General features: G+C 39.2%; 63 protein-coding genes and 2 pseudogenes (1 of these 65 only partly in view). 8 read left to right on the forward strand and 57 right to left on the reverse strand.

Translation table 11 applies throughout. The annotated features are described in order from the left end of the window. The coding region (locus tag PCY71_RS12730; RefSeq protein ID WP_301412704.1) for an IS3 family transposase at window positions 1-204 on the forward strand (204 nt) is incomplete at its 5' end. Window positions 205-276: 72 nt separating this feature from the next. On the opposite strand, the gene PCY71_RS12735 is transcribed toward PCY71_RS12730, so the two are convergent. The 50 genes and pseudogenes from PCY71_RS12735 to PCY71_RS12980 all read right to left on the reverse strand — a co-directional run bounded on the left by PCY71_RS12735 (window position 277) and on the right by PCY71_RS12980 (window position 47,228). Continuing rightward, window positions 277-1,821, reverse strand: coding sequence for a DEAD/DEAH box helicase (locus PCY71_RS12735; RefSeq protein ID WP_301412705.1), 1,545 nt, complete (start codon window positions 1,819-1,821; stop codon window positions 277-279). A gap of 357 nt (window positions 1,822-2,178) precedes the next feature. After that, window positions 2,179-3,042: pseudogene (locus PCY71_RS12740) on the reverse strand (IS982 family transposase). A gap of 229 nt (window positions 3,043-3,271) precedes the next feature. Continuing rightward, a complete protein-coding gene (locus tag PCY71_RS12745) occupies window positions 3,272-4,180 on the reverse strand; it encodes a magnesium transporter CorA family protein (protein ID WP_037598630.1) in 909 nt (302 codons plus the stop codon). A gap of 179 nt (window positions 4,181-4,359) precedes the next feature. Beyond that, a complete protein-coding gene (locus PCY71_RS12750) occupies window positions 4,360-5,904 on the reverse strand; it encodes a peptide chain release factor 3 (protein WP_301412706.1) in 1,545 nt (514 codons plus the stop codon). 243 nt (window positions 5,905-6,147) lie between these two features. After that, window positions 6,148-8,409: a DEAD/DEAH box helicase gene (locus PCY71_RS12755; protein WP_301412707.1), complete on the reverse strand. Its 2,262-nt coding sequence runs from the start codon at window positions 8,407-8,409 to the stop codon at window positions 6,148-6,150. Then, the gene (locus PCY71_RS12760; protein WP_301412708.1) at window positions 8,409-9,992 is read right to left on the reverse strand and encodes a site-specific DNA-methyltransferase; all 1,584 of its coding nucleotides are present in this window, start codon (window positions 9,990-9,992) and stop codon (window positions 8,409-8,411) included. Before PCY71_RS12760 ends, PCY71_RS12755 begins: the two co-directional genes overlap by 1 nt. A gap of 594 nt (window positions 9,993-10,586) precedes the next feature. Then, on the reverse strand, window positions 10,587-11,291 hold the full coding sequence (locus tag PCY71_RS12765) for a TIGR02206 family membrane protein (protein WP_301412709.1): 705 nt from the start codon (window positions 11,289-11,291) through the stop codon (window positions 10,587-10,589). Between the two features lie 6 nt (window positions 11,292-11,297). Continuing rightward, a pseudogene (locus tag PCY71_RS12770) lies at window positions 11,298-11,845 on the reverse strand (DUF1697 domain-containing protein). Next, window positions 11,835-13,205 carry a UDP-N-acetylmuramoyl-tripeptide--D-alanyl-D-alanine ligase gene (gene murF, locus PCY71_RS12775; protein ID WP_301412710.1) on the reverse strand — a complete coding sequence of 457 codons (1,371 nt, stop codon included), beginning with the start codon at window positions 13,203-13,205 and terminating at the stop codon, window positions 11,835-11,837. Before murF ends, PCY71_RS12770 begins: the two are co-directional and overlap by 11 nt. A 262-nt stretch (window positions 13,206-13,467) precedes the next feature. Next, the gene (locus PCY71_RS12780) at window positions 13,468-14,514 is read right to left on the reverse strand and encodes a D-alanine--D-alanine ligase (RefSeq protein WP_126441564.1); all 1,047 of its coding nucleotides are present in this window, start codon (window positions 14,512-14,514) and stop codon (window positions 13,468-13,470) included. A gap of 130 nt (window positions 14,515-14,644) precedes the next feature. Next, the gene (gene recR / locus PCY71_RS12785; protein WP_003068251.1) at window positions 14,645-15,241 is read right to left on the reverse strand and encodes a recombination mediator RecR; all 597 of its coding nucleotides are present in this window, start codon (window positions 15,239-15,241) and stop codon (window positions 14,645-14,647) included. 10 nt (window positions 15,242-15,251) lie between these two features. Next, entirely contained in the window at window positions 15,252-17,318 is a 2,067-nt protein-coding gene (gene pbp2b / locus PCY71_RS12790; RefSeq protein ID WP_301412753.1) for a penicillin-binding protein PBP2B, read from the reverse strand. Window positions 17,319-17,474: 156 nt separating this feature from the next. Next, on the reverse strand, window positions 17,475-18,167 hold the full coding sequence (locus tag PCY71_RS12795) for a phosphoglycerate mutase (RefSeq protein WP_003036126.1): 693 nt from the start codon (window positions 18,165-18,167) through the stop codon (window positions 17,475-17,477). 137 nt (window positions 18,168-18,304) lie between these two features. Next, on the reverse strand, window positions 18,305-18,766 hold the full coding sequence (locus tag PCY71_RS12800) for a Fur family transcriptional regulator (protein ID WP_301412711.1): 462 nt from the start codon (window positions 18,764-18,766) through the stop codon (window positions 18,305-18,307). A gap of 440 nt (window positions 18,767-19,206) precedes the next feature. Continuing rightward, entirely contained in the window at window positions 19,207-20,511 is a 1,305-nt protein-coding gene (locus PCY71_RS12805; protein WP_301412712.1) for a LysM peptidoglycan-binding domain-containing protein, read from the reverse strand. Then, on the reverse strand, window positions 20,489-20,773 hold the full coding sequence (locus PCY71_RS12810; protein WP_301412713.1) for a hypothetical protein: 285 nt from the start codon (window positions 20,771-20,773) through the stop codon (window positions 20,489-20,491). The genes PCY71_RS12805 and PCY71_RS12810 overlap by 23 nt, the downstream gene beginning before the upstream one ends. A gap of 1 nt (window position 20,774) precedes the next feature. Beyond that, window positions 20,775-21,005, reverse strand: coding sequence for a hypothetical protein (locus PCY71_RS12815; RefSeq protein ID WP_022524853.1), 231 nt, complete (start codon window positions 21,003-21,005; stop codon window positions 20,775-20,777). A 3-nt stretch (window positions 21,006-21,008) separates the two neighbouring features. Next, window positions 21,009-21,335, reverse strand: a complete 327-nt coding sequence (locus PCY71_RS12820) for a hypothetical protein (RefSeq protein WP_301412714.1) — start codon at window positions 21,333-21,335, stop codon at window positions 21,009-21,011. A 19-nt stretch (window positions 21,336-21,354) separates the two neighbouring features. Continuing rightward, window positions 21,355-25,515 carry a hypothetical protein gene (locus PCY71_RS12825; RefSeq protein ID WP_301412715.1) on the reverse strand — a complete coding sequence of 1,387 codons (4,161 nt, stop codon included), beginning with the start codon at window positions 25,513-25,515 and terminating at the stop codon, window positions 21,355-21,357. Beyond that, entirely contained in the window at window positions 25,512-27,023 is a 1,512-nt protein-coding gene (locus PCY71_RS12830; protein ID WP_301412716.1) for a distal tail protein Dit, read from the reverse strand. Before PCY71_RS12830 ends, PCY71_RS12825 begins: the two co-directional genes overlap by 4 nt. Beyond that, on the reverse strand, window positions 27,023-30,004 hold the full coding sequence (locus tag PCY71_RS12835; RefSeq protein ID WP_301412717.1) for a PblA: 2,982 nt from the start codon (window positions 30,002-30,004) through the stop codon (window positions 27,023-27,025). Before PCY71_RS12835 ends, PCY71_RS12830 begins: the two co-directional genes overlap by 1 nt. Next, complete coding sequence (locus tag PCY71_RS12840) at window positions 30,004-30,378, reverse strand: DUF5361 domain-containing protein (RefSeq protein WP_264350656.1); 375 nt, start codon at window positions 30,376-30,378, stop codon at window positions 30,004-30,006. The genes PCY71_RS12835 and PCY71_RS12840 overlap by 1 nt, the downstream gene beginning before the upstream one ends. Then, window positions 30,375-30,659: a hypothetical protein gene (locus PCY71_RS12845; protein WP_301412718.1), complete on the reverse strand. Its 285-nt coding sequence runs from the start codon at window positions 30,657-30,659 to the stop codon at window positions 30,375-30,377. The genes PCY71_RS12840 and PCY71_RS12845 overlap by 4 nt, the downstream gene beginning before the upstream one ends. Before the next feature lie 3 nt (window positions 30,660-30,662). Then, window positions 30,663-31,214 carry a phage tail protein gene (locus PCY71_RS12850; RefSeq protein WP_301412719.1) on the reverse strand — a complete coding sequence of 184 codons (552 nt, stop codon included), beginning with the start codon at window positions 31,212-31,214 and terminating at the stop codon, window positions 30,663-30,665. Between the two features lie 19 nt (window positions 31,215-31,233). Continuing rightward, window positions 31,234-31,569 carry a hypothetical protein gene (locus PCY71_RS12855; protein WP_144210060.1) on the reverse strand — a complete coding sequence of 112 codons (336 nt, stop codon included), beginning with the start codon at window positions 31,567-31,569 and terminating at the stop codon, window positions 31,234-31,236. After that, window positions 31,570-31,797 (reverse strand): hypothetical protein, encoded by a 228-nt coding sequence (locus tag PCY71_RS12860; protein ID WP_301412720.1) that lies wholly within the window; start codon window positions 31,795-31,797, stop codon window positions 31,570-31,572. After that, a complete protein-coding gene (locus PCY71_RS12865; RefSeq protein ID WP_301412721.1) occupies window positions 31,787-32,128 on the reverse strand; it encodes a hypothetical protein in 342 nt (113 codons plus the stop codon). The genes PCY71_RS12860 and PCY71_RS12865 overlap by 11 nt, the downstream gene beginning before the upstream one ends. After that, on the reverse strand, window positions 32,115-32,510 hold the full coding sequence (locus tag PCY71_RS12870; RefSeq protein ID WP_301412722.1) for a phage Gp19/Gp15/Gp42 family protein: 396 nt from the start codon (window positions 32,508-32,510) through the stop codon (window positions 32,115-32,117). Before PCY71_RS12870 ends, PCY71_RS12865 begins: the two co-directional genes overlap by 14 nt. 5 nt (window positions 32,511-32,515) lie before the next feature. Then, window positions 32,516-32,722 carry a HeH/LEM domain-containing protein gene (locus PCY71_RS12875; protein WP_106382470.1) on the reverse strand — a complete coding sequence of 69 codons (207 nt, stop codon included), beginning with the start codon at window positions 32,720-32,722 and terminating at the stop codon, window positions 32,516-32,518. A 1-nt stretch (window position 32,723) separates the two neighbouring features. After that, window positions 32,724-33,614 (reverse strand): phage major capsid protein, encoded by an 891-nt coding sequence (locus PCY71_RS12880; RefSeq protein WP_301412723.1) that lies wholly within the window; start codon window positions 33,612-33,614, stop codon window positions 32,724-32,726. Between the two features lie 3 nt (window positions 33,615-33,617). Next, window positions 33,618-34,082, reverse strand: coding sequence for a DUF4355 domain-containing protein (locus tag PCY71_RS12885; RefSeq protein WP_106382468.1), 465 nt, complete (start codon window positions 34,080-34,082; stop codon window positions 33,618-33,620). Between the two features lie 75 nt (window positions 34,083-34,157). Continuing rightward, on the reverse strand, window positions 34,158-35,573 hold the full coding sequence (locus tag PCY71_RS12890) for a DEAD/DEAH box helicase family protein (protein ID WP_301412724.1): 1,416 nt from the start codon (window positions 35,571-35,573) through the stop codon (window positions 34,158-34,160). Between the two features lie 202 nt (window positions 35,574-35,775). Further along, the gene (locus PCY71_RS12895; RefSeq protein ID WP_301412725.1) at window positions 35,776-37,023 is read right to left on the reverse strand and encodes a hypothetical protein; all 1,248 of its coding nucleotides are present in this window, start codon (window positions 37,021-37,023) and stop codon (window positions 35,776-35,778) included. Continuing rightward, on the reverse strand, window positions 37,010-38,248 hold the full coding sequence (locus tag PCY71_RS12900) for a hypothetical protein (protein WP_247938733.1): 1,239 nt from the start codon (window positions 38,246-38,248) through the stop codon (window positions 37,010-37,012). Before PCY71_RS12900 ends, PCY71_RS12895 begins: the two co-directional genes overlap by 14 nt. Then, the gene (locus PCY71_RS12905; protein ID WP_301412726.1) at window positions 38,245-38,607 is read right to left on the reverse strand and encodes a hypothetical protein; all 363 of its coding nucleotides are present in this window, start codon (window positions 38,605-38,607) and stop codon (window positions 38,245-38,247) included. Before PCY71_RS12905 ends, PCY71_RS12900 begins: the two co-directional genes overlap by 4 nt. 223 nt (window positions 38,608-38,830) lie before the next feature. Further along, window positions 38,831-39,166, reverse strand: coding sequence for an HNH endonuclease signature motif containing protein (locus PCY71_RS12910; RefSeq protein ID WP_301412727.1), 336 nt, complete (start codon window positions 39,164-39,166; stop codon window positions 38,831-38,833). A gap of 114 nt (window positions 39,167-39,280) precedes the next feature. After that, window positions 39,281-39,700: a DUF1492 domain-containing protein gene (locus tag PCY71_RS12915; protein WP_301412728.1), complete on the reverse strand. Its 420-nt coding sequence runs from the start codon at window positions 39,698-39,700 to the stop codon at window positions 39,281-39,283. Window positions 39,701-40,157: 457 nt separating this feature from the next. Next, the gene (locus tag PCY71_RS12920) at window positions 40,158-41,552 is read right to left on the reverse strand and encodes a virulence-associated E family protein (RefSeq protein ID WP_301412729.1); all 1,395 of its coding nucleotides are present in this window, start codon (window positions 41,550-41,552) and stop codon (window positions 40,158-40,160) included. Continuing rightward, the gene (locus PCY71_RS12925) at window positions 41,549-42,358 is read right to left on the reverse strand and encodes a bifunctional DNA primase/polymerase (RefSeq protein WP_301412730.1); all 810 of its coding nucleotides are present in this window, start codon (window positions 42,356-42,358) and stop codon (window positions 41,549-41,551) included. The genes PCY71_RS12920 and PCY71_RS12925 overlap by 4 nt, the downstream gene beginning before the upstream one ends. 13 nt (window positions 42,359-42,371) lie before the next feature. Then, a complete protein-coding gene (ssb, locus tag PCY71_RS12930) occupies window positions 42,372-42,749 on the reverse strand; it encodes a single-stranded DNA-binding protein (RefSeq protein ID WP_134970835.1) in 378 nt (125 codons plus the stop codon). After that, entirely contained in the window at window positions 42,750-43,433 is a 684-nt protein-coding gene (locus tag PCY71_RS12935; RefSeq protein WP_301412731.1) for an ERF family protein, read from the reverse strand. Between the two features lie 11 nt (window positions 43,434-43,444). After that, window positions 43,445-43,759 (reverse strand): hypothetical protein, encoded by a 315-nt coding sequence (locus PCY71_RS12940; protein WP_106079283.1) that lies wholly within the window; start codon window positions 43,757-43,759, stop codon window positions 43,445-43,447. Window positions 43,760-43,770: 11 nt separating this feature from the next. After that, on the reverse strand, window positions 43,771-43,986 hold the full coding sequence (locus PCY71_RS12945; RefSeq protein WP_106079282.1) for a hypothetical protein: 216 nt from the start codon (window positions 43,984-43,986) through the stop codon (window positions 43,771-43,773). 10 nt (window positions 43,987-43,996) lie between these two features. Beyond that, the gene (locus PCY71_RS12950; RefSeq protein WP_301412732.1) at window positions 43,997-45,175 is read right to left on the reverse strand and encodes a DEAD/DEAH box helicase family protein; all 1,179 of its coding nucleotides are present in this window, start codon (window positions 45,173-45,175) and stop codon (window positions 43,997-43,999) included. Beyond that, window positions 45,141-45,608: a hypothetical protein gene (locus PCY71_RS12955; protein ID WP_301412733.1), complete on the reverse strand. Its 468-nt coding sequence runs from the start codon at window positions 45,606-45,608 to the stop codon at window positions 45,141-45,143. The genes PCY71_RS12950 and PCY71_RS12955 overlap by 35 nt, the downstream gene beginning before the upstream one ends. Next, window positions 45,605-45,964 (reverse strand): hypothetical protein, encoded by a 360-nt coding sequence (locus tag PCY71_RS12960; protein WP_301412734.1) that lies wholly within the window; start codon window positions 45,962-45,964, stop codon window positions 45,605-45,607. The genes PCY71_RS12955 and PCY71_RS12960 overlap by 4 nt, the downstream gene beginning before the upstream one ends. Next, window positions 45,964-46,446 (reverse strand): siphovirus Gp157 family protein, encoded by a 483-nt coding sequence (locus PCY71_RS12965; protein ID WP_301412735.1) that lies wholly within the window; start codon window positions 46,444-46,446, stop codon window positions 45,964-45,966. The genes PCY71_RS12960 and PCY71_RS12965 overlap by 1 nt, the downstream gene beginning before the upstream one ends. Window positions 46,447-46,462: 16 nt before the next feature. Further along, window positions 46,463-46,603, reverse strand: coding sequence for a hypothetical protein (locus tag PCY71_RS12970; protein WP_301412736.1), 141 nt, complete (start codon window positions 46,601-46,603; stop codon window positions 46,463-46,465). Window positions 46,604-46,605: 2 nt separating this feature from the next. Next, window positions 46,606-46,917 carry an excisionase gene (locus PCY71_RS12975; protein ID WP_106382452.1) on the reverse strand — a complete coding sequence of 104 codons (312 nt, stop codon included), beginning with the start codon at window positions 46,915-46,917 and terminating at the stop codon, window positions 46,606-46,608. 119 nt (window positions 46,918-47,036) lie between these two features. Continuing rightward, window positions 47,037-47,228, reverse strand: coding sequence for a helix-turn-helix domain-containing protein (locus PCY71_RS12980; RefSeq protein WP_235499510.1), 192 nt, complete (start codon window positions 47,226-47,228; stop codon window positions 47,037-47,039). A 56-nt stretch (window positions 47,229-47,284) separates the two neighbouring features. Here PCY71_RS12980 and PCY71_RS12985 point away from each other — a divergent pair, with 56 nt between their 5' ends. Next, window positions 47,285-47,659 (forward strand): DUF2513 domain-containing protein, encoded by a 375-nt coding sequence (locus PCY71_RS12985; RefSeq protein WP_301412737.1) that lies wholly within the window; start codon window positions 47,285-47,287, stop codon window positions 47,657-47,659. On the opposite strand, the gene PCY71_RS12990 is transcribed toward PCY71_RS12985, so the two are convergent. After that, window positions 47,639-47,779: a hypothetical protein gene (locus PCY71_RS12990; RefSeq protein ID WP_164503725.1), complete on the reverse strand. Its 141-nt coding sequence runs from the start codon at window positions 47,777-47,779 to the stop codon at window positions 47,639-47,641. The genes PCY71_RS12985 and PCY71_RS12990 overlap by 21 nt on opposite strands. A gap of 56 nt (window positions 47,780-47,835) precedes the next feature. Here PCY71_RS12990 and PCY71_RS12995 point away from each other — a divergent pair, with 56 nt between their 5' ends. After that, the gene (locus tag PCY71_RS12995) at window positions 47,836-48,513 is read left to right on the forward strand and encodes a DUF4145 domain-containing protein (RefSeq protein ID WP_144210101.1); all 678 of its coding nucleotides are present in this window, start codon (window positions 47,836-47,838) and stop codon (window positions 48,511-48,513) included. 92 nt (window positions 48,514-48,605) lie between these two features. Here the strand turns inward: PCY71_RS12995 and PCY71_RS13000 are convergent, their stop codons facing one another. Continuing rightward, on the reverse strand, window positions 48,606-48,791 hold the full coding sequence (locus PCY71_RS13000; protein ID WP_301412738.1) for a helix-turn-helix transcriptional regulator: 186 nt from the start codon (window positions 48,789-48,791) through the stop codon (window positions 48,606-48,608). Between the two features lie 174 nt (window positions 48,792-48,965). Between PCY71_RS13000 and PCY71_RS13005 the strand changes: the two genes are divergently transcribed. From PCY71_RS13005 to PCY71_RS13025, 5 genes are all read left to right on the forward strand, one after another. Continuing rightward, window positions 48,966-49,736: a DUF4393 domain-containing protein gene (locus tag PCY71_RS13005; RefSeq protein ID WP_301412739.1), complete on the forward strand. Its 771-nt coding sequence runs from the start codon at window positions 48,966-48,968 to the stop codon at window positions 49,734-49,736. A gap of 639 nt (window positions 49,737-50,375) precedes the next feature. Continuing rightward, a complete protein-coding gene (locus PCY71_RS13010; protein WP_301412740.1) occupies window positions 50,376-51,146 on the forward strand; it encodes a LexA family transcriptional regulator in 771 nt (256 codons plus the stop codon). An 11-nt stretch (window positions 51,147-51,157) separates the two neighbouring features. Next, window positions 51,158-51,577 (forward strand): hypothetical protein, encoded by a 420-nt coding sequence (locus tag PCY71_RS13015; protein WP_106382448.1) that lies wholly within the window; start codon window positions 51,158-51,160, stop codon window positions 51,575-51,577. Next, window positions 51,578-51,847 (forward strand): DUF4177 domain-containing protein, encoded by a 270-nt coding sequence (locus PCY71_RS13020; RefSeq protein ID WP_070811611.1) that lies wholly within the window; start codon window positions 51,578-51,580, stop codon window positions 51,845-51,847. Between the two features lie 127 nt (window positions 51,848-51,974). After that, on the forward strand, window positions 51,975-53,117 hold the full coding sequence (locus tag PCY71_RS13025) for a tyrosine-type recombinase/integrase (protein WP_301412741.1): 1,143 nt from the start codon (window positions 51,975-51,977) through the stop codon (window positions 53,115-53,117). A 358-nt stretch (window positions 53,118-53,475) separates the two neighbouring features. Here PCY71_RS13025 and PCY71_RS13030 read toward each other — a convergent pair whose 3' ends face one another. The 5 genes in view from PCY71_RS13030 to PCY71_RS13050 are tightly spaced (at most 19 nt apart) and all read right to left on the reverse strand, a layout consistent with a single transcriptional unit that may run on beyond the window. Then, entirely contained in the window at window positions 53,476-54,780 is a 1,305-nt protein-coding gene (locus PCY71_RS13030; RefSeq protein ID WP_301412712.1) for a LysM peptidoglycan-binding domain-containing protein, read from the reverse strand. Further along, the gene (locus PCY71_RS13035) at window positions 54,758-55,042 is read right to left on the reverse strand and encodes a hypothetical protein (protein WP_301412713.1); all 285 of its coding nucleotides are present in this window, start codon (window positions 55,040-55,042) and stop codon (window positions 54,758-54,760) included. The genes PCY71_RS13030 and PCY71_RS13035 overlap by 23 nt, the downstream gene beginning before the upstream one ends. A 1-nt stretch (window position 55,043) precedes the next feature. Beyond that, window positions 55,044-55,274, reverse strand: coding sequence for a hypothetical protein (locus PCY71_RS13040; RefSeq protein WP_022524853.1), 231 nt, complete (start codon window positions 55,272-55,274; stop codon window positions 55,044-55,046). A gap of 3 nt (window positions 55,275-55,277) precedes the next feature. After that, a complete protein-coding gene (locus PCY71_RS13045) occupies window positions 55,278-55,604 on the reverse strand; it encodes a hypothetical protein (protein ID WP_301412714.1) in 327 nt (108 codons plus the stop codon). 19 nt (window positions 55,605-55,623) lie between these two features. Then, a protein-coding gene (locus PCY71_RS13050) for a hypothetical protein (RefSeq protein ID WP_301412715.1) crosses the window boundary here: on the reverse strand, window positions 55,624-57,318 show its 3' portion. It continues 2,466 nt past the right edge of the window; 1,695 of the gene's 4,161 nt are visible here — the last part of the coding sequence; its start codon lies off the right edge, out of view; its stop codon occupies window positions 55,624-55,626.

The following is a 57,318-nucleotide window of genomic DNA, read 5'->3' on the forward strand; positions in this document are numbered from 1 at the left end:
GGAACACCAGCAGATCATGCCTGTATCGAATGGTTTCATTCTGTTCTCAAGTCTGAAACCTTCTATCTCCATAACTGGAGAAACTTAACCAAAGATAGTATAACAGATATTGGCGAAAAATACATCATATTTTATAATGAAAGTAGAATTCAACAGAAATTAAATGACCAGTCTCCTGTAGATTACAGAAAACTGGTCGAATAAGAGGGGGTTTTCTCTTGTCCCATTATTGGGGTGCAGTGCCGAATGTTTATTCGCCTTTTTATTATTATATAGTTATTTATCACCTTTATTCCGAATCACAAAACCTGTTTTCTTCTCACTTGAAGTATTGCGTGGTTTCTTGTGCTCTTTGCGATAGCGTTTTTCTTTGTCAAAATACTCATTGCGACCGCCCTTTTTGTAATTGCCACGTCTGCTACCACGTTCACGACGATTTCCACCTTTATTATTCCGATTCCCCTTATTGGCACCAGAAACATATTTAAACGGTAGTGGTTTCTCACGCGCAATTTCCACTTCTGGAAGAGTATCTGGATCTTGCACCGTTAGGCTCAAGATATATAAGGCTAACTCTTCTGGCGTAAATTCAGCTGCTAGCTTACGAGCATCTTTACCAAATTTCTCAAAATTGCTACGAATGGTCTCATCTGCAAAATCTCGCTCAATCTTTTTGAGGGCAACTTTTTTCTTAGCTTGAAAGGCTTCTTCTGCAGTTGCTGGCTTCATGCCTTTCATGCGTTTCTTAGTTAAGCTTTCGATAATTTGAAGATAACCCATTTCATTTGGAGCTACGAAAGTGATAGACTGACCTGACTTACCAGCACGACCAGTCCGACCAATCCGGTGAACATAGCTTTCTGGATCCTGAGGAATGTCGTAGTTGTAGACATGGGTCACACCAGAAATATCCAATCCACGTGCAGCTACATCTGTTGCAACAAGAACGTCTAGATTGCCATTCTTGAAATCACGAAGTACACGGAGGCGTTTTCCTTGGTCTAAATCGCCATGAATCCCTTCTGCTCGGAAACCACGAATCTTGAGACCACGAGTCAATTCATCTACTCGGCGTTTGGTACGCCCAAAAACAATAGAAAGTTCTGGCTGCTCTACATCCATAAGACGTGTCATGGTATCAAATTTTTCATTTTCCTTGACGCGGATATAGTACTGGTCTACCAGCTCAGTAGTCAGCTCTTTAGCAGCAATTTTCACATGTGTTGGTTCTTTCATAAACTTCACACCAATCTGCTTGATAGCATCCGGCATGGTTGCTGAAAAGAGAAGGGTCTGACGGTCTTCTGGCACACGGGAAATAATGGCTTCAATGTCTTCTAAGAAACCCATATTGAGCATTTCGTCTGCTTCATCTAAAATAAGCGTTTCTACATGATTGAGTTTCAACGCCTTACGCTTAATGAGGTCTAATAAACGCCCTGGGGTTCCTACGACAATGTGAGCACCTGATTTCAAAGCTTTAATTTGCTTTTCAATGCTAGACCCGCCATAAACTGAGCGGACTTTGACACCCTTACTACGACCAAATCTAAAGAGTTCTTCTTGACTCTGTACTGCTAATTCACGAGTCGGTGCAATAATCAGTGCCTGAACAGTTGGATCCTCTGTATCAATCTTCTCCAGAGTAGGAAAACCAAACGCAGCTGTTTTTCCAGTACCAGTCTGGGCTTGTCCAATGACGTCTTTTCCTGCCATAGCCAGCGGAATGGTCTGTTCTTGAATCGGGCTAGCTTCTACAAAACCAGCTTTGTCAATTTCTGCTAACAATTCAGCAGACAAATGTAATTCATTAAATTTCAATTTTTTCTTCTTTCTAAAAGGCAGTACGAAGCTACCTTATAAGACATTTTGGCTCTTCTTTTTATTAAAAATATGGTTTCTCAAATCGGAATACTAAAAAAGCGCCAACTTGGTCGCTAGTTACCATTAAACAGAAAAGCTTTTAGTTTTTGCAACCTACTTAGTATAACATAAAGAATAGTAAAAAGATAGAACTGATAGCGTTTTACTTGAAAATTAATTAGAAGTCTAATAGATACTATGATAAAATTAGCTTCTTCTCTTCTTTATACTTCCTTTAGATATTTAATTATAAAGAAATATTTAAAATGAGAACCATATAAAACAATTTACACTAATCATATAGTACTCACGTTGCTAGTTGACAAAAAATTCTAAATGGTAGGCTAAAAGAACCTGTTCAATCTCCAATTGCCATTCTGCTAAAGACCTAACAATCGGGTGCTCAATGTCAAACATTGCATTTAGAACAAAGATTCAAGTTTCAATAGTTCCTCGAATGGCTAGAATTGCAGGAATGTTACGCTCATCAATGCCCTCCATATTTTTACGAAGCGGCGTCCAAAGATGAATCCCCTTTGCCTCCAAGCGTTCTTTCAACTCTTTACTTAGGTATCCCAAATCTCCTAAAACGCGAGAATAAGGGACACAGTCTCCAGCAATTCTTCTGCTACCTGAATATCATGAACTGAGACAGGGGTAACTAGATAATCCAAAATATAGCCCGACACTGTCACCGCCGAATGCACTTTCAAACCGTAAAACCACATCTTTTTGGAAGCACAGTAGCCAATGTTGATCGCCTCATTCAAGAACTTGACTCGATGACTTCTGACAGGCTGGAAAAGGAGGACTGGAAAGCTGTCAATGATGACCAATTCATCAAAATCCAGTTGATTGAAATAGGGGCGAATCAACCGAAGCAGGGGCGTCAGATAACGAGCATGGCGATAAAAGCGGCTTCTCTCCAGTCCGGTGAATCCGAAGAAATTGCAAATCAATTGGTAAAACCTTCGCTGTGACTTCATTCCAATTTCTGCCTGGAACAGCATTAAGGTCAAAACAGAAACATCTGAAACCTTGCATTGCTCTACATTCTTACGATGAACCAGCTAGCTCATCAGGAGCAATCTTTTGATATAAGTCACATCAGACTTCACGAAGCTGTGGCATACTGAGTTGAAGAGGATGACGACTCGGTGTATAATGGAAAGTGCCCATTTGGTTTACCTCTCTGCTTTTTTCTTCACTTGCAGTGTACACCAAATGGGCTTTTTTGTGAAGCAAAATCAACTAGCAGCAGGGGTATATAGTATTTTAAAACAAGACTTCTGTAAATTTGACAACTATACTTTGTGCCTATGTAAACAATATATCATTTCTTTTAAAATTTATCGGGACAAAACTAGAAACGATTATGACTTTGCTTCACTTCCTCATCTAGACAATTTTATTGTTTATTTACAAATCGCTTTAGAAACTGAACAAGAATAATCCAGAGTATAAAACTAATAAGCACAATATAGAGCCAAGCATTCTTATCACTTGACCAAGGCAGTGGCACATTCATTCCAAAGAATCCTGTAATAACTGCCAATACTGCCAATAAGACTGAAATAATAGTTAATAGAGCTAAATTGTCGTTTAGATTGTTGTTCAAAATATTGTTGTACGAGCCTGACAATTGATTGAGAACTTGAGCAATCAAATCTGTCATAGCGACGAGTTGACGAGCTTCAATCATGACATCATCAAACTGCTCTTTTTCAATCTCATCTAAATGGCGATAAATGGCATGGCCTTTAATATGCTCCAAAAGCATGCGGTTCTGCTTGGTAGCAGCAACCAGATAGACCATAGAGGTTTCTAAATCCGCTAAAGCAAAGAGATTTTTTTTAGTGGTTGTTTGGTGCAAAAGATGATTGATGTTATCTTTTGTTTCGTCCATTTGTTCAATCACAGGATAATAAGAATTACACACCAATTCTAAACTAGCAAATAGAAATTTGTAAACTGTAACTGGTTCATGGTGTTCAACATAATTTTTCATCATATCTACAACATAAGTATTTTCCTTATTGCTAATGGTAATGAGCCGATCCTGCTGTACCACAAAGGTCATAGGGACTGTTTCATAGTAATTTTTAGCTCTTTTTAAATTGAGTACATTGAAAATAAAAACAACTGTTCCTGTCTCACGATTGTAGTCCATGTGGGCGCGTTCATTTTTATCCAGTGCATACTCAATTGTTTCTTCATCAATATTGTATTTTGTATAAGAACCTGGGTGTTGACTCAAAATATCTGCATCCAAATTTATCCAGGCCATTCCACTCTGTAATTTCTTTTCGATAAACACTACTTTCCCCTTTCACTATCAATGGAAAAGGACTGAGAGAAGAAAGCTCAATCCTTAGGAAAATTTAATATATACAATGCAGTAAATCTTTATATCCCGTAGCAACTAACCTAGCGAGCCGATTTTATTATAACTATGATGCTGCTATACACGGTCTGTAATCAGATAGTTTTGGTACGTCACATCTTCTCTTCCAACTTGACATCCGGATACTTGTCTGCGAACCAGCGAAGAGCAAAATCATTTTCAAAGAGAAAGACAGGCTGGTCAAAGCGGTCCTTGGCTAAGATATTGCGACTTGAGGACATACGCTCATCCAAGTCATCTGGTGAAATCCAGCGAACCGTCTTTTTACCCATTGGGCTCATAACCACTTCAGCATTGTATTCATTTTCCATGCGATGCTTGAAGACCTCGAACTGGAGTTGTCCGACAGCTCCTAGCATGTACTCGCCAGTTTGGTAATTGGTATAAAGCTGAATAGCACCCTCTTGCACCAGCTGTTCAATCCCCTTATGGAAGGATTTTTGCTTCATGACATTCTTGGCTGCAACCTTCATAAAAATCTCTGGGGTAAAGGTTGGCAGAGGTTCAAATTCAAACTTGTTCTTGCCTACAGTCAGGGTATCGCCGACCTGATAAGTTCCCGTATCATAAACCCCGATAATATCACCAGCCACGGCATTGGTCACATTTTCCCGACTCTCGGCCATAAACTGGGTGACATTGGACAGCTTGGCGGACTTGCCAGTGCGAGGCAGATTGACACTCATACCTCGCTCGAACTCGCCAGAAACGATACGGACAAAGGCAATGCGATCGCGGTGGCGCGGATCCATATTGGCCTGAATTTTAAATACAAAACCTGAAAAGTCTGGGCTGAGCGGCTCGACTACCTTACCGTCTGTCTTCTTATGGCCATGTGGTTCCGGAGCAAACTTAAGGAAAGTTTCTAAGAAAGTCTGCACGCCAAAGTTGGTCAAGGCTGAACCGAAGAAAACAGGTGTCAGCCTACCGTCTAAAATCGCTTCTTCTGAAAATTCATTTCCAGCTTCTTGTAAGAGTTCGATATCTTCCTTGACCTGATCATAGAAAGGATTGGAAGCAAAAAGTTGGTCGCCATCTTCCAAAGAAGCAAAACGCTCATCGCCTTTGTACAGTTCTAGACGTTCATTATAGAGATCATAGAGACCCTCAAAACTTTTTCCCATACCGATTGGCCAGTTCATTGGGTAGCTAGCAATGCCTAGAATTTCTTCCAGTTCTTCCAGTAGATCTAAAGGTTCGCGGCCATCTCGATCCAGCTTGTTCATAAAGGTGAAGACTGGGATATTGCGATGTTTGACAACCTCAAAGAGCTTCTTGGTCTGTGCCTCAATACCTTTAGCTGAGTCAATGACCATGACCGCTGCATCCACCGCCATCAAGGTTCGATAAGTATCTTCTGAAAAATCCTCATGCCCCGGCGTATCCAGAATATTAACCCGTTTGCCATCGTAGTCAAACTGCATGACAGAAGAGGTCACAGAAATCCCCCGTTGTTTCTCAATATCCATCCAGTCAGACTTGGCAAAATTACCAGTCTTTTTCCCCTTGACCGTCCCAGCCTCACGAATCTCGCCCCCAAAGTAGAGCAGCTGCTCAGTAATGGTCGTCTTCCCTGCGTCCGGGTGGGAAATAATAGCAAAAGTCCGTCGCTTCTTAATTTCTTCTTGTAAAGTCATCTTTTTCTCTTTCTTTCCTTTTAGAATAATCGTGAATGTTAGCATCTACTTTTTATTTTTACATCGGAACCTTTGATCCTTTCAACTTATCCATTATAGCGGATTTAACGCTTTTTTTCAATAATCTAAGGTTTGTAAATAATAGGTTAAGATATGGCTCATATAACAATTATTTAAAAAAATCCACTTTGTAAGGTGAATTTTTTGATAAGCAACTTTCTTCTTCCTATAAATCAGACAGAATTAAAAGTCAAACAAATCATCTTGGAAGAATTCATTCATTGGCTTCCAGTATTCTCTGTCATTGATATCCTCTTTCCATACAGCATTGTTAAAGAGTAAGCCCGTCACATCGCCAGCAGTATTGACGATTGGACGGACAAAAGCAAAACGCGCCCCATTTGGATTGGTGTCCTTATTTTCAGACCACTCTCGGATTGCTTTGAATTTTGCTTCTGAGTATGTGTCAATATTTTGTTTCTTTCCACCTTTAGTTTCAACGACATAGGTCCGACCATCTGTCCCTAAAAAAATATAATCCGGGAAAAAGCCTTCTTTCTTTTGCCCATACGCAACTGAGAAATAGTTATCTCCTCGGTCCTTGCTGCGGTACCACCACTTGACTTGTTGGCTGCTTTCAAGCCATTCTTCAAAGGCTTTTTCTGGCTTTGAAGTTGTCACCCAATTATTTCTGCCGTAACCTTTGTAAACATTTTTTGAGAAAACTTCTCCGGCTTCATTTTTCAAAGTTTGATACATTTCATTCTTAGGAAGAACCAAAGAAACAAGGTCCAATTCATTATGACTGATACCGTATTCCAAAGACAACTGTTTATCAAACAGTCCCTGTGCATCTGCATTTTTAGCAGTTTCACGAAGAAGTCTGTAATTATTGATGACAAAAGCCATAAATTCAGACGGTTTTAAACTTATAAAACGCTTGGTAGGTTCTTCGCTGCGATTTGAAAATAATTCCAGTAAGATATGATTGACATCACTAGGTCTATCTCGATAAAGATATTTTTGGATGGCTTGTTCAGCATTCAGCAGATCCAAACGATTGTCACGAAGATTGACAGGCATTTTAATATCAAATGCTATTAGCTGTTCAGTAACGATATCTCGCTCTAATTTATCAGATTTAACTAAATATTGAAGAATTGTTGTCCCAAAAATATAACCGTAACTCTCTAATTTTTCTTGATTTTGCTTGCCGTTTTGTTCTACTAGACCATAGTCATTTTTGAACTGCTTGCGAAGTGCTTGAATGACCTCACTGTTCGTCAAACCGGCTCGTAAATTTGGTTTTACTGAAGTAAGTTGGAAATCAGGTGCTTCCTCTTTCAGCTCATAAGTCGCAATATAAGCTCCTTCTCCTTTTTTCAAGACATCTGCTATATATTTCTGGTCGTTCGAGTAGATGAAAGCGTTGTCTAACAAGGGATTATCATAATGCTTTTGCCCAGGCATTCTGCGAATACGACCAATAGTCTGCAAAGTAAAATTGGGTTCAGTATTGAGACGTAGCTTGACCAAAATTTTAGCTCGAGGCGCATCCCATCCGGTGGAAACCGCCTGCTTCATCAATAGATAATTAACAGGACTGTTCTCTTTTTCAATCGCAGTTATGTTAATTTTCTCATTAGCCAGCCAAGTCGCTACCTGTCCATCCTCCTGACCAATTTCAGATAGATAGTCCCTGACTTGTTTGATGAGGCTCTTGCGTTCCTCCCTATTTGCTTTTCTCTCATCAGGAAACTGAATCAATACCAATGGATTGATGGAAAGACCTAATTTTTCGTATTCTACTTTTACCTGACGGCGCTTATCATCCGCAAAATCCAAAAAATATTGGATCATATTATCCACAACATCTCCATCCACGCCATCTGGATTGAGCTCTACATTACGGACAATCAGCCCCTGAGCAATGACATCTTCATCATTGACCTGAACATTATCATAATCTGGTGATGATGATTTAGGCGTTGCTGATGCACGGATAATCTTATCTGCTTCAAATTTATCAATAATCCGCTGCGCTTTTTCCGTCTGATCGCGATGCTCTTCATCAATAATCAAGACAAAGTGTAACCCCTTATGCTTAGCAACTTTGATAATATCGTCAAGATTTTTAGTCTCGCCCTCACGCAAGGCAATAGCCTTATCGTTTTTGACACGTTCCCAATTCAGAAAAGTCGCTGTGCCAGCTTGAAAACCTCCAGTCAAGGCTTCATCTAAAGTAATAGATTTGACAAATTTCCCAATATCTCTAGCTTTGTTCCAAGACTGCTCCTCCAGCTCCCCATTTCCCGGCGTCAGCCAGACAAAGACGTAATCATAAGGATTGGGATTATACTCAATAATTCTGTCCATCAGGCTAATGAGCATGATAGTCTTTCCGGCTCCAGTAGGTGCATAAAAGACCGTCGTTTGTTTTCGAGAATAGAAAAATTTATCTTGCAGGGTTTGAACCGCCTGCTCTTGAAAAGGAAATAATTTCATTATAATCCTGCCTCTTTCATTTCTTTTGCAAAATAGTATTCCGGAACATCAACTAGCTCAATGCCTTCATACCGTACCCAATCTTCTTTTTCCATCATAGCATGGGAATGCTGACGGACATAAACTGTCTTAATGCCTGACAAATCCAGCTCTCTGATTTCCGACAAAGTAAAGGCAACCGCCTTATCACTTTCTTCTAGGTCAATGGCATGCTCCAGCTCAATCAAGGTCTTCACATTATTGAGCAGGGCATATTCTAAATCTTCATCCTCTTTTTCGATGAATTGAGTTTTGAAATATTTGAGGTTATGCGGCAGATCCTCTTGGATATTTGCCAAACGTTTATAAGTTACTTCTTCGCAGATATTATTCTCATTGTTGGTGCAAAGAATATACTTGCGCTTGCCACCGTCTTCCTTGTTGAGCTGCGCTACCGCATGGCCTGTTGTGCCCGAACCAGCGAAGAAGTCGAGGATGGTTGAAGTTTTATCGGATTTAAGAGAAATTAATTTCATAATTAGTTTTTTAGGTTTAGAAAAATTAAAATCAATATCTAATCCACTCAGCTCTTCTGCTGCATCCTCATTAACACCATCCTTATCAAACCAATTATTAGAAATCTGACCCTCTGATTTATCCAAAAAAATTTTTAAATAGGGAGTACCCGTTTTTGTCCAATAAATTTCGCCATTCTTATCTTTTTCTTTAAAAAATTCTTTTGTTCTTATACTTTTAATAACTCTTTCTATTCCAGTCGGGGATTTAATATGTAATAAATTTTTTCCTCTAGTATTATCTACGATTGTCCCTCTCCTAAATCGCCTACCGGTTAAGTCATCAACATATCTGTATTCTTTAATCGCGCTTTCTTTTAACTCAATCTTATTAAAGTGATTTTGAAACTTATTTAACGCGTAACACAATATTGACTCACCAACTATTGATAATTGTTTTGCATTATTATTTTGTGATTCACTTCTTTTCCAATGTATAGATGTTACAAAATTCCCTTCCCCAAATATCTCATCACAGAGCAATTTCAACTGTGCTTGTTCGTTATCATCAATGGAAATAAAAATAACACCAGTTTCACTTAAGAGATTTTGTGCACTCTCAAGCCGTTTACTCATAAAGGACAGCCACTTTGAATGTGAGTAGCCATCATTTTTATCCACAATTTTATCATTGTAAATGAAGTCTTTATTCCCCGTATTATAAGGCGGGTCAATGTAAATGACATCAATTTTGCCGGCATGAGTTTTCTCTAACAGATGTAAGCTATGGAGGTTGTCTCCTTCTAGCAGAAAATGATAATCTTCCGATGCAGGATTTCCCTTGATCTTTTTGCTTTCGTCTTCGACAAAAACAGGGATTTTGCTTTTCATCTCCTCTTCCACCAGTTCAGCATGTTCCTCCCAAACCAAACCATATCGCTTAGAATCAATCAATTCAATTAGTTTTTCCAATTTTGGCAGGTCTTCATGATTAGACTCTTTTCTTGCCTGCTCCATCAAGCTTCTGACATAAGCCAGAACTTCTGCCTTTTCATTTTGATGCGGGCGTTCGTCAAATGTCGCAGGCATTAGAAAACACCTCCAATCTTAGTGATTGAAAGTGTTTTTGAGTATACTAAAAAAAGGGTATTAATTACCTCTGCTCTGCTCTGCTCTGCTCTGCTCTGCTCTGCTCTGCTCTGCTCTGCTCTGCTCTGCTCTGCTCTGCTCTGCTCTGCTCTGCTCTGCTCTGCTCATGATAAAATCCTTTCCTAACCATGTCAAGCCAAAATATTTACTTTTTTTCTTTATTTTATCAAAATTTCAAAATGAAATCAAAAAAGAGTTTGGATTAGCCAAACTCATATTCTTATCTGTGATAAAGAATCTCTTACAGATTAAAACTTAACAAGAATCATACTGAAAAGAAAAATGATTAAAATAAGTACTAAAAGCAAAGGTAAACTGTTGGCAAAAGGCAAACGAAAACCCACATACTAACTATAAAGAACAACTAACTGTATAATTTGAATCCATTTAAACGTTTCTACAATATATGGATTATCATGATTTTTTACAGCAGTATAAATAGACAAAGATAAATGCAATCATCAAACCATGCCAAAACATCGGTATCAGGGACGGTTCTGTTTTGTGAGTCGTTAAAACACTATTCACCATAACTTAATTTTCCTGTCTGACTGTTTCTTCTTGTTCTTGCTTAAGCTGTATTTGTTTAAAGACCAGAGAAATCATCCAAATAGCTAAAATCAGAGGCAATGACACCAACAGATAATTGCTAATTATCCCATGATCACCTACTAAAGGCGGCTCCTTCAAAAAACCATAATTTCCACCACTCACAAAATTTACAAATAATAACAAGAGATTCATAGCAAAACTAATCTCTACAATTCGCCGCAAGTCCAATTGCTTACTATCATAATGATTCATCAAATACGTAAGAGAATTCCCCAAAAGAGCATAGTGGCCAATCAAATAAGATACTAAGGTAATATGAGGAAAAGCAAATGGATCAAACAAAGGATAAATCAAGGCACAAATAGGCCCAAATACTCCTAAAAGAGCAAAATATTGTTTATAAACTGAGGAATCAGGCAGAAACAAAATAGCAAACATCGCCAATCTACAATGATAAAAAGGAAGTGCCTCAGATAGTGGTGACAAAGTGGCGACATACCAGCTATAAAGCATTAGAATTTGGAATCCTTGTACAAATTTTAAAATAATTTGATAACGCTTATTTTGATGATATTTTACAGCACTGTACATGATGTAAATGATTCCTAAAAACATTATTCCGTACCAAAACGGGGTCAATTGTGGCGCCTCCGTTTTATGGTTTGTAAAAAATTCTTGTAGATTCATCTTCTACTAATCCATCCTATCAATTAATTTTTTTATGACACTTAATTTTCTTGTTGTAGCAATAATACCTAATTTCTTTTCAAGAAAATTATTATTTAATTTCTTTATTCTAGCATCTCTTGGTAGATACATATAAAGGCAAGTTTCTCCAACTGCAAATATTTCATCTGTAAAGCTCATTTCTGCTACTTTTTGAGTCTCTCTGTAGATAGAAAATTGTTTGTAAACAACAAATGAATCCTCGACTAGTCCAATTCCGTAGGAAAAAGATTTTGCAGGGCAGCCTTTTTTAAATCAGATTTTTTCTTTACGACAATCGATAAATTCACACCAAGCTTCTCCCAAATCAACTGGTGAATATGTTGAGCAAGTTCTTCAGCAGATATACTCGTTTCACAAATCACATTACCTGATTGACTATAGCTTGAAACATTGTCTAAACCTGATTGCTCCAACATTTGAACCAAATTACTCATCTTAGGGATTCGATTTGATCCCGTAGGCATCACACTGCGAAAAAGAGCAAGATACTGCACCTGATGCTTACACCTCATTCTCCAATTCCTCTACTAGATTAGCTAAATTCATAGAATTGCTACCCTTTATCAAGACTTGATCCGTTGGTTTTAGTGCTTTTTTAACCGCTTTTACCAAATCCGAAAACTGATCTTTGTCAGCATTTTTTACAAAATAATGAACTTTCTCTGGTGGGAAAATTTCCTGAGCATAGGCAAAAAGAGCAGCCATATCCTCTCCGTAGAGAAATATTTCTGAGAGAATTTCCGGATTTAGACTAGTTATCATAGCACCATGCATTTGTTTAGACTCAGCCCCCAGCTCCTTCATATCAGCTAAAACAACCAACTTCCGACCATTATCATTATAAGGAATTGTAGAAAAAGTTTCCAAAATCAGACGCATAGCTGTTGGATTCGCATTATAAACATCTGAGAGGATATCAGCTCCATTTTTAGCTTTTTTCCATTCAGTGCGATTTCGCGTTAATTCAAGAGTCAAAAAAGCTTTTTGAATGGCCTCTTCTGTCACCCCTTCTTTTAAGGCTACATAAGCGGCAATCATGGCATTAGTCGCATTGTATTTTCCAGTTACTGGAAGGTCAATAGCACTAGTTAAAAAGTTGGTCTCAAAGGTCAAGCTATCTTTTCGTTCTTCTAATTTTGTTAGACAAATATCTTCGTCTGGACCAAAACGAACAACATTTTGCTGACTTGGTAAAAAGTCATTGATAATTTTGTCCGCTGGGACAACTAAAAGAGCCCCATTTTTCATACCGTCAGCGATTTGTAGCTTTCCTTTTGCAATTTCATGACGGCTTTTAAAAAATTCTAGATGTGCTTCACCAATTAAAGTCACTATGCCTACTTTTGGCTGAGCGATAGTAGATAAAAGATGAATATCCCCCATGTGATCTTGCCCCATTTCCAGAACCAACTTTTCAGTATCATCTGGCATATGCAAGATCGTATAAGGAAGACCAATTTCATTATTGTAGTTTCCTTGTGTTTTGTAAGTCTTATAAGCCATTGACAAGAGGTGAGCCAGCATGTCTTTGGTCGTCGTCTTACCATTAGAACCTGTGACTGCAAAAACATCTACCTTCATCTTTTCCAGATAATACCGTGCCAAATGCTGCAGTGCTGCTAATACATCATCTACTAAAATATAAGGATAGTCTTCCAATTCTTTTTCTGACAAGGTTGCCACAGCTCCATTTTCAAACGCTGTCGCAATAAAGTCATGCCCATCACGCGCGCCCTTAAGAGGCAGAAACAAATCTCCCTCTCCAATCAATCGGCTGTCAAATTCTGCCTTTCTAAATGTACAATCTGGAAATAGATGAACATCATTTTTAGCTTTCAAAACAGAAGCCACTTCATAGAACGTTAATTGCATTTTTATCCCCTACTTATCTTAAATATCTCTAACTCTCTCATTATACCACAGAAAAACCGACTTTTACAGATTCACTAAAAGATATAGCAAAATAACAGAAAAAAATGAAAAGACAGGAGCAATGTTATTCCTGTCTTGTTTTATGACGGCAAAAAGCTCTTATATTGATGCTATGACTAATTGCTCAAAGCAAAGCTTTAAGATTCAGACAAAGCTTACGACTTATTCGCTTTTCAAACTTGGAAGAGTACCTGCTCTTATCTCATAGTAAATGCTTTTCACGTTTTGTAAACATTTCTTGAGCTAACTGAACTAATTTTTCAATCAAATCTGTATAAGAAATGCCCATATTTTCCCAAAGCAGGGGATACATTGACCACTGTGTGAATCCAGGCATCGTGTTTAACTCATTGAGGAAAATCTCACCTTTATCAGTGTAAAAGAAATCACAGCGAGCTAAACCAACGCCGCCAATCGCTCGAAAGGCTTTTTCGGCATGTTGACGCATGGTAGAAATCACATCATCTGACAATTTTGCAGGAATAGACATAGTGATTTTGTTGTCAATGTATTTAGCTTCGTAATCATAGAAAGGAACATCTTTCACTACCTCACCTGGTAAGCTGCTTTGGGCTTCTTCGTTCCCAAGTAAACCAACTTCAATTTCACGCGCATTGACACCTTGCTCAATCAAAACACGACTATCGTATTTGAAAGCTAACTTAAGAGCAGAACGCAATTCATCTTGATTTTCAGACTTGGAAATACCGACGCTAGAGCCCATATTGGATGGTTTTGTAAAGACTGGATAAGTTAGATTTTCCTCTACTTCTGCAATCTTTTCTTCTATATTTTCGTCTTCAATCACAGCTACATATGGTACTTGTGGAATGCCAGCAGAAGCCAACACTCGTTTTGTTGTGATTTTGTCCATGGCAACACTAGAAGAAAGGATATTACAACCCACATAAGGCATTTTCAACACTTCAAGAAATCCTTGGATAGACCCGTCTTCTCCCATTGGACCATGAAGAACGGGGAACACAGTAGCACCTTCTTCGTAAATATCACTCGGCTTCATTTTTTGACTCTCAATGACGGTATCATTTGTCATCAATTTTTCATCATCAGCAGGTTTGCTTGAAAATTCTTGCGTCTTGATAAAATCACCTGCTTGTGTGATGAAATAAGTCTTGACAAAAAATTTGTCATAATTAATCGCACGCATGACACTCTCTGCTGATAAGACAGAAACTTTTCTTTCCGCACTGCGTCCGCCGTAAAGGAGAATGATTTGTTGTTTTGACATTTTCATACCTAACCTTCTCATCTTAAAAGAAATCTACAAATTTAATCGCCTTTTAGTATACCATATTTTAGCTTGTTTTTGAACAGAAACAGAGCTTTCATTTTCTTTTAAACAAAGCTTTATCACCCTTTTACAACTCCGTACGATTCTCAATAGCTCGAAGCAAAGTCACTTCATCTGCATATTCAATATCAGATCCAACTGCTAATCCACGGGCTAGTCGCGTCACTTTGATACCAGCTGGCTTTAACACCCGCGAGATATACATGGAAGTTGCTTCTCCATCTGCTGTTGCATTGGTCGCTACAATCACTTCAGCCACCTCACTATCCATTAACCGTGTAATCAAACTTTTCAGATTGATGTCATCAGGTCCGACACCATTCATAGGAGAAATCAATCCTTGCAAAACATGGTATAAACCATGGTATTCTTGGATATTTTCCATAGCAGATACATCTCGACTATCTTCTACAACCAAAATAGTAGATTGATCACGGGTCTCATCGGTACAGATAGCACAAGGATCATCATCCGTTAAATTGCCACAAATAGAGCAATAGGTTAGCTCACGTTTGGCTGCAAGTAAATTTTTAGCAAATTCATTGACATCATCATCACTCATGCCAATCGTATAAAAAGCCAAGCGTGTTGCTGTTTTTATGCCAATTCCTGGTAATTTTGAAAAACTTTCAATTAATTTCGCAATCGGTGTTGGATAAAGCATAATTCCCTCTCTAATTCATCGGATGCTGTTGATGATATAAATTAATAATATCACGTGTAATGCTATGGCTAACGGTTGAAGATAAGTCTGTATTATGTGGAAAAACAACTGCAACTGCAATTTGCGGATTGTTACTTGGTGCATAAGCAACAACGTTTGTATTGATGGCTTCCTGTTTTCCATTATTGACAAACGTTTCAGCTGTCCCAGTTTTCGCACTAATCGGTACTGATTCACCTTGTGACAAAGTACGCCCTGTGGTAAAACCACTTGTTCCATGTACTACTTGGTAAAAACCTCGACGAATCAAATCCATGTTGTCTTTTGAAATGTCCACTTTATTTAACTCTTTGGTGGCTTTTCCTTCAATTAATTTTCCAAGACCACCTTTTTCATTATTGTCATAAATTCCTTCCACTAAGTGTGGTGCGATACGAGTACCACCATTAGCTACCGTTGCAGCATACTGAGCTAATTGCATCGGTGTATAGTTATCAAACTGGCCAAAAGCATTGGTTAAATAGTTTGCAAACGTATATTTTTTAGGAGTATAGCCTTCGGACTCACTTGGTAAATCAATTCCTGTAGATGCTCCTAATCCATATTGCGCAAAAGTTTTACGCAATTTGTCCATAGAGGAATTCAAATTTTTCAAATCAATCGTCATATTAGGCGAATAAGGGGTTCCCATCATATTCAACGCTAGTTGGACCATGTAAGTATTGGATGAATATTCTAATGCCTCTAGAGCTGTAATTTGACGAGGGCCATACTGAGTAAACCAAGAAGTGATTGCAGAGGAACCTTCAAAAGAAATTGGTTGATCTGTCAGAACTTGGTTACCTGTGATAGCTCCACTTCCCCAACCTGCTGTCAAAGTCGCACCCTTAACAACCGAACCAGGCACAAAGTTATTCATAATGGTACCAAGTGAATCGGCTGTCAATTCTCCAGTATCGATATTATGTTTCAAACCTGCCATTGCTAGAATAGCACCCGTTTTGGGATTCATAGCAACAGCATAAACACCCTCAGAATATGTCGCATGACCGTTCGCTAATTCTGCACTGAAATACCTCCTCAAAATATCTTCCACACCATTTTGGAAAGTCAAATCCATCGTTAATTTCAGATTATTTCCCTTACTACCATTGGAAATATTTTTCACGCTCTCCATATTTCCATTTTTGTCAAGATTGATTTCTTTGATTGCGCGTTTCCCTTGAAGTGTAGACTCATATTGTTTTTCCAAATAACTCGTCCCAACACGATCATTAAGTGAATAGCCTTTTTTCAAATAAGCATCAACTTCCTCTGCAGGTAGTCCTGCCTTCTCACTTGAGACACTTCCAATGATAGAAGCTAAAGATGTGTCTAACACTTTTCTATCCCAGCTGGTGGTAATACTGATACCAGACAATTCTTTTGAGCTAGAAGCAATTGTCGCAATTTGGTCAGGAGACAAATCGTCTGTTCGGATATTTCCCGTCTCAAAATTTGCAATAGCATTCATTTGACTAAACAAATAAATAACTTTTTTATCTTCATTTGAGTAGTTTAATTTGACCACATCAACACTTTTAACGGCATTACTATAAATCTTCGACTCTGTCAAACGATTTCCATCTGTACTATACTTTTTATTTTTAGGCAGTTGATTGACGACCTTCTTATAAACCTCGCTATCTGCCAAATAATAATCGATCTGTTGTCGCTCAGTAACGTCTGCATTGGAAATGGAAACTAACGGCAGTAATTTTTGAGCAATTTCTTTAATCGTTTCAGCTCTCATTTTATTGCTACGCGTAAAGGAAACGACTTGCTTGGTTGTATTTTCCACCAAAGGTTTTCCACTTGCATCATAAATTTGCCCACGAACAGAGCTAGTTGTTACTTTGGTTTTACTGGCAGTCGCCAATTTTTTTGTATAAAATTCCCTATGCACAACTTGCATATAGCCCAAACGAACAATCAAACTCATAAACAATAAAATCACAATCCCAAATAACAAATTGAGCCGTCTAGGAATGGAATGACTATCAAATTTTCTTTTTTTCTTAGACATGTTTTCTCTCATTCTAGTCAAAATGCTACCTTTTATTGTACCATAAATCCAAAGAAATGAAGTCAAAGAAAATGGAAACACTGATAAAAAACACAGCTAAATCAATTAAAATTCTGCACAATATCAAAAAGCTCTGTTTACGCAGAGCTTCTTAATATTTTATTGGGCTTATTTTCCAAGATAGTATTCTTTTACAAGATTCAATTTATCATCAAATTCAAATACAAGCGGTGGGAAATTAGGAATTTCCACATTCATGATTTCATCATCTGATAATTGTTTGATATGTTTTACAAGAGCGCGGATTGAGTTACCATGCGCACCTACAAACACATTTTTACCATCTTTCAAAGCTGGAGCAATTTTATCTTCCCAGAATGGAAGAGCACGTTCCAAAGTAACTTTCAAGTTTTCCGCATCTGGAATCACTGAATCATCAAGGTTTGCATAGCGACGGTCAGTATGTGCTGAATATTGATCATCTTTTGCCATAGCTGGTGGCAATACATCATAAGAACGACGCCAAATATGAACTTGTTCGTCACCCCATTTTTCAGCTGCTTCAGCTTTATTTTGACCTGTCAAACCGCCATAATGACGTTCATTCAAGCGCCATGATTTTTCAACTGGTACCCAAAGTTGACCTGCTGCTTCAAGAGCAAGATTTGTTGTTTTGATAGCACGTGTCAAAACAGATGTGTAAGCTTGGTCAAACTCAATACCAGCTTCTTTAATCAATTTACCAGCATCAATCGCTTGTTGCGTCCCTTTTTCAGACAAATCAACATCAGCCCAACCAGTAAAGAGGTTAGCTTTATTCCATTCAGACTCACCGTGGCGAGCAAAAACTAATTTTACCATTAGATATCTCCTTTGATTTTTGAAAACTGTCTTACAGTCATTTTATATTTTACAAAATTTTTCATAAAAAATCTAGTAGCAATAGGAGAATATTTGATTTTTACTGTTTTCTTTATTCAAACAGTGTATCTATTTACTCAGCTATCTCCTAAACAATCAGCACAAATTCCATATATCAGCACTTTGGTTTTTGTGATCTTATAACCTGTCTGCTTTTCAGCTTCACGTCTCAGATCAGGTAGGTCCACATCTTCAAAGTCTGCAATTCGGCCACATTTTTCGCAGACAATATTCAGATGTTCATGCCCCATAAAATCAAAATAGGTCGTATTGTCATTCTTTATCTTGATTTCTTCCACAAAACCCTCTTCAATCAATACTTTCAGATTATTATAGACCGTTGCTAGACTCATGTTGGGAAAATCTGATCGCAACTCAGAATAAATCTTTTCAGCACTTGGATGTTCATGTGTCCGAATCATGTAAGCAATGACTGCCTTTCGAGTCTCTGTAATACGCACACCTTTCACTTTTAACCGTTGAATAACATTTTCATAATCACTTTGATCTGTGATTTCTAAATAAGGATGTAAACTCATTTCCTACTCACTCATAATCATTTTTCTTTATTATATCATGAAATTAAGAGAATACGTATTTAGAATGATTGTAAATAAATGCAAATGATCAGCTTTTGTCTCTCAAAACATAAGAAAAACCTATTGCACAACGCCGAAACGTTGATACAATAGGCTTTTTATCGTTGAATTATTTTACAGCGTCTTTTCAAGATGAATATTTTCCGTTAATTTTATATAGTAGGGATTCTTGTTATGTAAGGGGTTATAGATAGCAAACCTATTTAAATTTATTCAATAAGTCTGAGTAAGTTTTAGACTTATGCCCCAGTTTTGCCCCAACAGGGCTTTATGGATTCTTTGGGGCATAAAAATTAACCTGTGATTTCTTTTATCGCTATTATACCACTTTCCGGCCACGAAAAAAAGCCCTCTGGATTTTCCAAAGGACTCTACTTGTCTTATTTTATTCTATAGGTTGCGCCTGCATAGATTAGATCACCAGACAATCCATTGAGCACTTGAATATTTTCCACTGTCGTTCCATATTTAGCAGCCATGCCAGAGAGTGTATCACCCCATTGTGCTGTATGATAAGACGCACTTTGAGGGGCTGATTGTCCTTGTCCCGTCACTTTTAGGACTTGGCCAACGTAGATGTAGTTAGGGTTGCTAATGCCATTTAGAGCCGCTAACTGTTGGTAAGTCGTGCCATATTTAGCCGCAATCCCAGAAAGGGTATCACCCGGCTGTACCGTGTATGAGCCGGACTGCTGAACGGTTGGAGATGGTGCAGGTTGGCTATTAGTAGTAGAGATAATCTCTGCATTTCGCTTGTAAATCCAAGAGTTAATACCAGCTAATAGCACTTTATCGCCGCTTACCTCTGCTACTTGGTAAGACCGACCTTTGACCCATTCGGGGATCGCTTCGCCTGTCGCCCAGTTGGTAGCCGAGAAATTAACCTTGACTGTGTCACCAGCTTTAATATCGCTTTTCGGTGTGTTATCAGCTTTTTCGCCCTCTTTAATCGCTGGCGTTTGTGTTTTAGGTGTATTCTTACGACCATAACCGTTATCTGTGATACCAGTCAAATCCACGTTACCGTCAAGCCCACCTGCTACATACGTTGAAGTAAACTGAAAAATGGCGATTCCTGGGAGTGACGGGAAAAAGTTGTAGTTTGGTGATGGGGTCACGTTGTAATCTGGATAAGCTCCAATCCACAAAGAATTTGGAAATTCGGCCAAAATCCGATTATAATCAACGTGATCAAGTGTATAAGGTTTGTATGAGTAGTATACCGGCGTATAGCCTGCTTCCCTAATCATACGCATCCCATGTAAGATGGCGTTTGTATTTGCTTCTTTGCTAGCGCTCGCTCCGCTCTCATAATCCAGAGCTACGATCGAGCCTTTTGGTGTCTGTACCTGCGGCAAGAAGTTTTTAAGAACTTGTTCACCCAAAGCAGCATTGCCACCTACTTCATACCAAACGTAAGTGTGAGCACGTTTTCCTTGTGCAATAGCACTTGCTACTTGCGTTTCATACGTTGATTGGCCGTACATACCATATGCATTGATACCGCCAATTTGAATGATGGCAAATTTATCATGACCATAACCAAAAATACCATTCGTACCTTGATAAACAGACCAGTCCACGCCTTGATCTCCTACCGCTGCTTGTGCAGCAGTAGGAAGCATGAAACCAAGTACGATTGTAACAAGAGCTAAAAGCTGCTTAATTTTCTTTTTCTGTGTCATCCGCTGTGTCTCCTTTTTTATTTTTAAAAGCCAATTCGTAATAGCCGATAGCAGATAAGCCGGCAATTAGCCCGCCCCAGCCATAAGCTGCATAGTCCCCATGCACAATGGTTGCAGCGTATGCAATCCCTACAATAATCCCCAAACCGAGAGCTAACGTAGATACTTGTTTGCCGTTTAGATTGAATTGCGTCTTAACGACATTTACAATCGCTGAAATGATGGGGGCAATAATCCCCGCTGTGATTAAAATTTGTTGCATCTTATTTCTCCTTTTCAATTTTGCTTTCGAGCTTGTCGATTTGCTCGTCAAGGTAGTTTGTTCTTTCCTCTAAGCGATAAGTTCGCTCTACTACGCTATTATGCTTTTCCACTTTTTTCTCTAACTCCTGAATTCGGAAGGTGGTTATCTTAGCACTAGTGATAATCCCGCCAAATGTGCCAATTAGCGAAGCGCTAATCGTCACAACAGCATTTATAACATCAGGTGCCATAAACTACTCCTTTTTCTTTGTTGGATCATCCCAGATTGGTTCGCCCGCTTCGTCAAATTTCATAATGTAGAAATTCTTGTCAAACATATTTGTAAATTTAAAGGTTGTGATAGAATTGTTGTATCTATCAAACGCCCAAACAAGCGGTACTTCCACCAATTTACGTTTGCCGCCCACAACTGCGGGGCGTTTTTGCGTTTCTTTGTAAATGTAGTAATCTTCTACATCGTTTTTAAAACGGATAAACTCGCCGTTTTCGTCCATATATCTAAGAGCTGTCTGTAAATCAAACGGCTCTGTAATTGTGTCAACATTTAAAAGTTCTGTCATTTCTTTTCTCCTTTTATTCTTATATAAGTTTTCCATTTGGTATATTTCCGACAATTGGAAAATCATCAACAGTCGTATACGTGACGGTTCCTGTCCATACACGATTGCCTGACTTATTATTCGTGTAGTTGATTGTTCCGTCTGGTTCAAGATGGACAACACAAGTAGCATCGATTGTCGCATTGAAGTTACCAGTTAGTGTCAAATGTACTTGTGAGATTGGCTTGAAGCCGTCAGGAATCCTCTCATTTGCTCGTGCGTTTTCAACCACGCTTGCAATATTCTTGATGACCCTTGTTACAGAAATCGTCACAAGATTACCTATACGGACGAATGTCGCACCAATACCCCACATTAAGTTAGAAGTCGCTTGCAGTCTCACTTTTTGCAAAATAGCGTCAATGCTTAGCAATGAGTAAGAGTTTGAATAACCCAAACTCCAAGAACCCGTCCCACCCTGCATTTGGGTATTATTGACTTTTTGAAATTCCATTACTTCAGGAGAAATGCGCATTGTATAATTCAATTGATCTGCTGCATTGTAAGCATTCATCAGAAATCCATTTGGAAGCATCATGATTTCTTCTTTTGGAATGTGTGAACGCGCTCCTGCAGTATTATGATTTGTGATTTTTATATTCTCACCAATCTTAATTTCACCATAAGTTCCACTGGTTCGATATTCATTGATAATTTCGCCAGATTTGACTTTTCCAAGCTTAGCACTTAGCGCACTCAACTCCTTAACATTCAGCTTATCTGCTGTGATAGCCCCATTTACAATCATATCTGCTGTAACTTTAAGCAATTTAGCGATGATTTCGACCCATTCGGGATGTTGCGCAATCATACTAGCCAGTATTTGACCGTTGACTGTTTTTTCGGAGCTAGAGACCAAACCGTTCTCGTCGATTTTGAGTTGGTTCTTCTTGACGGTATTATTGCTTAGCTCCTGCACAGATTGTGTAATCTGGTTCGCTCGCTGGTCAAATGTGGTTTGCGAGACTTTGCTTCCGACCTCTTGTTTGACCGCTGCAAGCTGACCGTCCACGCCTTGCTTGTACTCGGCGAGCTTGGTGTCGGTGTCTTCCGGCGCTGGACTCCAGTCAGACGGTATGCTTCCAAGTTCGAGCTTAAATTTCATCTCGTCTTGATTCAGCGCTCGTTTGTCTAACGAAATCGCAATGTATTTCGCTGTATTAGGTGCTTTTAAAAGCTGCTTTCGATAGCCGTTAAACCAAATTGTGGAATAGCCATTTGCGGTCGATTTGTTTACATCATCAAAAAACTGAATCCCTATCCAATTCTTGTTAGAGATTGGTTTCAATTCCCAAACTTGCAAATAGTACTCTGTCCCTTGGAGTTTAATCAAATTTGAATAGATATAATTAGCATCTGATTTCAAACCGTTTTGATAATAACCATTTTTGTTAAAGTTTGAGTAAGCAAGCAGGTTATTTCCGCCAATCGACAACTCCTCAAACCGTCGATTCACTCCTTTAACATCTTCTGTATACTGGCTTTTGCCCACGTAATTTTCAGCTGTTTTAATTCGTTCAGCCGCAATCTGCTTAGCCGTCTCTTCTCTGCTGTATTTTTCCAGCTCCTCCTTGCGCTTACCATCGTTTGCCACATAAGACTTGACTGCGACCATGTCCGTTCTAAGACCTTCCGCAGTCTTTTCTAACGTGGTCTTAGCAACGGTGATTTGTTCCTCAACATCTTCAGGTGCCGGACTCCAATCGGTCTTAATCGTCCCTCGTTCGACCTTAACTTCCCATACTTTTTTCCGAGCGTCCTTATGATAGGTGTTGACTCGCAAGTGATAAGTTCCAGTCGGTTTGTTCCATATAAAAATCGTACCTGTCGTGCCAGTATTGCTATCGGACACAATCTGATAATTCGTAACCGTCTTATCCATCAACCAGAGCACTACATTATCGCTTTCTCGATTCCCGTTGTGATCGCCGCTAAAAACTCCATCGGTTTTAGCAGAAATCAGATATTTTTCACCCTTAACTAAATCAATCGAAGTGGATTGCACGTATAAAACATTGTTATCAAAATTAGATGGATTTATATCAGGCTTAAATTCTCCCTTTGAGCCTTTCAGTAAATTCTTCCCGCCGACAGAAATCTTACTAATCTCTTCTCGGATTCCATCTGCAGTCTGTTTGACCTCTGTTTTGCTGGCTTTGTCAGCCAGCTGGCCAGTAATCCGATCGAGGTTTTGCTCATTGGATTGTTCATAGGTTGTCTGTTGCGTGCGGATAGCGCCAACATCTTTTTTGACTTGCTCGATTTTAGCGGAGCTTTCTGATTTCTCCCTGAGTAAATCTGATTTGACAGCACTCAAATCTTTCTTAGCCAGCTCCATATCTTGTTTGAGTTGGTTAATCGGCGCAGGATCTGCGGGCTTTCCAGGGTCTCCCTTATCGCCTTTTTCTCCAGTAGCTCCTTTAGGCCCTCGTTCTCCTTGGTCTCCTTTTTCAATCAGACCTTTAGAGACCGTTTTAATTCTATTTTCGCCCAGAATTGCACTAACCGAAGCTACTATCCAGCTATCACTCTCTTTATCCGTATTAAATACCCTTATTTGGACGCTATCACCAGCTTTTAACCCTGCTGTGTTTTCGATGACAGACCAATCTCCAGTATAACCATCTGCGCTGTATTGATTGATAAATTTTTGCGCATATTTGTATTGGGTGGTAAACAGTCGTAGAGACTTTCCATCTTCTCCTTTTTCACCGTTTAAACCATTCTTCCCGTCATTGACATTGCTAAAAGTGACTTGCTCTCTAGCAACCTCTTTTCCATCAATCAAGGCAATAGCTGTCAACACTAGCTTGCTAGACATGCCAGCCGCCTTAACTTCAAAAGTTGGAGACGTGCCAAATCCTTGATTATCAACTAACCACTTCCACGTACACTCAACTGGTTTTTGACCTCTCTTCAAGGTCGGATAGATTGTTGATTGTCCTTGATTGTTTTTAAAAATAATCCCGTTGTTGGTCGCTAATTTAATAGCGTAGGGTGTTGCTTCAAGCGTTAGTTGTTCCACTCTTTGCAATAGCTCATTGGCAATCTGGCTCGACTTTCGGACATAGTTTGAGAGACTAGTCTTGACCTCACTCGTCTCTAACAAAGATTCTGTTTGCTCGTTAATCCGAGCTTGTACATAAAGTGGAGGGTCAAAGTGCCGTGCGTCAGCTAGCGTCTTTCTGTCGCCGATGTTGCCGTCAACCGCACCTTCCACTTCGTAATCTACTTTTAACTCACAGTGCTTTTTCAACTCAGATAGCATATAACCAAACAGAGCTTCTTTATTAGCATATTCAGTACCGCTATCCTCATTGACGATATACCCATCATTGGTCTTTCGAGCGATAGACGGGTATTTATCTCTTGCCTGTGGTGCGTAGAGCGTATCGCCGCTACTGTAAAAGAGCAAGTTTCCTTTGCCGTCATAGATTTTTTTATTTAACCCAGCTATCGTCAGACCGTCTTTACCAGTACGACGAATCCCAGTATAAAAGTCATCCATGTTGTCCGAGTAGTTGATAACTTTCAGCTTTTCACCCACTCTAACAGGCATCCCCGTCTTGTCTTTCCCAAGATTTCCCTCACGGTAGATATTAACCACATGACGTTTGAGTGAGTAATCATTATTTAGCTCTGTGACAAATTCCAGCTCTGCGCCAAAGCTATTAGCAACCGAATAGAGCCGCGCTAGAATTGTGTCTGTTCCGCTCCACTCTAACTTAATGGACTTGTCGGCTACTTCATTGATTCCAATCTCAAATGAGTGTTCAGGGTCATAGTAATCGATGTATTGCTTAATACTCATGGCATTGGCTGGTTTGTGCGGGCCACGCTTTTCTTTGTTCGCTTCCAAACTCAATGAGTAGGCTGTTAGCTCAATCTTATAGCCTGTTTTCTTGACACTGTTAATATTCAGCCAAAAATCCTTGTCCTTAAACCGAAAAGCTAGCTTTTGTCCGCTTTGAGCAACCATCTTTTTGGAGTGATAAGTCAGCACAAGGACACTACAAGCACCTTTCAAAAACTGAGTTAGGTTGGCAGAATTATATTTGATTCCGCTTTTATTATCAAAAAAACCGACATTGTGACTGTCGGTTGTATCACGGATGGCGATTCGTACATTTCTTTTTGTCAAATCCAAGCCTCCTCAATTTCAGCTCGTGCGCTCTCTACTTCCGCAAAGCTCGACACAAGCAATTGTACTTTTGTTTTACCAGGCGGAACTTTAAAATAGTCCGTTCCCAAAATCTCATCATCTGGAGCTAACAAATTATTGACATACAACCGCCCCTTTTCTTCTGGGTTTACTTCTCCTGTTGCATCAATAAAAAGTTCTGCTCCCGTCGGATAGCGATTAGGGACATCACGCCAGAATGGCACGTTTAATTTATAAATAGCAAAGTCATTTAGATAATGATGCGTTACTAACTGATTGATGGTTGAGTTCTGCCCTTTATACTGTCCGACAAAAAACTGAACTTTAGCAGCTTGCTTGTCCTTAATTTTGGACTCGAAGTAAGAATGATAACCACCATACCAGAAATAAGTGATTTTATCCCCTTCTTTTCGCAAATCAAACATATTTCGATTTTGGTCTTTACCTTCTAGACTATAAGGGTTGTCTCTCACCCAAAGACTAGGAGTGAACTCAATGGATTTTACAACTCGACTCCCACCGGCTCCATCTCCCATAAGAAAGATGACAAGTGCTTTATTGCGCGTTCGCTCGCTTTTTTCAATCGCCATACCAGCGATAAAATGATTGTCGCTGTCTACAACTGATAAGCACCATGCCCCCGTCTGACTAACATAGCCAGTCTCAAACCAAGCACGAGCCCAGATATACCAGTCTTTTGCTTGTTGAGAAAGTTTTAACTCTTTGACTGCTCCAAACCATGATCCGTTAGCTGTATTCGTGAAATTGACCGGAAGAACCCCTAATCGTCCACCAAGATTAGAATCTGCTGCCATTTTCGTAACAACTTTTTTATTTTGGTTTTCGTAAAAAATGGTTCCGTCCGTCCAATTATTAAAGTTACCTTTCCCATTTCCAGACAATAAGACATTCTTTTTTTCTTCAACTAGATCTGCTTCCTCAATCTTACCAAACTGCATAGCACCGTACTGACTGACAATACCAACATACCCTGATTCACGCTTCAATTTGATTCGATAATTTACCGGGATTTCTTCACTACCATTATTTACGATTTCTGCTTCTAACACACCTTGCGCATTCTTTTTAAATTCAAAATAGCGTGGATTCTTAGCGTGTGCCAATCCATCAGCAATCGAAAAATTGATTGTCCCTTTGCCGCTGAACTTGATTTCTTTAAAATCAAGATCGCTGCTCGGAATAGCGTAAAAAACACGATCAGGCAGATGACTGAAAGTCAGCTTTTTCGGCTCGTCCACATTGAGAGTCGTTTGCAATGCATCGTAATCTGCAACACTGTCATATTTTACATAAAACGGTACTGGAATCTTTTTCAGCTTCTTGCGAGTCTTGACAAATTCCGATCCATCAAGTATTGGATAGTCTTGGAAAGTTGGATCATAATCTGCACCACCAAAGGCGGTGAACCCATCTAAAACAGTAATCCATTTTGTTAATTCAACATCATTAAAATGTACTTTTATCATTAAGTCCACCCCAATCCATTCACAGCGTTCAGAATAGCCTGACGCTTTTCTTGTTCTTCTGATATTGGCTGTGCCAGAACTTGAGATACCTCTCTAGTATCTAATTGCTGTGACACGATAATTGGACGATTTATCAGCTTGGCAATCATATCCAGCATATCATCTTCTCTGCTGCGGTCTTTCGTAGTGTTTAACATCTGGTCGGATAATTTACTAGACGATAGAGCAACTTGCACTTCTTGATTCGCTAACGCTCCAAGCTCAGGCACAGTCAGCTCATTTCCGAAACTATCAGTAATCTCTCCAGCCATACCGCTAACAGTCGATTTAACGGATTTAAATTGATTTCGTAACCCGTCATTTAAACCATTCATGATTGCTTTACCGGCAGGTATCAAGAGTTTGCGGTCATATTCAATCGGCCCTTTATGGTCGCGAATCCAGCCTGCAATCCCACCGACAAAGTCAGTTACACCTTTCCAAGCAGATTTTAAACCACCAAGAAAACCATCAAGAATAGCTCGACCGGCATCCCAAAGATTAATGTTGCGCAAACCATTGAAAATATTAGCGATTCCTGATACTAAATTTGAAACACCCTGTTTCATGCTGTTCCATGCATTTTGTGCGCCTTGCACAATTCCATTAATAATGGCTTGTACAGAAGATTTCAGACCATTCCATGCACTGACAGCAGTGGATGAAATAGAATTCCATAAATTAGACAAGAAATTCATAAAGCCATTCCAAATGTTTTGAGTGCCCTGTACTAGTCCAGTTATCAGATTTGATATAGTAGTTTTTATCCACTCCCATGCTGCAGAAGCTGCATTTTTAATAAAATCCCAGATAGCAGATAAGATATTTGAAAAGTTCTCAAACACGGATTGACCATATCCAACAATTGCACTCACAACTCCCATAAAATAGGTTTTGATGCCTTCCCAAACCATACTTACAGCGTCTGAAATGCCTTGCCAAATCAATCCTAGATCTTCGCCAAGTTTCCCAAAATTGCCTGTAACAATATCAAGGACGATCAAAACAGCCCCTAATACAATGGATTTGATGAAATCCCATGCTCCTTGAAAAATCATCTTAACACCTTCCCACATCTGAGAAAGTCCATCTTTTATGCCGTTCCAAATATTTATAAATCCGTCAATGAACGGCTGAACAATTGTCATGATAGTCTGCGTTATTGCAGTCCATGCAGCACTAACGCCTGATGTGATACCAGACCAAAGATTCGAGAAGAACTCTACAATCCCATTCCATGCATTTTTAATCGTATCAACTACTGCATTCCATGTGTCAGTCACGCCATTCCAAAGGTTCTTCGCACCATCAGAAATACCAGACCAGATACCAACAAAGAAATCAGCAATCTCTTGCCAGGCGTTTTTTATCCAGCTAACAAACCCAGCCCAAATCTTTTGACCAATTTTTGTTTGAGTAAAGAACCAAACTAAACCTGCTACAACAGCAGCAATTGCAGCTGCTATAGCACCGATTGGATTTGCTACTATAGCAGCATTAAAAGCCAAAACCGCTCCTTTAGCCGTGCTGATAGCTGCCGTAAAACCAGAAATAATCGTTTTAATCGTAGTTATAGTTTTAAAGGCTAAAAATCCCGCTAATAGTCCTGCCATCGTTGACTTAAGCACAGCCATTGCTGTTTCATTACTTTTAAGCCAAGTTGTGAAATTCTTGATTGCCCCAGAAGCTGACTTGATAAAACCTGTCACAGATTCAAATGCAGAACCAATGGCATTTACACCTTGCTTACTCCCGGCTATACCTAACAAATCACTGACAAAGTTACTAACAATACCAGCTATATTCCCGATAGTAGAGCCAATATTTTCAAAGGTGACGCGGATGTTCTCGCCGATGTTGACAATGTTGGAAGCTGTCTTTTCATCAAGGCCAAGATAGCTTTTTAAAAAGTCCTTGTTGTCTGCCTTATCTCCGGAACCAAAGATCATATCAGACAGTGCATTAAGAACACCGCTGACATTAGTATAGATATCATAAATTTTATCAGTGATACTTTTAGCAATTCCATCACCAAAGATTGCAGCAATTCCCTCTTTCAAAACTGTACCGATGACATTCGGTAAGCCCCGCAGGATATTTCCAATCATCGGAATAAAGTTTTTAAATAGAAACGTTGATGTCGTCTCTGCCAGAGCTTTCAACGAAGGCATAATATCTTCACCAAGAGCCAATTTCCCCAGCACATTTTGAGCGGCAGCTTTCATGGCAGAAAATGATCCACTAAAAGTAGATGCTGCCTCTTTAGCAGTCGTCCCCGTAATATCTAGCTTCCCTTGGATAGCATGAATAGCTTGATAAACATCGGATAAGTTGTTGATGTCATATTTGACACCCGTCAATTTTTCAGCGTCCGCAAGCAGCCGCTCCATCTCGGTTTTCGTACCACCATACCCCAACTTGAGATTGTCTAACATGGTATAGTTTTGCTTAGCAAATCCTTGATAGGCATCTTGAATACGATCCATAGATGTACCCATTTTGTTGGCATTATCAGACATATCAACCATGGCCATATTAGCCACATCTGCAGCTTTTTCGGTATCTCCACCCAAAGACTGCAAGAGACTAGCAGAGAAGCCAGTTACATTTTCCATGTAAGCATTAGCGGACAGTCCGGTAGTGCGATAAGCCTCATTTGCATAGGCTTTGACCTTATCAGCCGAACCCTTGAAGAGAGTTTCGATTCCTCCAAGTGATTGTTGAAGAGCTGCCCCCTCTGACAGAGCTGCAGTAAAAGCTTTACCGATGCCAGCTGCGGCAATAACACCCGTTACGGCCTTTACAAGAGTAGATCCAAGGGTTGACCCAGCGCTTTTACCTGCTGCACTAGCTTCCGGTGAAATAGCGTTTTGAATCGCTCCACTAATACCTTTAGCGGATGGCATAATCTGCACATAAGCTTGTCCTAATTCTGTTGCCACTAGTTCTCACCTCCAGTCTTGTCTAAAATTTTTGCTCTCGCTTTTTCAAATTCCTCGCCAGAAATAAAGACCATTTCATTGCTTTCTTTTTCTACTGCGGTCAATTTCTCTGTAATAGAAACAGGTCTATTATTCCCTTTTTGCCCATCTTTCGTTTTAAACCATGTAAGCAAAGAGAGCCTGTCTAGAATGCTGGCTTGTAGAAGAGTATCAAATGACACTCTTTGTCCAGACATCACTAACTTAATACGAGAATCTTCTCTGAGACCATAAGAAAAAACAGCTACCTGATAAGCAGGCAACTGTCTATAATCGTATATACGATACACCTCAGCAAGGTCACAAATCAATGCGTCTTCATCTGCTTGTATCATTTTGGCGAGGAGGACAATTTTTTTACCTTGTTTTGAGCTTCGAAGATTTCTTTAATAGCTTCTCCCATTTTGTCCATTGGCACAAGACCTTTTTCATCACGCACATGCTCTTTCAAAGCATCTGCTTGATCGCCTAGTAAAAGTTTTAGCAATTTAGGCAACACAAGAGGATTCGTATCCACTTCTGCGATTGCTTCTACTAGTTCATAGTTGCTTAGACGTTCACTTGAAATTTCAAACGAAAAACCTGATGTAGTCGTACCTTTAATTGATTTTAGCATCTATTAAGCTCCTTTAATATATTCATAGTGCGTATTCCCTTCTTTATCAGGAAACGCAGTAACAGTTGTCTCATAACCTACCGTTTCACCGTCTTTGTAGGCTACTTCCCCGATTTCGGTCACTTTTCCTTGCGGAATAACAATCCGTTTGAGTACACCACCTTTAAGGATAACCTCCACAACAAGACAGTGGTCTTTTAATTCAGTAGAATTTGCTTTGACAGTGATACCTGTTGCTAGTTCTCCCGTTACGTTAGTATCTCCATAAATTTCTTTAAGCACCGCTAAGTTTAGCGCTTCAATTAGTGTAAAACCAAACGTATCCTTTTTCTCAGTTTGAGAAGAGTTTACCACATCGCCACCCCAGGCCTTAATATCTTCCGATTCTGGGCTATTCGTGTTAGTAAGTCCGTCCTCTGAGATGTAGCCCAATGATTTAAACGCTGTATTAAGAGCTGTAGTTGCATCTGTTGGAAGTTCAGTACCCAATGGCGCAGAGTAAATTGCCCCACCAACCTTTGGTTTTGCGGTTGTTACATGTGATGAATTTGACATTTTATTCTCCTTTTCAATTTTAATAATGGTTAATATCAAATACTGCTTGATACCGGTAAGATTTTGTTTCGGTATCAGTATAGTTATAATCGCTATTTAACGAGATGCCACTAATATCATCTAGTTCTATCAAGCCTTCAACAACATCTTTGACTTCTTCGTTTAATAGCGCGGCATCGTGCATAGACTTAGCGTAACTCTGAAAAGCAAAAGTTGACGACTTCAACTGATTTCTCTTGCTACTGCCTGTTTTTTCTATCACGACATATTTATCAGGCATTTTCGCCTGATGTTCAAAAAAAGACGGCACAGTTAAATGACCGTCAAAGTATTTCTTGATGATAACTTCAATCATTTAACGCACCGCCTTTAAAAGTGTATTGTTTTTGAGATTATCTTTCTTAGCTTTGCGAGTTTTAGCACTCACCATTGCATTTGCACGATTGCGTCCAATATGGATGTCCTGCTCGTATCCATCACCACACCGATTTTTGATATTGCTAGCATGTTTGTTCAAAACAGTTTGCATAGCTTCTGATTTCATAAGATCAGCTACACCCGCACGATTTAGCTTAAATTTCATACCGCTCTACCGTCACTTTCTTGTTCCAGTCAAGTGGGATTAAATCTTCAATTCCCTCAAGTGGAAGACCAAATACCTGCCAACGTTTTCCAAAAAAACGTACCTCTTTGTTCTCCCAATCATGAGTATCACCTTTCGGAATAGCTAACGTATAGGCTGCCTTTCGACCGGTTAAATTAAGCTGTGTCGTGATATCGTCTGACGTAGTTGGACTGACTAACACATTTTCAACTTCGATTTCTTTATCTTCAAAGATTGAGTGACCGAAATCATCCTGACCCGTCTTGACCTTATCGATTAAGGTCACGGTAATTCCTTTAATCTGTGCCATAAATATCAATCACCCCAAATCTTTGTTTTTTCAAACCAAGTCGTTTTAGCTCTGAATCTTTGATAAACAGACCACCGCCCGGCACAAGATAAGAGCCACTCCAAGTGTATCCCAGAGCACTCTCAGAAACTTGTGTCATTGGCTCTTGATTTGTCGAAGTCATCAACGTTCTAGCTACAACATCCACTACTACAGACTTAACAACATAGGCATACGATTCATTGGCTACAAACAATTTGTCTAAGTCTTTACCAACCTTTTCAGCTTCAACACGCAACGAAGCAGAGACAACTTTCAACAGTGCCTCAGCTCGTTTTTGTTCATCAAGCTTTAAAGGTCGCCACAATTCCTGCAGCTCATCTACTGTTGCAAAGTTCTTCATATCTTTTACCCTTCGTGTTGTTCTAATAAGGCAATCAAGTCTGATTTCACTGCTTTGCTATCGTATTCAATTCCAAGTTCATCAAGTTTAGACTTGATTTCAGGAACAGTCAACTTATAGCTCTCTTTAAGCTCCGAAGCGGGGACCCAATCCCCGCCAAGTTCGCAGTCTGTTTCAATACTTACAAGAGTTTCTTTATTGATATATTCCATATTAAGCCTCCACACGAGCAAATGCTTGCTCATCAAGAATTCCCCAACCAGCATATACTTCTGTCCGCAGGCATACTTCGCGATAACGTTTTAAGTCTCGACCTGCCCCGTCAGGGTCGCCGTATTCAATAATTTCAAGCGGAATATTTTCTGCATATCCCCACTTCACCGCATTTTCAAAATCTCCCGCGATAACATGGTCTTTTTTAGCTGTACTTGCAACAGTTGTCAATGTTTTATTAACATCAGACTTCATTCCGTAAAATGAATCTGGATTTTGGCCAAAGCGGTATTCAGGATATTGAACTACTCCGTTTACTTTAATTTTACCAAGTGCCGCTCCTGCTGCCGGAGATAACGCAATTCCGTTCACTTCACAATCATTTGCTGTAATAGTCGCAACAGCAGCATCAATATTTTCATCAATTTTATCCGCTTCAAAAGTTACTACATTTCCTGTAATTAAGCCATCAAACGAGTTGGTCGATTTAAAAGAAGCATCTGTCATCGATTTGGGTTCTAAACCATGGAAAGAAGCAATATCAATTGCTTGTGCCACTTTCTTAGCCAAACCATCAATAAATGATTTAAGATATGATAATTGTTTTTCTTCTGAACAATGTACAAATTCTTCCGAAACCCGTGCTTGATAAGTAATTAAAACTGGTTTGATCACTTTTGGTTTCATAGTTGCATTTCCAGCACTTGAAGGATTTCCTTCACCTACAATTTCAGCGTTTCCTTCAAGGTTGAATACAAATGTTTCTGTACCAGTAAATGGAATAGGTTCTTGTGTGGTAAGTTTTGCAAGGGTTGAATGCCCTTTTACTTTACTAAAAATATCTTGTACTGTTTCTACAGGGAACAAATCCCCTGATTGCAATGTTGCCATAAATTATTCTCCTCTCATATTTCGCAGCATTCCTCTCAATGCTGCATCTTCATCATTTTCTGAGCCGACATTCGGCTCATTTGATTTTGGCGGTGCCTTTGGTTCAGCCGGCTTCACGAAACTGGCCAAACGCTCTGCGTCAGCTTTCAGGCTCTCCTCATCGTTTCCTTGCAGTCTATCAGCAAGGTCAATTGGCAGACCATTTTGCAAAGCAATCCGCGTCCGCAAAGCTGCTGTCTCATAACCAGTCACTTTTTCCTGCAAATCTGCAATCTGCTTGTCTGTATCTGCTTTTGATTGATTCGATGCTTCAAGTGTTGACTTCAAGCTACCGTTTTCTTTTTCCAATTCCGTCACACGAGACTTGATTTGGTCATAATCTGCGTATTTCTCTTTTTCACGAGCCAGACGCGCCTTAATCGCCGCATCAAATTCTTCTTGTGTAGTAATTGCTATAAATTCTGACATATAAAATATCCTTTCTCCGCATTTCCCGTGCGTTCGGTAATTTTGAGCATTAAAAAAAGCGTCAGTGCGCCTTTTTTAATAACTGATTCTTTGCTTTTTCCTAGGTTTTGTTGTGTAACAAAGCCAGTGCGCAAGCAGAGCGCTATCCATTAGACTGATATCCCTATCATCATATAGCGATTTATAGCCAAAACCGCCATTAGAACCTATATTGCGTTTATCACAGTTAGTCACGACTTCTGTCAAAGAGGGTTGGTCATTATGGCAGAGAGTTTGTTGAACTATTGCCTGTTCCCATAATGAGTTGGCCGTAATAACTTCTTTTACCGCAGGTAAAATAGGTTTTTTTAGTCCACTCTCCGTCATCTCGTTGGCCAAAAGTTCCTGACCGCTGGCGCCATCAACAACAACTTTTTCAACATCCGCTGATTGCAAGAAATTGATAATCCAATGCGTGCCGCTTCTAACTGACACACAATCAATGTTCTCTATGAATATCCTGCTATCTGCAGTACGTACTGCGATTGCCATAGCGACATTAACGCCATTCTGACCAAACTTGATACCAACAAATAACTTGCCTTTTAATCTTGGCATTGTGTTCACCTTCAATTCAGACCACTCTTTTTTAGAGATAACCGATTTTTGGTTAAATGTAGGCCAATAACCCAAACGCTGGATATTGTGATCAAGCTCATCTTCCCCAAGCTCTGCTTTAATTTTTCGCTCGTTGAGATGATAACCCATAGATGGATTTGTCAGGTACCAAGCTTCCACATCATTTATATCGTGGATACCCTCAACAGCCCATTCAGCCCATCCTGAGTACTCGCTTTTCCCTGCTAAAACCTTATCACGGAAACTTTGGAAGACAGTTCCTTTAGAAACCATGGTTGGAGGCGTCCCGCACATGATGGTTATTGGATTCTTACTATCCGTCACCGTGTACTTTAGAGCCGATTCTTGCTCCGTTGTGTACTCCTGTGCTTCGTCAATAATCAGCAAGTCAAAACCTTCACCGAGACCACCGCCTGATGTCCTTGTTCGGAATTGGATTACTGCACCAGTGGCCTTGAACTCAATGCGTTCCTGCCCTTTAGCTTTGTTTGAAGTAAAATCTTCACCATTAACATAGCCCATATCCTCAAGTATCTTCTTCAATTTTTCAAAAGAAGAGTGCGATGTACTGATTAAGTGCGCAGTATGCAAGATTTTTAAGCCTTTATGCAGTCCCCAAAGTTCGAGCAAATAGACATCTTCTGTCTTACCATTCCGCCGCGGGATAGCATAGCCAAACTTTTGATGTACCCACAATCCGTCTTCTCTAATCCCCATGATAGATTCAAGAAGATTGACCTGCCAGGGATAACAATCACGACCAGACTTCCAATATAGCTCTATAGCTTCTTGTGCCAAGCTATCAGTGTAATGTAAAGTTACCGATTGAGTAGGATTTTGATTGCCAAATCTAATCTTAGTTTTAGTAACCATAACATTTCCTTTCAATCGTCATTGCATGATAACCCTATCGCTGGGAGATAGTAGATCACCTCCTAAACTAGTTGTCCAAAAGTGCAATCATTCTTTTTCTTCTCTTCTCCTTTCCTTGCTTTTTAAGCAAAATTGTTGTATACTTAACTTAAGTAAGGAAGTAATCCTGTTCCCCTTGTCCACTATGTGGTCGGAATGACGGTTACTTCCTTTTTTGTACTATATCAATCAAGCGATTGCCACGCTTCATGATAACAGTATCAACATCTCTCCTGCCGCTTCTGTAGATTATTTCCAACTGCTGTAACACTTCTTCTGTGCTAATATTAGATTTTTCTAGTTCAAGCACAAAATTATTTGCTTGTCTTTTTGATTTTCGCATATTGTTATCAACAACATTTTTACCAGCTCCCTCAATCTCTTTTAAGTCAAATCGTTCACCATTGACCAAATAATCAGGAGTCGGAACTTTTAGCGGATAATTTACTTTTGGTACAAGCTGGACTTTAACACCAAATTTCTTGGCTAGCCACTCTGCAACCTCTTTTTCTTTTTGTGAATAATCTAAGACAACATGCTTTCCGTCAACATGATACTTGACCTCCTCATGCTCCCAGTAGCCCATTTCGGCAACAGAACCTTTACCTGAGTGCTTTAGCCACTCTTTTCTTATACTCTGATAAGGTTTACTATTCTGCTGTTGTCCAATCATCTTTCTGCGCTTGATAGCAGTTTTCTTTTCATCACTCCATTTTTTAGAATGAACATTTTGCCTGCGGCCATCACCGGGGCGGTAATCTACTGTACATCTACAATTCTCGTGCCGATGATAGACATCATCAGGTACATCAGGGTAATCATAAGAACCTGCCAGACCCTTACACCATTTACAAGGATGCCCAACAACCCTGCGAACGATTTTAGGTTTCAATCCTGCTTTTGCATGAAACTTAGCATTAGCCTCTATGCTGTCATCAACGATACTTTGACTGAAATTGACAACTGGGTCATTAAGCAACCATTTTACTTTCTCAAAACTATCCTCACTAGCCAACCGATTGACTAATCCATCGATACGGTCTTGGTTAAGCGCTGGATTCTGAATCGCAAATCCAAATCCTGCTTCATTGTTCAAAATCCGCTGAACTTCTGCCGAGTAATCACTTATCAGATCGTAATTTCTGCCCAGCGTCTCGTTTAACAGTCTTTGAGCAATGTTGTAATACATTTTCCCATCTGGCAAAACATCGTCGCTCAGAGAGCCTCTCAGAGCCTTAGAGAGAATCTCGCCAAGCTCAACGGCATAGTCATTCGCGTCAATGTAATTTGCCTTTTTCTGCTCCAATTTTGAAATAAGAATCTGCAAAGTGGAACTATTAAGCCGACCATCTTCAAAATCTAATTGTATCTTTTTGAGGAGCTCTGGTACGATATCTTCAACCATTGACATCAGCTCCCTTGATACCAGTCAGGTCTCTGATAGTCTTAGCATCCAAATAGCCAGGAACTGCCTGATTCAGCTTGATAGCTCCATCACCAATCATGGTCAACATATTGGCATCAGCCTCAAAGAGTGGCTCCCATTTTACGCTAGTTTCCATAAATTGGCTACGTAAAAAGGGGAACTTGTCGCGTAAACAAACGGCTACATAAGCCGTATTTAGCAATCCAGATGCGAAAGATCGTTGAGCTTTTCGCCCAGCCGCTCTTAGATTTTCATGAGCAGCTTTGATTGCTTCCACTGAAGATGGATTGTCAGACGGGAAACCTAAATCATCTAGAGTTAATCCGCTTCCACCAGCAAACAAAGAAGCATACATCCTAAGCTGCTCAATAAATGGAGACATGCTAGCAGTTGAGAACTGACCAACTGTAGGACTGTCACCATCAGCATCCTTAGAAAATTCCAAAAGACTGGAAACTGTCGCTTTCCATTTTTCGATAGGATCTGCATCCTGACTAGTTCCTACTACATATTTTTGAGGAAAAGAATAAAACTCTGCAGTCACTTCTGCACGCTCCAGCGTCCGCTTAGCAGCCTTTTGCTGGTACATGCCAGCACGAGTGATACGACTCCGCCCAAATGGCCGCACAGCATCTGGTCGATGGATAATTGGAACCAATAGAGGCTGTCCAGAGGGATTTGAGATAGAATACTCCTCGCCATATTTAGGATAATACCACGTTGCATCTGGTGTGAAATATGCCTCTAAAGTTGGAACACCATATTCATCCTGTTCTAAAACAGCATAACCTTCTGTCAATAGAAATGTCGTCGGATCCAGAATTCCTGTTGCCCGGCTCGCTTCTACAACCTGCATTTTAGGCAATTCACCATTTACCCCTGGCATGACGTAGACAAAGCAACAGGAGGCAATCAAAGCCGACTGTATCGCCGTATCAAAAAAGATATCCGGATTGTTAGCGTTAAAAATTTCTGTTGCATTAAAATCATCATTAGCAAACTCGCGGAAAACAATTCTATCTGCTAGAGCGTCGACTCCGTGGGCAGTCCATCCCAAAACAGAACTGTACGCATCACGAACTTTGTCTGGCACAACAATACTGCGAGATGGTTCTTTGTCTTCCATTGCATAATATCGATAACGCTTCTTTACACCCAATTGATAAAGGGCCAACTTCCTACGAAGATAGCCCATACCCATATAATTCATTCTGATTGCTCCTTTATCCTTTCTACAACTAATTGTTCAAAGTTTTCTTCGTGTACATCAATACCCTCAACGACTGTCCGACTAACGAAATCAAAAGCTTCTTCATTTGCCAAAATTCGATTTTTCAAATCACGATAGTATTTCAACAGACTTTTACTTTTTTTACGCTTTTTGGAAGTTGAAATGTTAGGATTTGAAACTTTGATTTTTTCCTGCTTCTTAGCAGCACGCTTTTTCTTCATCAGTTTGCGTTGATTCGTTCTAATCCCGTCCCTACGGCATTTGTCACTGCAATATTTTGACCGACTAGATGTAGCCGTGAACTTTTTACCACATATCGAACACTTAATTTTTTTCATTTCCTAACTCCCAAATCCTAACGCGAGAAAAAATGTACAGTGACGGCGTGAAGGGCTGCGCCCGTCAAGGGGAGGGGGAATCCCCCCCTTGTCGTCGTTTTCAAAAAAATTTTTAAAAAACTCAAACGATTTTTCAAAATTTAATCAAATCATTGTACGTGCTTCAATGATTTTTTCTTTTTTCAAAAAATTCAAATATAATCTTAAATCTCGTCATAAGACTTCAAGCTCTGTACTTCGTCCAGTCGCAGCTTTGCGGCAGATTGCGATTTCCAACCACAGTAGAGCTGGCTGCTCTATCTGCATAGAGCTTATCAGACTTCTGCCTGTTACATTGCCAGTGAGCTAGTTGCAGATTCTCAATTGATGATGGATGACCACCTTTTGATACTGGAACCACATGATCTATCACAGGACTTAGTGGGTGAGGGTACTTCAATGACTTATCCACCGGATGACCACAGATGCCGCAAGTGTTCTGAGTTTTGAGAATCACTCTTTTATTTTTTTCAAAAACCGTTCGATGGGGACCCTGACGATCCGGACGGATATTGTTCATAGCGGACCTCTAACTAATAAGAGGGGAGTACTTTTTAGCACCTCCCCTCGGTATTTTTTGATATTACAATAATATCACGTTGAAACTGTCATGCACTGTCAATCGCTGTCATTACTATTTTTTACTGTCATTTACTGTCACGGCATCAAGTTCTCTAGTAGCCACGCGCAGCAATCGAAAATAGGTACTCTCACTGCAATTCAACTCATCCATAACCTGCCAACGTGTCATCTTATCGATGTAGACCAAGCTTAGTATCGCTTGACTATCCGTATTCTCCAGGGAATCAATTAATCCCTGCAGTTCTCTCTGCTTTCTGATTGCTTCAGCTGTCTTTTGCTCAATCTCTTCCTTTGCAGTCAACAGTTCAATATAGATATCATCCTGCTTACGCTTGATACCTCCAGACACTTTATCTGCAGAGAATTTTGCGCTAGATAAAAGTGAAGCTTCGATTTTATCTCTACGTCTAATCAAGCTCGCAATATATAAATCTAGGTTTCTCAAATCTTTCAAAATAGCCTTTGCCTTCACTTTTAGCTCCTTTGTGATATAATATAAGTATAGTTGTTACAAGGAGTCAGCAAAGCGCTGGCTTTTTTTAATACTGATTTAAAATTACTACGACTTCTATATTATTTTATTCATATTTTTTGCATAAAATCAGAATGCAACACTGTGACATTTACTTTCAAAACTTTTATTTTATATAAAACAAGAATGGCTCTATAATAGGCTTTGTAGCTATTCTTATTTTTATATACTCTTTTTATTTAATAATAATGTCACAGATACTATTTAATTGTCTATAAAGTCAGTCATATCAAGTGCTAGATGGTGTGACATTTCATTTTTTTAAAATTTGCGAGAAAATCGACCTCAAACCTTGATACACTTGACCTCAAAGGGTGTGACATTATAAATGTCACAGTAATGTCACATAATGTCACGGATAGCTGTTTTTGTGACATTACAAGCTGAAAGTGTGACATTAACTTTTTTGCATATTTTTACGAAAATATCCTCTAAATTGACTACCATTTGTTCTACGAACTCCATATTCCCAATCACCATCATTATCCATCATCAACTTGATTTTCTTGGCCAACTTGCTGCCTCTTGCTGTATCTACATCAAAGACATTCTTTAAAATGTCCCTAGTAGAGACGGCTTCCTGCAGCACCACTCCGTGGACTGGATTACCGACCTCATCACGATAGATTTGATTATTGAAATAAGAGTAGGTGAATTGATGCCGCTGCACCATAGACATATCCGACCAGTTGGACGGAACCAACATATCCAGATATTCATAGATTTGCTCTTCTTCCTCGTCCTTGTAAGCAAACTGCTCTTTATAGACTTTTAGATCCTGCTCAACCTCTTCATCGAAAGTCAGACTAAAGCCTTTTTTGTATAGAGCCACAGCCTCTCCCCAAAGTTGAAGAACATCCTCATCCGTCATATCAAATGGCCGCATAAATTGATTATCTGCATGAACCAATACTGGTAGAAATCGACGTTCACCGGTTTTGTCCCGTAAATATTCAATTTCGTTACTGGTTCTGGCAATCACGAAGTTTTTTGGAAATTTCTCCGATCTCCGGCCGTATGCTTTCCGAAAGCGCAAGTCTGTCTTCGTGACAAAAGCTTTTAATTCCGCAAAAGTAGTCTTTCTTGACGCAATCATCTCGTCGTCATTAACGATTAAGGACTTAAGCATAATCTCATAATTATCCTTGTCAAAGAAATCTTTAACAGAATCTGTGTACCAGTCCATTCCTATCTTTTGCAAAAAAGTAGTCTTACCGGTTCCTTGACCGCCAACCAGATCAAGCACGTAGTCGAATTTAACACCAGGAGTAAAAACCTTGGCCACTGCGCCAACGAAAAACATTGTCGCTATTCTTGAAACATTGATGTCATCTTCTGCACCTAGCCAAGTTTGAAAAACCTGGTTCAATCGCTCCTTATGGTCCCATTGCTGATAAGCACGTTCCATATATTCTGAAACTGGATTATAGGATTTTTCTGCAAAGAATGTTGCAATCCCGTCTGATAAGGCTTGACGTTTAAAGACAACCCCAAAATGATTCTCAAGATAAACACTAAGCACCGCTTCAAAATTCCCAGGTAATTCACCTTTTGGAAGTTCGACATTATCAAGCTTGATGTCGGCCACAATCTCGTGTTCTTGAGAAAAGGAATTATGCCTTAAAAAGTCATTGAGGCGCGTGTCACTCTTGAGAGCTAGCAGCACATTTCGCGGACTGTCTGAGACGATTACATCAATTTCTTCTTTCTCGCCCTGGTCATTGACAATCTTTTTCTTCGTCCGCTTAAATTGAGCCATGGACATTTTTAAAATCTCACCAATGATACTCACCTCCTCATATCTTTATCAATCATACTCATCACCGTCCGCTCAAGTTCTTTATCAGGTAGCGGATCCAGACTGTTATTGTTTGCTATCTGAGCCAACTGCAGAACAAACTCTGCTTCTACATGCCTAGACAGCAAACCGCCCGTGAATTTGGCCAAGGTATCGTTTCTGGTTCCCTCACCACCAAATCCAATCGCAATCATTTCAAATAGCTCTGTTGTTCTATTGCGTTTTCTGTTTGAATAATTTTGATAGCGTAACTGATCCAGGTCATTGACCTTGTTCTTTTTTAAGTATTCCGATTTGATAGCCATGACCAGCGCCCTGCTGGCCGTGACCATCGTGCCGCCCTCTTTTGATTTATCAATGTCCCATTCATATTTCCCTTTTTTTGTTTTCGATGGAGCGACTAACACATAGTTATTAGGATGAGCTTTGACATCTACACCAGGAAGAAAACCAATCATCTGGGTCATGGACACATCAGGATGTTTAAAATAAAAAATATGTTTACCGCCACTTGCAGTCTTAGCCTGCAAAGTCGGAGTTATCAAGTTCAGATGTTCCCAATTCTTTAAAGATTCAAAGCCATTATGCTTACCGTGTAAATCAATGTCGATGACAAAAAACTTATCTGTCCGAACTGCAATATTAGCATCAGGATACTGCGACCAGAAATCCTCTATTTCCTGTTCTGTCAAGGCTGGCTTATCTGCAAAAGCAATCATCGGTTTCTTGCTAGTTGGACTAATAGGAATAACCGAAAATCCCTTTTTCTGATAAGCTAAGGCATGTTCTTTCATTCCCATCTAGTACCTCCTATTAGAATGGCAGATCATCATCCGATATATCCATCGGATTGCTATTGTTATTTTGTTGATTGCGACTTTCCAAAATTTGGAAGTTTTCTGCAACAACTTCGGTGACATAGACGCGCTGACCTTGCTGATTTTCATAGTTACGCGTCTGAATTCGACCAGTAATTCCGATAAGAGCTCCTTTTTTGGCCCAATTTGCAAGGTTTTCTGCCTGTTGGCGCCATATAATACAATTAATGAAATCTGCTTCTCGTTCACCATTTTGACTTTTAAAATTACGATTAACTGCAAGAGTAAAACTAGCTACTGCCGTATTACTCTGAGTCATACGCAATTCTGCATCACGGGTCATGCGACCCACAAGTACAACGTTATTTATCATTTATTCAATTCCTTTCACTTTTTTCGTTTCGTCAATCAACTGTTGAGCGGCCTTCAACTGACCAACTGGTATCTGTTCGATTTTCTCAACTCCCATCAGACCAACGAACCATTTTCCAATTGTAATAACTGGTGCATTAGTTGATTCTGCAATATATTTGATATCCTCACGCAACTTCTTAGCCTGAGCGCCTGTGATGAATTTCTTATCATTAGTTGGCTTTTTAGCACTTTCATTTGATTTAGCCGCTGACTTACTTGCCGCTTTGTTTGTAGATTTTTGATCTGTCTGTTCAGCGTATTCATCTGTGTCAGGATCCTTGTTGTCGTCAATAGCAAATAAACCATTCAAAGCGTACTTACGCGCATAGCTGGATGCTGTACCTGTTATTTGGCTGCCGTCCATCCCTTTTTTTGTTTCTTCTTCACGCGCTAATGCTTTAGATCCGATAGCCTCACCTTCAGCGTAGAGTGTGACAGAAGCCTCAACATAATGGCGCCCCTCGATATAGACGATGTCATCACTCATAGTGATTGCCGCCTTATGCTTTTTTAAAATCGGTTTTAGAGCTTCTAGGATATCCTCTGCACTTCGATAATTGTATTTTCCGAAAGAGTTATATTGACCCTTTGGAGCAACCAACTCACTTTGGATTGACTGCAATACTCCAAATATTTTTCCCATGTTAACTCCTTTTAGTCAAACAACCCTCTCAAAAAATCACGAGTAAGCTTATCAGGCTGCTTTTCAATCTCTCGAACCTCGCTGCCATTTGGATAAGTTAATTCATATGTAGCTTTAACCTTGACAACTTCACAACCAAACATTTTAGCCATGCTTTTGAATTGCATTTTGTCTTCTTCGTATTTTTCGAGAGACATGAACAAAGCATTTTGAAGATTATCCGTGTATTCTGCTTCGTAGGCTAATGTTCCGCGATCCTTAAACAATTTTAAGAAAGACCCTGTTTCTTTTCTACGCAATACAATAAATTCTTGATTAGTTTTCATTTTGATTCTCCTTAAATTTGATAACCTTCTGGGTATTTTGTAGCAAGCGGTCTGTAGTTAGATTCTGCTTTCTTTCCACATTTCTCGCATTCCATATTTGGGACCACGTTATTATGATAGTTTGCGTCATCATATCCGCCATCTATTTTCGTAAAGCCACAATGTTCACACTCATATTCTGCTGTGAAATCTCTTCGGTATTGACTGATAATTTTTTTAATTCGCATTCGTTTCTCCTTAAAAATAAAATTCTATGACTCTCACGTCATGTTGTTGGCGGCTGCCTGTTACCCGCCAAAGTAACTGCCTATAATCATCATAATCTCCATCAGACGGGCTGACTGGATCTAAGACTACAATCGTTTTAAACTTATGCTGCAAGCCGTCCACACCTACACCCAATACTTGGCTAGTGGCCACAACATTGGTCTGTTCCAGAGAATCTTTCTTGTCCCCGGTCCAGATTCCAATTTCTGGATGGCGTTCTCGGATAATCTCTACAATCTGCTTAGACTTGCTAACTATCAACATTTCTGTCTTGCTAGCTAACAGGAGGTCCAACTGGAGCAGCATAGGCGTGTCTTGATTGACCGCTTTAAGCTTTGGGAAATCCACTTCAAAGCCTGTCTGTGTGAGGTACCTTTCAAAAGTCTTTCGGCCAAATGTCTGTTTTGCCATGGCGTACTTGCCATCTTTTCCGACAATGTTCAGCTTTCTAAACTGTTCCAATTCTTCCGGATTAGCAGTCAAGCACCAGACAGGCTCAAAGATGACCTCAAAGCCATTGTTTTCAGTCGCGCCCTCAATTTCCTCAATCTCTTCCCAGCGGAAAAAATTTGGTAGATTAGAGACATATCGCTCATAGTTTCGGAAGTCCTTCCACTTCTCTTTTGAGTAGGAAAAACGGTCGTATTCCATTTCTCCGTGCGCTTTTTGCCAATCAAATTTATTATTTGGCGTAGCCCCGCCAAATACCGTTTTTTCCAAAGGATAGAAATTCTGACCCTTTTTTCTGATAGGTGTGGCCGATAGTCCGATTGTATAACTGCGTTTGATTTTTTTGTACATCTTATAGTTGGCATCACTCGACATGTTCTGCCACTCGTCAATGATAAGCACATCGCAATCAAGCTTCTCACCTTTTTTAACTCGATTCTGCAGCGTTCTATCTGTCACAATGTCAAATTCGACATCGCTATCAAATCCAACAACTTTGATTGCTTCCGCCCAGCCGGTCAAAATAGCCAGTCGATTATTTGTGATGATAATTTTCTTAGCTTTCTTGTGTTTAGCAATAACCAGGGCACAGATGGTTTTTCCTTTGCCACCTAAAGCTTCCAGAAAAATTCCATTAGTGAGCAGGTCGCTTCTTCGAACGGCCTCAGCCTGCCATTTTCTCAGTTGCAATTCTGCCAATGTCCTTGATCACCTCCTCAATGTCATTCCTTATGGCCCAAAACAATCCAAGTCTAGCAGCGGCCCTGACATCCTGATGGTGACTCTTATCAAATGTCCAAAGCCCCAAAGCTTTTAGTAAGTCATTTGGTATATCTGCCTGATAACCTGCATTCCTCTGTAAAATCAGATCAGGATAGCACAACTCAATAGCTTCAATGGTCTCAACTACCGAGTTGTCTCTGGAATAATCATTATCTCTTACCTCGAATTTCTCAACCACTACTGTATCCACTTCGAGAGTACGGCCAATTTCTTTGAACCAGGTCTTAAAGTTTTGAGCACCGAACGGCACTACCCAATAGTCGACCAATCTTGCATTATCCAGGAGCACAATTCCAGTTGTACTGCTTTCAATTCGATTGCTTGAGGGGTCAATTGATAAAATCTTCATGCTGTCACCTTCTCAGAAAGCACGCCATCAAATAGAGCTGTCTCAAACCAATTCTGTTTATTAGCTTTCGCAAAGGCAAACAGTGTTTTCAATTCTTTATGCTGCTTGTCTTTTATTTTTAGCTCTTCTTCATTTGTAAATTCAGGCTTCTCACAATCGACCGCTTGAATGATCATCTTGTACTCTGGCTTAAATACTTTCTTGCCAAGCCACGTATCCAGTTGAACTTCATCTATTTTTTGAAACCCAATTTTGATATCAAAAGGGAAATTTTCAGTTACATTAACAATGATTTCCCGGTGACCAATCACGACAGAAATATTTTCGGTAATTCTAGTTTTGTTAATCAATCCCATCAGCGAATCCTCAAACTTCTATTTTCCTGCAGCTCTGCACCCTTAATTTTTTTACCTTCTTTCAGCAACTCGTAAAGTCCTTTTTTATCGGGCGTTACCGTAACTTTTTTATTCCAGTATTTCTTAGGCAGCAGAGCTTCATCCACCTTGACACTAGCCTTAGAATTTTGAATTGCAATGGTAAACAATGATGACTTGATTCTCTCATTGCCGGTCACTTCCATGGCCGTCTGCAGATTGTCTTTGAGTATGCCGATTTTATTCTGCAAACTCTTCTTCCGATCTTGTAGCCGTTTGATTTCTTCATCAATTCCCGGAATGTCTGCTTCTAAATTTTTGATAACTTTGACATAGCCTTCTGCCTTGTTGACAAAGTCCTCTTCCCAGTCCATACCTTCCAAAGTATCTTGCTTTGTTTGTTCGTCAATATCCATTTCATAAATAGTCAGATATTGACCTGTTAATTCATATAGTGTACTCATTTTGTTACCTCTTTCATTAAGCTGCTTCCATTCGACTTCTAATATTCATCAAGAGACCTTTCAAATTGCATTTCTCAGTCTCTGATAAGTTGCACTTATCAATAAATATTGCGATAAGCTCAAAGGCTTTTTGTAAGCTTTTCTTTTTGTTAAACATTTTTACACTCCTAATTGTTTTTCACGTTTAATGTTTTCCAGCATCTCTGCCAGTGTTTCTTTTTTGGGTCTGTATCGGTTGCGAGATTTCCACTTAACAAACAGGCGAAATCCTTCGTAATTGACAAAGACGATTCTGTGAGTTGGGTTGTCAATGAATTGTCTGAAGTCTGGATGTTCTCTCATTTCTGCCGCCCAACCTTTAGCAGTTCCGACTGTCAACCCTTCCCATATTTGGCAAAGGTGTGCATAGTCACCATATGTTGCTTTTTCAGACTGATTGGCAGGTCTGTAAACTATTTCTGCTTTTGGCATAGTAAATTGTTCCTTTCTGTGTTATAATTAAGTTAGTTATTTTTGTAAGCGACTGATTTTTCAGTTGCTTTTTTTGTTATAATCGACTTATTTTGAGTTTAATTTGTTAAACATTCGTTTCAAAAAAAATCTTTTACATGTTTATTAAAAACTCCGGCTAATTTTTGAAGTGTTCGAAGTTTAACAGTTGAAAACTGACCTGATTCTATCAAATGTATTGTTGTTCGAGAAACATTTGACTTCTCTGCAAGTTCCTCTTGAGACATTTTTTCTGCCTCACGCCATTTTTTTAAACGTTCTCCTTGCACCATTCCTCACCTCCTTTTGTAGTTATGATATAATAAAAATAAAATATTCGAGGTTAAAAATGAAATTAAAACCTGATTGCATACGTGATATTCTACTTATTGTCGAAAAACACGCTACATATTCAAATGATGTTGAACAGGAAATTGTTTTTCAAGAATTAGAGAATAAATATAATCATGAAGAAATCCTGTATCATGTTCGCCAATGTGAAGCAAGCGGACTCTTCTTACAGGTACAACACTTTTTCGGTGGTTTCTCAATTATAGATTTATCTCCAGCCGGCCATCAATTTATTAACGATATTAGACAAGATACTAACTGGAACAAAATTAAAGAAATCGCAAAGAACGTTGGTTCTACTTCTCTTGATGTCTTAAAAGAAATATCTGTTCAGGTTATTTCAAATCTTATATCAAACCAATTTAGCAAGTAATTTGATATAAACCTCGGCATAGCCTTTCTCGGCTGTGCTTTTTATTTTAATAGCTTGCACGCCATTTATTTTTTGATTATTTATACGAATAGAGTTTTCTCGTATAGCGATGGTATCCATATCCTCACCTCCTTTCAAATTTGGTATAATAGAATAAAAACGATTGGAGAAAATCTATGTTTGTAGAAATTCAAATAAGTAACTATGCCAGACAAGATGTTGTAATAGAGAATTCCTGCCCTAATTGCCGAAAACCAATCATCCCAGATGTTGTAAGCAAAGGGAGCAGTGAAAAATCTGTAGGAAAAAGTAATATTTTCATAACATTGCAGTGTCCAGGTTGCGAACATTTCTGGGTAGAAGAGTTTTCTGCCACTCTTGACGGTACAAACCATTACAATCTAACACATGTTGAAGTTAAACCTGAATTGCCTAGTGATATCCCAATGCCAGAAGATATTGACATCATTTCGCCTATCGGAAAAGATATTTACCTACAAGCCCTAAAAGCTGAAAACGAGAAGCTTGACCATATTGCAGGCATTGGCTATCGTAAAGCTTTAGAATTTTTTGTTAAAGATTTTGTTATTTTGACAAACATGGATGATAAAGCCAAGATTGAAAGAATGCAACTCAAGCAAGTCATAGATACATATATTGATGATGAAGAATTGAAGACAGTTGCTCTAGCTTCAACATACATTGGCAACGACGAAGGTCACTACTTCCGAAAAAATCCAGATAAGGATATTTATGACTTAAAAAACTATTTACATGGCTTCATTTTCTACCTTGGTAAGAAACTTACTTTTCTTGATGCTCAAGAGCTTGTGAATCGCTCAAAGAAATCTTAGAATCAATTTCTTCTACTTTCCCAGCAATATACGTTACAGTCCTCAGTATTTCATTGAGGGCCGTTCTTTCTAATTCATTCATTTTCTTCTCCTTATCTAAATTCATCTAGGCTGACGTCTAATGCGTCAGCTATTTTTTGCATGTTGTCAAAGTAAATGCGTTTTGTACGACCAACCTTTAAATTGATGAGTACATTCTGGTCAATTTCAGCTTTTTTACTGACAGCATACATCGTCATTCCTTTGCGATCCATGACAGCCTTTATTTTTTCCCACATGTTACTCCTCCTACCATATATTGTATTTTTGTTTAAAAACATTGCAATAATATACCATATATTGACAATTTGCTATATTTATTTTATAATATATCCATGATTAACGATTAAGCTAACTTTAACTACCATTTAAACTTTTTTTGTTAATCAAATAATTAAGAAAGGAGAAAAGCTATGGATCTTAATCAATTTCAAGACTTCCTTCCTCTTGTTACGGGATTTCTAGGAGGCGCTACTTCTGCCGGTGTGTTTGCAGGTCCTATTCAAACATTGCAAGATTGGTGGTATATCAATTATGGTCACAACGTTTCTACTCAAGCAGCCTTGTTGAAAGCTAACCGTGAAGCAAGTGTAGAAAAATTGAAAAACGATATCTTGCAAGAAGTGGCAACTATACCTCCAGAAAATGTTCAAGAGCCATCTATTAAGATATTAGGCCCAGCACTTGAAGCGTCCAGATACTATATTGAAGAAGAGGAATTGAGAAATATGTTTTCAAAAATTATCTCTTCTTCATTCGATAATAGAAAGAACGGTATGATTCACTCGTCATTTGTGGAAGTAATCAAACAGCTAGATGTACTAGATGCACAAATATTACAATTTCTCAACGAAAGTAATTACAGTAAATTTGCAGCATCCCCAGCTATGAAGATGTTCCTACAGGACGAACAAGGAATAAAAACTCTTTTTCCTTTAATTTTTCTCACTGAAGAACTGTTTGATCTTCATCGCAATGCAGCTGCAATTATCAACCTAGAACGACTTGGTATTATATCAATAAAAGATACTCAACATCTAACAGATGAAACTGAATATTATTTTATAGAAAAACACCCAATCATAATTCATCTACTTGAGCATAATCCAGGTTTCGAATTAGGTAAACTCTGTTTTATAATTACTGAATTCGGTCAAAACTTTATTGATGTTTGTGTTGTGTAAGAGAGGTTAATAGTATTTTCATTTGTTCCTTAAACCAAACATCACTGTCGTGGATATGTTTTTCAAGCAATACCGATGTATTGTGAATATGCCATTTCATCATTATGAACGAAATGGTGATTGAAGATAATATGGATACAATCAGTATTTCCATCCTTTTCCTCCTCTCTACCAAAAATTTTTGACTAAGGTAATGACCTAAAAAATCAAATTCCAAATCACAATAGTGATTATTACACCAATAGCGACCAGTCCGCCGACTGTCCAAAGTTTATCTTTATCCATTGCTTTTCACCACACATTATGCTAGAATGACGGTGTAAGAGTTGGGGCTTGCGCCCCGTTCTTACTACTCCTTCGGCGTGACTCTTATTTAAATAAGAGTTGGAGTATAACTGCGATAAGCGCTATTATCGCTGCTATTACCGTAGCTCTTGGCTGTGTCAGCCAAGGGTCTTTTTTCTTGCGCCGGCGCTTTAGCATAATGATTTTTCCTTTCGTTTTATTTGCTTATCTCTAAGCTTGATTATAGTTTAACACGTTAAACATAATTTGTCAAGTGTGTTAAACAAAAAATATTTACTTTTTTTATTTTTAAGTGTATAATAGATTAAACAACATATAGAAAGGGGTTTTTTAATGAAATTAGGAGAATTACTAAAATCATACAGATCAGAACATAAGTTATCTATGGATGCTTTTTGCGAATTATCTGATTTAACAAAAGGGTATATTTCTATGCTTGAAAAAAATGAGCATCCGAAGTCAAAAAAACCTATTGTTCCATCTTATGAAACGATAGAAAAAATTGCTAAAGGCATGCAAATTTCTGCAGAAGATTTGATTGATATGCTTGATGACGATCAAGAAATTCAAATCAATGCTACTCCCCCTGTTCTTTCAAAATCTGAAATCCAACAAATCTACGACCAGCTCCACCAGCCGCGTCAAGAAAAAGTATTGACATTTGCTGACAAGCAGCTCAAAGAGCAGAAAAATGAAAATTCAAATAAAGCAGAAGTCACCGATCCTCTCGCCGAATACCATGTATTCGAGAAATTATCTGCAGGAAATGGTTACAACTACATGGAAGATCGTAACTACGATGTCGTATTCTATAACAAAGATATAGACCACGACTTTGCTTCTTGGGTCTATGGAGATTCCATGGAACCTAAATTCCTTGACGGATCTGTCGCCCTTATTAAAGATACTGGTTGGGACTATGATGGTGCCATCTATGCTGTTGATTGGGATGGCCAGAGTTACATAAAAAAAGTCTACAAAGAAAAAGACGGTCTAAGGCTCGTCTCACTAAATGACAAATACGATGATAAGTTTGCTAAGTGGGAGGAAGAGCCACGGATTATCGGTAAGGTGGTTGGCAATTTTATGCCGGTAGAAAGATAAAGAAGTGTTTTATGAAAATAGGAATGAGAACTCCTAGTTTAAAAAGAAGCTTAAAAGCTAGGACTACATCAAAGTGGAAGCGCCAAATAAAAAAAGCGGTGATTCCAGGATATGGACAAAAAGGAATAGGCTGGATTAAAAACCCTAAAAAAGCAATGTATAACAAAGTATATCGCAAAACAACTTTTGGATTATCGGACATTGTAAAATCTTCAAAAGAGAAAAGTTCAGCTAAAGTTAAGAAAAAAGCTATCCGACAATCAAAAGACTACACAGCAAAAGACTATAAACAGGCTGGTATTGTAATGATTATTTTAGGTCTACTATTGATGTTTGTGATACCAGTTTTAGGGATATTCTTTTTGATTCTTGGTATCATTTCATTTGGTGTTGCCACCCTATTTTCTAAAAAATATTCAAGGAGTAAATAAATGGGATTTTTTGACAAAGCAAAAGAAGAAGGATCTTTCTCTTCCGCTTCAGGTATTGAGAATCTTCATTACGTCGTATTACAGGTAACTTTAAAAGAAAAATTTATTGGAACTGGTTCAGGAAATTTAACAGAGTTAGAAAATGTAATCAATAAACAAGCCAAAAAAGGTTATCGTCTACATACCATTGCTACTAGCAATGGCGGAAGTAAAGGACTAGGTGGTGGTGATAGAATTCAAGCTACTATGGTTTTTGAAAAAATTTATTAAATAAAAAAGCCCCACGCTCTCAAAGTTTGGCGACTCTGAGCGTGAGGCAAAAACGATTGTATAAGAAACAACCATTCAAAAGGTCGTTTTCTTGTACCCATTTTACCAAAATATAGGAGAAAAAACAATGTGGGTAGAACAACACAAAAGCGGAAAAGTAAATTTTGTTGAAAGATACCGTGACCCTTATACCAACAAATGGAAAAGAACGTCTATACTCATGGAGAAAGACACCCCCAGAATACGAAAAGAAGCCCAAAAGATACTTGATACTAAGATAACTAACCTTTTGAATAACCTAAAAACGTCAGAAATGCTCTTTACAGCTCTTTTAAACCAGTGGTGGGGATTTTATCAACAAGAGATAAAACGGTCATCTATCGCTTCGTTAAGGGGGAATATCAGGGAAATAAGAGAGTCTTTTGGACTGAATGTAAAAGTGGTCAATATTGATCCCAAATATGTCCAAACTTACCTAGACAATCTCGACTGCTCCAGAAACAAGAAAGAACGTCACAAATCTATGCTCAACCTTGCTTTTGATTACGCTGTTGATCTGAATATTATTAAAGATAATCCGTCTCGGCGGGCCAAGCTCCCGCGAATAAAGAAAACTTTGGAAGATTGGAAGAAAATTGAAGAAAAATATCTTGAAGAGGATGAAATCCAACCGCTTCTTAAAGAGTTATATCGACGCCCCAACACTTACCGTTTAGGGTTACTGTCTGAGTTCATGAGCCTAAATGGCTGCCGTATTGGTGAGGCGGTCAGTATCGAACCAACAAATTATGATTTTGAAACCAGGGCTCTACAGTTGCACGGGACCTATGACCACACAGAGGGCTACCGTAACGGTGAAAAGACAACTCCTAAAACTCTTGCTTCCTACCGAGAAACAATCATGACCAACCGGGAAATGGAAATCCTCAAAGAAATAGAGTTCATGAATGAACTGGAAAAAAATACCAATCTACGATATAGAGACATGGGCTACCTTTTCACAACTAAAAACGGAGTTCCCATTCAAACTAACTCTTTCAACCTAGCTCTTAAAGCTGCCAACAAGCGATTGGAAAAACCGATTCAGAAAAATCTTACCAGCCACATCTTCCGTCATACTCTAGTCAGCCGTCTGGCTGAAAACAATGTCCCGCTTAAAGCTATTATGGATCGTGTCGGTCACGCTGATTCAAAGACAACTGTTCAAATTTACACCCACATCACCAAGAAAATGAAGTCAAATGTGGCTGACATCATGGAAAACTATTAATTTTACGCCCCAAAAATGCCCCAAAACACAAGAAAAGCCTATTGCACAACACCGAAACGTTGATACAATAGGCTTTTTATCGTTGAATTATTTAACAGCGTCTTTTCAAGATGAATATTTTCCGTTAATTTTATATAGTAGGGATTCTTGTTATGTAAGGGGTTATAGATAGCAAACCTATTTAAATTTATTCAATAAGTCTGAGTAAGTTTTAGACTTATGCCCCAGTTTTGCCCCAACAGGGCTTTATGGATTCTTTGGGGCATAAAAATTAACCTGTGATTTCTTTTATCGCTATTATACCACTTTCCGGCCACGAAAAAAAGCCCTCTGGATTTTCCAAAGGACTCTACTTGTCTTATTTTATTCTATAGGTTGCGCCTGCATAGATTAGATCACCAGACAATCCATTGAGCACTTGAATATTTTCCACTGTCGTTCCATATTTAGCAGCCATGCCAGAGAGTGTATCACCCCATTGTGCTGTATGATAAGACGCACTTTGAGGGGCTGATTGTCCTTGTCCCGTCACTTTTAGGACTTGGCCAACGTAGATGTAGTTAGGGTTGCTAATGCCATTTAGAGCCGCTAACTGTTGGTAAGTCGTGCCATATTTAGCCGCAATCCCAGAAAGGGTATCACCCGGCTGTACCGTGTATGAGCCGGACTGCTGAACGGTTGGAGATGGTGCAGGTTGGCTATTAGTAGTAGAGATAATCTCTGCATTTCGCTTGTAAATCCAAGAGTTAATACCAGCTAATAGCACTTTATCGCCGCTTACCTCTGCTACTTGGTAAGACCGACCTTTGACCCATTCGGGGATCGCTTCGCCTGTCGCCCAGTTGGTAGCCGAGAAATTAACCTTGACTGTGTCACCAGCTTTAATATCGCTTTTCGGTGTGTTATCAGCTTTTTCGCCCTCTTTAATCGCTGGCGTTTGTGTTTTAGGTGTATTCTTACGACCATAACCGTTATCTGTGATACCAGTCAAATCCACGTTACCGTCAAGCCCACCTGCTACATACGTTGAAGTAAACTGAAAAATGGCGATTCCTGGGAGTGACGGGAAAAAGTTGTAGTTTGGTGATGGGGTCACGTTGTAATCTGGATAAGCTCCAATCCACAAAGAATTTGGAAATTCGGCCAAAATCCGATTATAATCAACGTGATCAAGTGTATAAGGTTTGTATGAGTAGTATACCGGCGTATAGCCTGCTTCCCTAATCATACGCATCCCATGTAAGATGGCGTTTGTATTTGCTTCTTTGCTAGCGCTCGCTCCGCTCTCATAATCCAGAGCTACGATCGAGCCTTTTGGTGTCTGTACCTGCGGCAAGAAGTTTTTAAGAACTTGTTCACCCAAAGCAGCATTGCCACCTACTTCATACCAAACGTAAGTGTGAGCACGTTTTCCTTGTGCAATAGCACTTGCTACTTGCGTTTCATACGTTGATTGGCCGTACATACCATATGCATTGATACCGCCAATTTGAATGATGGCAAATTTATCATGACCATAACCAAAAATACCATTCGTACCTTGATAAACAGACCAGTCCACGCCTTGATCTCCTACCGCTGCTTGTGCAGCAGTAGGAAGCATGAAACCAAGTACGATTGTAACAAGAGCTAAAAGCTGCTTAATTTTCTTTTTCTGTGTCATCCGCTGTGTCTCCTTTTTTATTTTTAAAAGCCAATTCGTAATAGCCGATAGCAGATAAGCCGGCAATTAGCCCGCCCCAGCCATAAGCTGCATAGTCCCCATGCACAATGGTTGCAGCGTATGCAATCCCTACAATAATCCCCAAACCGAGAGCTAACGTAGATACTTGTTTGCCGTTTAGATTGAATTGCGTCTTAACGACATTTACAATCGCTGAAATGATGGGGGCAATAATCCCCGCTGTGATTAAAATTTGTTGCATCTTATTTCTCCTTTTCAATTTTGCTTTCGAGCTTGTCGATTTGCTCGTCAAGGTAGTTTGTTCTTTCCTCTAAGCGATAAGTTCGCTCTACTACGCTATTATGCTTTTCCACTTTTTTCTCTAACTCCTGAATTCGGAAGGTGGTTATCTTAGCACTAGTGATAATCCCGCCAAATGTGCCAATTAGCGAAGCGCTAATCGTCACAACAGCATTTATAACATCAGGTGCCATAAACTACTCCTTTTTCTTTGTTGGATCATCCCAGATTGGTTCGCCCGCTTCGTCAAATTTCATAATGTAGAAATTCTTGTCAAACATATTTGTAAATTTAAAGGTTGTGATAGAATTGTTGTATCTATCAAACGCCCAAACAAGCGGTACTTCCACCAATTTACGTTTGCCGCCCACAACTGCGGGGCGTTTTTGCGTTTCTTTGTAAATGTAGTAATCTTCTACATCGTTTTTAAAACGGATAAACTCGCCGTTTTCGTCCATATATCTAAGAGCTGTCTGTAAATCAAACGGCTCTGTAATTGTGTCAACATTTAAAAGTTCTGTCATTTCTTTTCTCCTTTTATTCTTATATAAGTTTTCCATTTGGTATATTTCCGACAATTGGAAAATCATCAACAGTCGTATACGTGACGGTTCCTGTCCATACACGATTGCCTGACTTATTATTCGTGTAGTTGATTGTTCCGTCTGGTTCAAGATGGACAACACAAGTAGCATCGATTGTCGCATTGAAGTTACCAGTTAGTGTCAAATGTACTTGTGAGATTGGCTTGAAGCCGTCAGGAATCCTCTCATTTGCTCGTGCGTTTTCAACCACGCTTGCAATATTCTTGATGACCCTTGTTACAGAAATCGTCACAAGATTACCTATACGGACGAATGTCGCACCAATACCCCACATTAAGTTAGAAGTCGCTTGCAGTCTCACTTTTTGCAAAATAGCGTCAATGCTTAGCAATGAGTAAGAGTTTGAATAACCCAAACTCCAAGAACCCGTCCCACCCTGCATTTGGGTATTATTGACTTTTTGAAATTCCATTACTTCAGGAGAAATGCGCATTGTATAATTCAATTGATCTGCTGCATTGTAAGCATTCATCAGAAATCCATTTGGAAGCATCATGATTTCTTCTTTTGGAATGTGTGAACGCGCTCCTGCAGTATTATGATTTGTGATTTTTATATTCTCACCAATCTTAATTTCACCATAAGTTCCACTGGTTCGATATTCATTGATAATTTCGCCAGATTTGACTTTTCCAAGCTTAGCACTTAGCGCACTCAACTCCTTAACATTCAGCTTATCTGCTGTGATAGCCCCATTTACAATCATATCTGCTGTAACTTTAAGCAATTTAGCGATGATTTCGACCCATTCGGGATGTTGCGCAATCATACTAGCCAGTATTTGACCGTTGACTGTTTTTTCGGAGCTAGAGACCAAACCGTTCTCGTCGATTTTGAGTTGGTTCTTCTTGACGGTATTATTGCTTAGCTCCTGCACAGATTGTGTAATCTGGTTCGCTCGCTGGTCAAATGTGGTTTGCGAGACTTTGCTTCCGACCTCTTGTTTGACCGCTGCAAGCTGACCGTCCACGCCTTGCTTGTACTCGGCGAGCTTGGTGTCGGTGTCTTCCGGCGCTGGACTCCAGTCAGACGGTATGCTTCCAAGTTCGAGCTTAAATTTCATCTCGTCTTGATTCAGCGCTCGTTTGTCTAACGAAATCGCAATGTATTTCGCTGTATTAGGTGCTTTTAAAAGCTGCTTTCGATAGCCGTTAAACCAAATTGTGGAATAGCCATTTGCGGTCGATTTGTTTACATCATCAAAAAACTGAATCCCTATCCAATTCTTGTTAGAGATTGGTTTCAATTCCCAAACTTGCAAATAGTACTCTGTCCCTTGGAGTTTAATCAAATTTGAATAGATATAATTAGCATCTGATTTCAAACCGTTTTGATAATAACCATTTTTGTTAAAGTTTGAGTAAGCAAGCAGGTTATTTCCGCCAATCGACAACTCCTCAAACCGTCGATTCACTCCTTTAACATCTTCTGTATACTGGCTTTTGCCCACGTAATTTTCAGCTGTTTTAATTCGTTCAGCCGCAATCTGCTTAGCCGTCTCTTCTCTGCTGTATTTTTCCAGCTCCTCCTTGCGCTTACCATCGTTTGCCACATAAGACTTGACTGCGACCATGTCCGTTCTAAGACCTTCCGCAGTCTTTTCTAACGTGGTCTTAGCAACGGTGATTTGTTC

It is taken from the genome of Streptococcus sp. SN3 (assembly GCF_030439905.1).

What these genes read in the sequence shown, in the direction of transcription:
- PCY71_RS12750 (WP_301412706.1), bottom strand. Translation starts at nt 5,904, where the DNA reads ATGACTTTACAAGAAGAAATTAAGAAGCGACGGACTTTTGCTATTATT.
- PCY71_RS12755 (WP_301412707.1), bottom strand. Translation starts at nt 8,409, where the DNA reads ATGAAATTATTTCCTTTTCAAGAGCAGGCGGTTCAAACCCTGCAAGAT.
- PCY71_RS12760 (WP_301412708.1), bottom strand. Translation starts at nt 9,992, where the DNA reads ATGCCTGCGACATTTGACGAACGCCCGCATCAAAATGAAAAGGCAGAA.
- PCY71_RS12765 (WP_301412709.1), bottom strand. Translation starts at nt 11,291, where the DNA reads ATGAATCTACAAGAATTTTTTACAAACCATAAAACGGAGGCGCCACAA.
- murF (WP_301412710.1), bottom strand. Translation starts at nt 13,205, where the DNA reads ATGCAATTAACGTTCTATGAAGTGGCTTCTGTTTTGAAAGCTAAAAAT.
- PCY71_RS12780 (WP_126441564.1), bottom strand. Translation starts at nt 14,514, where the DNA reads ATGTCAAAACAACAAATCATTCTCCTTTACGGCGGACGCAGTGCGGAA.
- recR (WP_003068251.1), bottom strand. Translation starts at nt 15,241, where the DNA reads ATGCTTTATCCAACACCGATTGCGAAATTAATTGAAAGTTTTTCAAAA.
- pbp2b (WP_301412753.1), bottom strand. Translation starts at nt 17,318, where the DNA reads ATGAGAGAAAACATGTCTAAGAAAAAAAGAAAATTTGATAGTCATTCC.
- PCY71_RS12795 (WP_003036126.1), bottom strand. Translation starts at nt 18,167, where the DNA reads ATGGTAAAATTAGTTTTTGCTCGCCACGGTGAGTCTGAATGGAATAAA.
- PCY71_RS12800 (WP_301412711.1), bottom strand. Translation starts at nt 18,766, where the DNA reads ATGAGTTTACATCCTTATTTAGAAATCACAGATCAAAGTGATTATGAA.
- PCY71_RS12805 (WP_301412712.1), bottom strand. Translation starts at nt 20,511, where the DNA reads ATGACACAGAAAAAGAAAATTAAGCAGCTTTTAGCTCTTGTTACAATC.
- PCY71_RS12810 (WP_301412713.1), bottom strand. Translation starts at nt 20,773, where the DNA reads ATGCAACAAATTTTAATCACAGCGGGGATTATTGCCCCCATCATTTCA.
- PCY71_RS12815 (WP_022524853.1), bottom strand. Translation starts at nt 21,005, where the DNA reads ATGGCACCTGATGTTATAAATGCTGTTGTGACGATTAGCGCTTCGCTA.
- PCY71_RS12820 (WP_301412714.1), bottom strand. Translation starts at nt 21,335, where the DNA reads ATGACAGAACTTTTAAATGTTGACACAATTACAGAGCCGTTTGATTTA.
- PCY71_RS12830 (WP_301412716.1), bottom strand. Translation starts at nt 27,023, where the DNA reads ATGATAAAAGTACATTTTAATGATGTTGAATTAACAAAATGGATTACT.
- PCY71_RS12840 (WP_264350656.1), bottom strand. Translation starts at nt 30,378, where the DNA reads ATGATACAAGCAGATGAAGACGCATTGATTTGTGACCTTGCTGAGGTG.
- PCY71_RS12845 (WP_301412718.1), bottom strand. Translation starts at nt 30,659, where the DNA reads ATGCTAAAATCAATTAAAGGTACGACTACATCAGGTTTTTCGTTTGAA.
- PCY71_RS12850 (WP_301412719.1), bottom strand. Translation starts at nt 31,214, where the DNA reads ATGTCAAATTCATCACATGTAACAACCGCAAAACCAAAGGTTGGTGGG.
- PCY71_RS12855 (WP_144210060.1), bottom strand. Translation starts at nt 31,569, where the DNA reads ATGATTGAAGTTATCATCAAGAAATACTTTGACGGTCATTTAACTGTG.
- PCY71_RS12860 (WP_301412720.1), bottom strand. Translation starts at nt 31,797, where the DNA reads ATGAAATTTAAGCTAAATCGTGCGGGTGTAGCTGATCTTATGAAATCA.
- PCY71_RS12865 (WP_301412721.1), bottom strand. Translation starts at nt 32,128, where the DNA reads ATGGCACAGATTAAAGGAATTACCGTGACCTTAATCGATAAGGTCAAG.
- PCY71_RS12870 (WP_301412722.1), bottom strand. Translation starts at nt 32,510, where the DNA reads ATGAAGAACTTTGCAACAGTAGATGAGCTGCAGGAATTGTGGCGACCT.
- PCY71_RS12875 (WP_106382470.1), bottom strand. Translation starts at nt 32,722, where the DNA reads ATGGAATATATCAATAAAGAAACTCTTGTAAGTATTGAAACAGACTGC.
- PCY71_RS12880 (WP_301412723.1), bottom strand. Translation starts at nt 33,614, where the DNA reads ATGGCAACATTGCAATCAGGGGATTTGTTCCCTGTAGAAACAGTACAA.
- PCY71_RS12885 (WP_106382468.1), bottom strand. Translation starts at nt 34,082, where the DNA reads ATGTCAGAATTTATAGCAATTACTACACAAGAAGAATTTGATGCGGCG.
- PCY71_RS12890 (WP_301412724.1), bottom strand. Translation starts at nt 35,573, where the DNA reads ATGGTTACTAAAACTAAGATTAGATTTGGCAATCAAAATCCTACTCAA.
- PCY71_RS12895 (WP_301412725.1), bottom strand. Translation starts at nt 37,023, where the DNA reads ATGTCAATGGTTGAAGATATCGTACCAGAGCTCCTCAAAAAGATACAA.
- PCY71_RS12900 (WP_247938733.1), bottom strand. Translation starts at nt 38,248, where the DNA reads ATGAATTATATGGGTATGGGCTATCTTCGTAGGAAGTTGGCCCTTTAT.
- PCY71_RS12905 (WP_301412726.1), bottom strand. Translation starts at nt 38,607, where the DNA reads ATGAAAAAAATTAAGTGTTCGATATGTGGTAAAAAGTTCACGGCTACA.
- PCY71_RS12910 (WP_301412727.1), bottom strand. Translation starts at nt 39,166, where the DNA reads ATGAACAATATCCGTCCGGATCGTCAGGGTCCCCATCGAACGGTTTTT.
- PCY71_RS12925 (WP_301412730.1), bottom strand. Translation starts at nt 42,358, where the DNA reads ATGGGAATGAAAGAACATGCCTTAGCTTATCAGAAAAAGGGATTTTCG.
- ssb (WP_134970835.1), bottom strand. Translation starts at nt 42,749, where the DNA reads ATGATAAATAACGTTGTACTTGTGGGTCGCATGACCCGTGATGCAGAA.
- PCY71_RS12935 (WP_301412731.1), bottom strand. Translation starts at nt 43,433, where the DNA reads ATGGGAAAAATATTTGGAGTATTGCAGTCAATCCAAAGTGAGTTGGTT.
- PCY71_RS12940 (WP_106079283.1), bottom strand. Translation starts at nt 43,759, where the DNA reads ATGAAAACTAATCAAGAATTTATTGTATTGCGTAGAAAAGAAACAGGG.
- PCY71_RS12945 (WP_106079282.1), bottom strand. Translation starts at nt 43,986, where the DNA reads ATGCGAATTAAAAAAATTATCAGTCAATACCGAAGAGATTTCACAGCA.
- PCY71_RS12955 (WP_301412733.1), bottom strand. Translation starts at nt 45,608, where the DNA reads ATGAAGATTTTATCAATTGACCCCTCAAGCAATCGAATTGAAAGCAGT.
- PCY71_RS12960 (WP_301412734.1), bottom strand. Translation starts at nt 45,964, where the DNA reads ATGGGATTGATTAACAAAACTAGAATTACCGAAAATATTTCTGTCGTG.
- PCY71_RS12965 (WP_301412735.1), bottom strand. Translation starts at nt 46,446, where the DNA reads ATGAGTACACTATATGAATTAACAGGTCAATATCTGACTATTTATGAA.
- PCY71_RS12970 (WP_301412736.1), bottom strand. Translation starts at nt 46,603, where the DNA reads ATGTTTAACAAAAAGAAAAGCTTACAAAAAGCCTTTGAGCTTATCGCA.
- PCY71_RS12975 (WP_106382452.1), bottom strand. Translation starts at nt 46,917, where the DNA reads ATGCCAAAAGCAGAAATAGTTTACAGACCTGCCAATCAGTCTGAAAAA.
- PCY71_RS12980 (WP_235499510.1), bottom strand. Translation starts at nt 47,228, where the DNA reads ATGGTGCAAGGAGAACGTTTAAAAAAATGGCGTGAGGCAGAAAAAATG.
- PCY71_RS12985 (WP_301412737.1), top strand. Translation starts at nt 47,285, where the DNA reads ATGAAATTAAAACCTGATTGCATACGTGATATTCTACTTATTGTCGAA.
- PCY71_RS12990 (WP_164503725.1), bottom strand. Translation starts at nt 47,779, where the DNA reads ATGGATACCATCGCTATACGAGAAAACTCTATTCGTATAAATAATCAA.
- PCY71_RS12995 (WP_144210101.1), top strand. Translation starts at nt 47,836, where the DNA reads ATGTTTGTAGAAATTCAAATAAGTAACTATGCCAGACAAGATGTTGTA.
- PCY71_RS13000 (WP_301412738.1), bottom strand. Translation starts at nt 48,791, where the DNA reads ATGTGGGAAAAAATAAAGGCTGTCATGGATCGCAAAGGAATGACGATG.
- PCY71_RS13005 (WP_301412739.1), top strand. Translation starts at nt 48,966, where the DNA reads ATGGATCTTAATCAATTTCAAGACTTCCTTCCTCTTGTTACGGGATTT.
- PCY71_RS13010 (WP_301412740.1), top strand. Translation starts at nt 50,376, where the DNA reads ATGAAATTAGGAGAATTACTAAAATCATACAGATCAGAACATAAGTTA.
- PCY71_RS13015 (WP_106382448.1), top strand. Translation starts at nt 51,158, where the DNA reads ATGAAAATAGGAATGAGAACTCCTAGTTTAAAAAGAAGCTTAAAAGCT.
- PCY71_RS13020 (WP_070811611.1), top strand. Translation starts at nt 51,578, where the DNA reads ATGGGATTTTTTGACAAAGCAAAAGAAGAAGGATCTTTCTCTTCCGCT.
- PCY71_RS13025 (WP_301412741.1), top strand. Translation starts at nt 51,975, where the DNA reads ATGTGGGTAGAACAACACAAAAGCGGAAAAGTAAATTTTGTTGAAAGA.
- PCY71_RS13030 (WP_301412712.1), bottom strand. Translation starts at nt 54,780, where the DNA reads ATGACACAGAAAAAGAAAATTAAGCAGCTTTTAGCTCTTGTTACAATC.
- PCY71_RS13035 (WP_301412713.1), bottom strand. Translation starts at nt 55,042, where the DNA reads ATGCAACAAATTTTAATCACAGCGGGGATTATTGCCCCCATCATTTCA.
- PCY71_RS13040 (WP_022524853.1), bottom strand. Translation starts at nt 55,274, where the DNA reads ATGGCACCTGATGTTATAAATGCTGTTGTGACGATTAGCGCTTCGCTA.
- PCY71_RS13045 (WP_301412714.1), bottom strand. Translation starts at nt 55,604, where the DNA reads ATGACAGAACTTTTAAATGTTGACACAATTACAGAGCCGTTTGATTTA.